The 57671-nt window shown below is 41.1% G+C and carries 33 protein-coding genes; 23 read left to right on the top strand and 10 right to left on the bottom strand.

The genetic code is table 11. The features are described 5' to 3' along the window. Positions 1–722: 722 nt before the first annotated feature. Positions 723–11735 (top strand): T9SS type A sorting domain-containing protein, encoded by an 11013-nt coding sequence (locus ACHFIY_RS12040; protein ID WP_410846348.1) that lies wholly within the window; start codon positions 723–725, stop codon positions 11733–11735. An 824-nt stretch (positions 11736–12559) separates the two neighbouring features. Continuing rightward, positions 12560–13900 (top strand): GH1 family beta-glucosidase, encoded by a 1341-nt coding sequence (locus tag ACHFIY_RS12035; protein WP_410846347.1) that lies wholly within the window; start codon positions 12560–12562, stop codon positions 13898–13900. Positions 13901–13991: 91 nt separating this feature from the next. Here ACHFIY_RS12035 and ACHFIY_RS12030 read toward each other — a convergent pair whose 3' ends face one another. The 6 genes from ACHFIY_RS12030 to ACHFIY_RS12005 all read right to left on the bottom strand — a co-directional run bounded on the left by ACHFIY_RS12030 (position 13992) and on the right by ACHFIY_RS12005 (position 20301). Continuing rightward, the gene (locus ACHFIY_RS12030) at positions 13992–14381 is read right to left on the bottom strand and encodes a hypothetical protein (protein WP_410846346.1); all 390 of its coding nucleotides are present in this window, start codon (positions 14379–14381) and stop codon (positions 13992–13994) included. 1108 nt (positions 14382–15489) lie between these two features. Beyond that, complete coding sequence (locus tag ACHFIY_RS12025) at positions 15490–17001, bottom strand: PAS domain-containing sensor histidine kinase (RefSeq protein ID WP_410846345.1); 1512 nt, start codon at positions 16999–17001, stop codon at positions 15490–15492. A 44-nt stretch (positions 17002–17045) separates the two neighbouring features. Then, positions 17046–17387, bottom strand: a complete 342-nt coding sequence (locus ACHFIY_RS12020; protein ID WP_410846344.1) for a PAS domain S-box protein — start codon at positions 17385–17387, stop codon at positions 17046–17048. A gap of 566 nt (positions 17388–17953) precedes the next feature. Then, entirely contained in the window at positions 17954–18952 is a 999-nt protein-coding gene (locus tag ACHFIY_RS12015) for an NmrA family NAD(P)-binding protein (RefSeq protein ID WP_410846343.1), read from the bottom strand. 3 nt (positions 18953–18955) lie between these two features. Then, positions 18956–19639: a DUF8737 domain-containing protein gene (locus tag ACHFIY_RS12010; RefSeq protein WP_410846342.1), complete on the bottom strand. Its 684-nt coding sequence runs from the start codon at positions 19637–19639 to the stop codon at positions 18956–18958. A gap of 83 nt (positions 19640–19722) precedes the next feature. Further along, on the bottom strand, positions 19723–20301 hold the full coding sequence (locus ACHFIY_RS12005; RefSeq protein ID WP_410846341.1) for a Crp/Fnr family transcriptional regulator: 579 nt from the start codon (positions 20299–20301) through the stop codon (positions 19723–19725). Positions 20302–20867: 566 nt separating this feature from the next. Between ACHFIY_RS12005 and ACHFIY_RS12000 the strand changes: the two genes are divergently transcribed. The 6 genes from ACHFIY_RS12000 (at position 20868) to ACHFIY_RS11975 (ending at position 34275) form a co-directional block, all read left to right on the top strand. Next, entirely contained in the window at positions 20868–23153 is a 2286-nt protein-coding gene (locus tag ACHFIY_RS12000) for a WD40/YVTN/BNR-like repeat-containing protein (RefSeq protein ID WP_410846340.1), read from the top strand. A 194-nt stretch (positions 23154–23347) separates the two neighbouring features. After that, positions 23348–25387: a beta-galactosidase gene (locus tag ACHFIY_RS11995; protein ID WP_410846339.1), complete on the top strand. Its 2040-nt coding sequence runs from the start codon at positions 23348–23350 to the stop codon at positions 25385–25387. A gap of 141 nt (positions 25388–25528) precedes the next feature. Continuing rightward, positions 25529–28438 (top strand): beta-galactosidase GalA, encoded by a 2910-nt coding sequence (gene galA / locus ACHFIY_RS11990; protein ID WP_410846338.1) that lies wholly within the window; start codon positions 25529–25531, stop codon positions 28436–28438. Between the two features lie 4 nt (positions 28439–28442). After that, entirely contained in the window at positions 28443–30428 is a 1986-nt protein-coding gene (locus tag ACHFIY_RS11985) for a retaining alpha-galactosidase (RefSeq protein ID WP_410846337.1), read from the top strand. Positions 30429–30512: 84 nt separating this feature from the next. Beyond that, complete coding sequence (locus tag ACHFIY_RS11980; protein WP_410846336.1) at positions 30513–31517, top strand: family 43 glycosylhydrolase; 1005 nt, start codon at positions 30513–30515, stop codon at positions 31515–31517. Between the two features lie 22 nt (positions 31518–31539). Next, positions 31540–34275, top strand: coding sequence for a glycoside hydrolase family 2 protein (locus ACHFIY_RS11975; RefSeq protein WP_410846335.1), 2736 nt, complete (start codon positions 31540–31542; stop codon positions 34273–34275). Positions 34276–34304: 29 nt separating this feature from the next. Here ACHFIY_RS11975 and ACHFIY_RS11970 read toward each other — a convergent pair whose 3' ends face one another. Beyond that, entirely contained in the window at positions 34305–36182 is a 1878-nt protein-coding gene (locus ACHFIY_RS11970) for a DNA topoisomerase IV subunit B (RefSeq protein WP_410846334.1), read from the bottom strand. A gap of 489 nt (positions 36183–36671) precedes the next feature. On the opposite strand from ACHFIY_RS11970, the gene ACHFIY_RS11965 reads away from it, so the two are divergent. From ACHFIY_RS11965 to ACHFIY_RS11945, 5 genes are all read left to right on the top strand, one after another. After that, positions 36672–40412, top strand: a complete 3741-nt coding sequence (locus tag ACHFIY_RS11965; RefSeq protein WP_410846333.1) for an AAA family ATPase — start codon at positions 36672–36674, stop codon at positions 40410–40412. 384 nt (positions 40413–40796) lie between these two features. After that, positions 40797–40979 carry a hypothetical protein gene (locus ACHFIY_RS11960; protein ID WP_410846332.1) on the top strand — a complete coding sequence of 61 codons (183 nt, stop codon included), beginning with the start codon at positions 40797–40799 and terminating at the stop codon, positions 40977–40979. Positions 40980–41193: 214 nt separating this feature from the next. Beyond that, complete coding sequence (locus ACHFIY_RS11955; protein ID WP_410846331.1) at positions 41194–42033, top strand: bifunctional transcriptional activator/DNA repair enzyme AdaA; 840 nt, start codon at positions 41194–41196, stop codon at positions 42031–42033. Between the two features lie 158 nt (positions 42034–42191). After that, a complete protein-coding gene (locus tag ACHFIY_RS11950) occupies positions 42192–42947 on the top strand; it encodes an SGNH/GDSL hydrolase family protein (RefSeq protein ID WP_410846330.1) in 756 nt (251 codons plus the stop codon). 73 nt (positions 42948–43020) lie between these two features. Further along, positions 43021–43353: a hypothetical protein gene (locus ACHFIY_RS11945; RefSeq protein WP_410846329.1), complete on the top strand. Its 333-nt coding sequence runs from the start codon at positions 43021–43023 to the stop codon at positions 43351–43353. Positions 43354–43502: 149 nt separating this feature from the next. Here the strand turns inward: ACHFIY_RS11945 and ACHFIY_RS11940 are convergent, their stop codons facing one another. Then, positions 43503–44249 (bottom strand): RDD family protein, encoded by a 747-nt coding sequence (locus ACHFIY_RS11940; RefSeq protein WP_410846328.1) that lies wholly within the window; start codon positions 44247–44249, stop codon positions 43503–43505. 65 nt (positions 44250–44314) lie between these two features. On the opposite strand from ACHFIY_RS11940, the gene ACHFIY_RS11935 reads away from it, so the two are divergent. The 5 genes from ACHFIY_RS11935 to ACHFIY_RS11915 all read left to right on the top strand — a co-directional run bounded on the left by ACHFIY_RS11935 (position 44315) and on the right by ACHFIY_RS11915 (position 50024). Further along, positions 44315–45274 (top strand): stage II sporulation protein M, encoded by a 960-nt coding sequence (locus ACHFIY_RS11935; RefSeq protein ID WP_410846327.1) that lies wholly within the window; start codon positions 44315–44317, stop codon positions 45272–45274. A gap of 227 nt (positions 45275–45501) precedes the next feature. Further along, positions 45502–46308: a DUF4129 domain-containing protein gene (locus ACHFIY_RS11930; RefSeq protein WP_410846326.1), complete on the top strand. Its 807-nt coding sequence runs from the start codon at positions 45502–45504 to the stop codon at positions 46306–46308. Then, positions 46305–47546: a hypothetical protein gene (locus ACHFIY_RS11925; RefSeq protein ID WP_410846325.1), complete on the top strand. Its 1242-nt coding sequence runs from the start codon at positions 46305–46307 to the stop codon at positions 47544–47546. The genes ACHFIY_RS11930 and ACHFIY_RS11925 overlap by 4 nt, the downstream gene beginning before the upstream one ends. Position 47547: 1 nt before the next feature. Beyond that, positions 47548–48543, top strand: a complete 996-nt coding sequence (locus ACHFIY_RS11920) for an AAA family ATPase (protein WP_410846324.1) — start codon at positions 47548–47550, stop codon at positions 48541–48543. 137 nt (positions 48544–48680) lie between these two features. Then, positions 48681–50024, top strand: coding sequence for a DUF58 domain-containing protein (locus ACHFIY_RS11915; RefSeq protein WP_410846323.1), 1344 nt, complete (start codon positions 48681–48683; stop codon positions 50022–50024). A gap of 9 nt (positions 50025–50033) precedes the next feature. Here the strand turns inward: ACHFIY_RS11915 and dnaE are convergent, their stop codons facing one another. Together dnaE and ACHFIY_RS11905 are read right to left on the bottom strand one after the other, a co-directional pair. After that, positions 50034–53708 (bottom strand): DNA polymerase III subunit alpha, encoded by a 3675-nt coding sequence (gene dnaE, locus ACHFIY_RS11910; protein ID WP_410846322.1) that lies wholly within the window; start codon positions 53706–53708, stop codon positions 50034–50036. Between the two features lie 92 nt (positions 53709–53800). Next, entirely contained in the window at positions 53801–54178 is a 378-nt protein-coding gene (locus ACHFIY_RS11905) for a DUF5618 family protein (protein WP_410846321.1), read from the bottom strand. 237 nt (positions 54179–54415) lie between these two features. Here ACHFIY_RS11905 and ACHFIY_RS11900 point away from each other — a divergent pair, with 237 nt between their 5' ends. From ACHFIY_RS11900 to ACHFIY_RS11880, 5 genes are all read left to right on the top strand, one after another. Then, on the top strand, positions 54416–55105 hold the full coding sequence (locus tag ACHFIY_RS11900) for a C40 family peptidase (RefSeq protein WP_410846320.1): 690 nt from the start codon (positions 54416–54418) through the stop codon (positions 55103–55105). Positions 55106–55205: 100 nt separating this feature from the next. Continuing rightward, positions 55206–55556 (top strand): dihydroneopterin aldolase, encoded by a 351-nt coding sequence (folB, locus tag ACHFIY_RS11895; protein ID WP_410846319.1) that lies wholly within the window; start codon positions 55206–55208, stop codon positions 55554–55556. A 7-nt stretch (positions 55557–55563) separates the two neighbouring features. Beyond that, on the top strand, positions 55564–56325 hold the full coding sequence (locus ACHFIY_RS11890; protein WP_410846318.1) for a tetratricopeptide repeat protein: 762 nt from the start codon (positions 55564–55566) through the stop codon (positions 56323–56325). Between the two features lie 83 nt (positions 56326–56408). Next, a complete protein-coding gene (locus ACHFIY_RS11885) occupies positions 56409–57131 on the top strand; it encodes a DUF1223 domain-containing protein (protein ID WP_410846317.1) in 723 nt (240 codons plus the stop codon). Positions 57132–57369: 238 nt separating this feature from the next. Then, on the top strand, positions 57370–57561 hold the full coding sequence (locus ACHFIY_RS11880; protein WP_410846316.1) for a hypothetical protein: 192 nt from the start codon (positions 57370–57372) through the stop codon (positions 57559–57561). Positions 57562–57671 lie beyond the last annotated feature (110 nt).

Raw genomic sequence — 57671 nt, 5'->3', positions numbered from 1 at the left:
TAAAAACGAAATTTTGAAATGCACCTTGGTGGTGCGTATGGGCATATTGCATACGTCCTAATGTAGGGGCAGAAGATTTTCTGCCCCTACGCACAACTATTTTTGCCAAGGGTTGGTAACCGTAAACATACTTTTTTGGCAACGTTTACATATTGTTTTTTTATAAAGCAATTGCTTTTTTTTTCAGGTTAACATTTGATACAGTAGGGTATCAAATGTTCATTTTAGCCCTTTTTTTGTATTGAAATGTAGGAGTTGCAACATGAATTAAACATTTGCATACCCAATCATTAACAATACAATACCCCAACAGAGCAATTGAGTACCCATCTTTGCTAGAGATTTAGAAAGTCTGTAATTTGAAAACGATTGTTATGTCAAGATTGCCACTATTTGTTTTTATTATTTTAAAAAATGCTGCCCAGCATATTTTAATTCTTACTAGCCAAGATAAAGGTTGTGCAGTTTTTGGATGTTCGCCACCTGGTTACATAGCTACCTCTTCATAGTGGTTTACCTAGTTTTTATACAATCCTAATTATTAATAAACATCATTTGTTTTAACGGTCAGATGATACACTCTATGGTTTCTCTTTATTATAAAATTGCTTGAAATGAAACGAATTTACATACTTGCCAATTGTTGTAAAAAGTTAACTATCCAAAAAGATAGCACCTATACTTTACCAAATACAAATAACATGCACATTAAACCTAATTATATGAAAAAAGCTTGCCGTTTTGCAGGTATGTTATTGTTTGCCACATTGATGGTGGTGAGTGGGAATGCGACAATCTATTACAATACTTCAGGTGCTAACCTTGGGGTGGTAGGTAGTTGGAGTACCAATACAAATGGTGTTGGCGGTACTAACCCAGGTAATTTCACTACTGCAGGTGATGTTTTCAATATTTATAATGGCAGCACGGCTACCATAACATCAACATGGGCGGCTGGGTCTGCGGGCAATGCAATTACGATAAATGTAGGTGATGGTACCAATGCCATGAACTTTACTATACCTTCTGGTTTTGCCGTTACCACAGCAACTGGTACGGTTATAAATGTTAGCGCATCAGGTACGCTTACGGAAAGCAATACATCAGCACCAAATATTGGTACTTGTAGTACAGGTAGCACTGTTATTTTTAACACTTCTGGAACAACTTTTGCTAATCCATCTGGAGGTAGTTTTTATAATTTGACCATAAATTTAACTGGTGCTTCGGCAGGTACGTTTACATATACGAATAATATTATTGCAAACAACAATTTAATCATTAATAATGCCACTACTGCCGCAGTTGCATTAACCCTAACTGGCAGTAGCACGAGCTACAATGTAACAGCAAATAATCTTACTGTAAGCGGGTCGAGCAGTGGGGCTACGATTATCACAACAAGCCAGGCTACTGGAGGCTATGTGGATGTTAGCGGGCAATTGGCCATAACTGGGACAAGCAATCTCCAAATGGGAAGCAGCAACACTAGGATTAGCCTTAGGTTAACCCAAATGTTTACAACAACCAATACCAATAGTACTTCTGGCGGGCGTTTGAACTGGTCTGTTTCGGCTGGCAATGCTTCCCTTTGTTTTAATAATACTACAACAGTTGATTTGCCTTCACTTATATCAGGAAGCACATACCACCCTATGACTGATTTGTTTGTAGGGGCTTCCAACGCAAACCCTATCAACCCTATTCCTTGTGGATTAATGTTGATGGGTACAGCACCTGTGGTGCTTCATGCAAGTTTTGGAATACCTTATAATGTTGCATCAGCTGCTGTTAATACAACACTTGCTAAATTAATTTTGGCTAACAGTAGTGCATCCTTGGATTGCAATGGGTTTAATTTTTCAGTTTTTGGCTCTATTACAGGCACCACCAATGCCCTTAATACTTTGGCACTGGGAACATCTGGTAGCACCAGTACAACGAGTGCTGCTGGGAATGTGCTAAGTACTGGGGGAGGAAAAATAATAGTAGCCACATGCTATACTAATACACAAGCTGCTTCTACAATTGCAACTGGTATTTCTATCTCTAATTTAGACATCCAAAGTAATTATACGTCACCTGGTACTATCGTAGGTGGCACAGGTACATTAACCATTACAGGTGCGCTTACAAGTACTAACCCAGTTGGGCCTAGTAGTGGTTCACTAACAGTAACATCTTTGTCATTAGGCAGCACTACAAATACGCTCACACTTAATGGTAGTGATATTGGTTCTTCTATTTCTTTGGTGAATACAGGGTCTTCTACCCTTTCTTTTGGTGGAACTACTGCTGGTACGCTTAATATTCCTTCAAGTGTTACTTCTTTAGCAGGCTTAACTATCAATAATACAAACGCTACTCCTGCTACCGTTAATATTAATAGCGGTATCACTACTGCGGCATTAACATTAACAAGTGGCAAACTAAGTTTGGGTAGCAATAACCTTACAGTTTCTGGTGCAATCCCTATTGGTAGCAGCTCATCTTATGTTGTAGCAACTGGTACCGGGTCATTGATAAAGTCATTTGCAAGTGGCGTAAATGTACAAAGTACAACTTTCAATTTCCCATTAGGTGATGCTACCAATTTTACACCCTTAGTGTTAAACAGTATGGGTAATGTAAGTACTTCATCAGCTACTTCCTTAACAGTTGGTCTTGGTACAGTAAAATATACAAATAACACAAGTGTAAATAATTATTTAAAAAGATATTATTCTGTTCTTCCCGCATCTGGTTTTCCTGGCACTACAGCATCTGTAAGTATGTCTTATGTAAGGAATACATACGGTGGTGGGGATGTTGCAGGTACAGAAACAAGCATTTCTGCATCGCAAGGCGTAGCAGGTAGTAGTACGTTTACAAAAATTACAGCACTCACGGGTACTAGCCCCATTGTATTTACAAGCACTGCCCTTGCAGCAACTACAACCAGCATTTTTACAGGCGTAGAAACTGTTGCTAGTTCCACAGGTGCACCTACGGTTACTACTACAGCTATTTCCAGCATAGCAGCTAGTTCCGCATCTAGCGGGGCTACCATTACTACTAATGGCGGGGCATCCATTTCTGCAAGGGGTGTTTTGTACAGCAGCAGCAACACTACCCCAACGGTTGGTGGTAGTGGCGTAACCAATATAACCGATGGTGGCTCATCTACACCATACACAGCTTCGCTTACTGGTTTAAGTGCAAACACTACCTACTATGTTGTGGCCTATGCTACTAATTCAGTTGGCACTAGCTACGGCAGCATTTTGACATTTAGCATACAAACACCTGTGGTTACTACCACTTCAGCTACCAGTACAACCATAAATACGGCTAATGGTTTAGGAGGAAACCTAGTTTCTGGAAGTGGTATTACTGCAAGGGGCTTCTTATACAGTTCCACCAATACGAACCCTACTTTGGGTGGTAGCGGTGTTACTACCATTACGGATGGCTCAACATCAACTGGTAGCTATACTGCTTCCCCAACTGGATTAACACCTGCTACGTTGTATTATGGGGTGGCTTATGCTACCAATGGTATCGGTACGGCTTATGGCAGCGTAGTTACATTCTCCACACTTACTATTAGTGCTACTGACTCTACTGCTTTAGTAGCTTTTTATTCTTCTTTAGGCGGCAGTAGCTGGACGAATAAAACCAATTGGCTTACCACTGCCCGTGTTAACACATGGTATGGTATCAGCACATCTGCCTCAACAGGTCAAATAACTGGTATCAGCTTGGGCAATAATAATTTGTCTGGCAGCATTGCAGCTTTGCAAACATTGGCTAGTGCTAATAGTTCTACTACATTGATAGGATTAACTAGCTTGAACTTGTCTAACAATAGTTTGACAGGTGCCGCTACAAGCAATGGTACTAATGGAAGCAGCTTGATGAACTTTAACACAACAGGTTATAATAACCAACAGTGTACAAACGCAACTACTACAAATAATTCAAACAGCATTTCATTTTCATCTACCACTAATACCTTACCGCTTACTGTTGGTTGGTTGGTTACTGGTACTGGTATACCTACTGGAACGTATATTACTGCAATAGCCATTACAGGCAGTGGGCCATATACATACACTATCACTTTGTCTGCTAATGCAACTGCAACGAGTAGTACAGCCACATTGCTTTTTGGCCTACCACAGTTTGCACAGATTCAAACCATAAACCTTTCTCATAACACAGGGCTTACAGGTACACCGCCACAAACAATGAATGGTAGCGGAGGTGTTTTTTATGGCAATACTATTACTGCAGCTAATACCAGTAGTTCTGGGTCAAGCTTTGCGCTCATTTTTGATCGTTGCCCTAATTTAACTTCAGTCGATTATTCATACTGTGGTTTCTCCGCACAACCCAATAATGGCTTAGGCACACAGGTGCAGACGTATAATATTTCGCACAATTCGTTAACAGGTACCATACCAACATTAGTTAGCAATGCCCCAAATACTATCATAAACGTTAAAAACGTGGATTATTCTTATAATACTGGCCTTACGGGTTATACCGATTTTGGTACAAACCTTTATACCATTAATTTCTCGCATTGTTCATTGGCCAATAGTTCTACTACCATTAGCAGTACAAATGCTACAAGTGTTGATTTGTCCTCTAATAGTTTGTCAGGCACGTTTACGCCTACCAGCTTGACAGCTTGCACGTACTTAGATATTAGCAACAACCAGTTTACTGGCTTAGCTAATTCCACTTTTACAGCTAGCCCTTTTGGTGCATTGACAACGTTGAAATTGAACAATAACCTGTTTAACTTTACATCACTGGGTACAAAAGTAAATTCAGTACCAGCAAGCACCACTTACAACCCACAAAGCACAGTAGTTACTTTAAGCTACACCAGCCCTACACTTACTACCAATGCGGCCGAAGGCAGTGCCAACTTATATACTTGGTTCAGGGATAATGGCAGTGGCTACTCACAAATAACTACTACAAGTGTAAATAGTTTGAACACCACTACCTATGGTGCTGGCAGCTACTATGTTGTGGCTACCAACACTAGCAATGCAACTGCGCTTTCCATGACAAGCAGTGTGTATGTGATAGCTGGCGTGTCAACCACAGCGGCAAGCAGCATTACTGCAAGTGCGGCATCTAGCGGCGGCACTATTAGCTATGGTGCGTCTGGTGCTACTGCCCAGGGTATTGTTTACAGCATTACTTCTGCCAATGCAACACCACAAATTGGGGGAAGCGGTGTTACACAAGTAGCTTATGGCGGCACGCTAGGCACTTCGCCGTTTACTAGTGCTTTGTCTAGCCTTGGTTCTTCAGTTAATTATTCCGTACAGGCTTATGTAACCAATAGTTCAGGCACCTTCTATGGTGGCGTGCAAACGTTTACAACGCTTGCTGCACCTACGCTTGCCACGGTTACTACTACAGCCATATCTTCTATAACGGCTACTTCTGCTGCTTCTGGTGCCACAATTGTTTCTAATGGCAACCAAACCATTTCGGCAAGGGGTGTTTTATTTAGCAGCACCAATACTAGCCCAACATTGGGTGGTTCTAGTGTTACTACCGTAACAGACGGTGCAGTTACAACGCCTTATACGGCTTCTTTAACCGGGTTGACTAGTGGCGTTACTTACTATGTGGTTGCTTATGCTACCAACCCTTCTGGCACGGCTTATGGCAGTGTTATCAACTTCACTACCCTTAGTTTGCCAACCGTTACTACCAATACAATTACGGCTACTACAACCACCACTGCTACAGGTGCTGGAGGCAATGTAACATCTACCGGTGGCGATGTGTTAAGTGCAAGAGGTTTCTTATATAGTACTTCCAATGCCACGCCAACAGTTGGTGGCAGTGGGGTAACGACTATTGTAGATGGTGCTACTACATCAGGTAGTTATAGTGCTTCGCCCACATTGAATGCTGGTGCATTGTATTATGGCAGGGCTTATGCCACCAACAGTATAGGCACGGCTTACGGCAGCGTGGTTACTTTCTCTACGCTTACCATTAGTGCTACCGATTCTACCGCTTTGGTAGCTTTCTATAATTCATTGGGCGGCAGCAGCTGGACTAATAAAACCAATTGGCTGACCACTGCCCGTGTAAATACATGGTATGGCATCAGTACTTCTAGTACTACCGGGAAAATTACAGCTATTAATTTAAGCAATAATAATGTGTCTGGTAGCATTGCTGCTTTGCAAACATTGGCTAATGCAGGCACTTCTACTACATTGATAGGTTTGACAAGCTTGAACTTGTCCAGCAACAGTTTGACAGGGGCAGCTACAAGCAGTGGTACTAATGGAAGCAGCTTGGTGAACTTTAATGCAACTGGTTATAACAACCAACAGTGCACAAACGCTACTACTACAAACACTTCCAACAGCGTTTCATTTTTATCTACTTCTAATAGCTTGCCGCTAACAGTTGGTTGGTTGGTTACTGGTACTGGCATCCCTACGGGTACGTCTATTACCGCAATAGCCATAACAGGTAGTGGGCCATACACCTACACAATTACCTTGTCTTCTAGTGCTACTACAACTAGTACTACTGCAACGCTGCTTTTTGGCCTACCACAGTTTGCCCAAATTCAAACAATAAATATTTCCCATAACAGTGGGCTTACAGGCACGCCGCCACAAGCCATGAATGGTAATGGCAGCCTTTTTTATGGCAATACGATTACGGCAGCAAATACGGGTAGTACTGGATCAACTTTCTCGCTCATTTTTGATCGTTGCCCTAATTTAACTTCAGTTGATTATTCATACTGTGGTTTTTCGGCACAACCCAATAATGGCTTAGGTACACAAGTTCAGACTTATAATATTTCACACAATTCATTGACAGGTACTATACCAACATTGGTTTCCAATTTCCCAAATACAGTAATCAACGTTAAAAACGTAGATTATTCTTACAATGGGTTTACGGCTTATACCGATTTTGGTACGAACCTTTATACCATTAATTTATCTCACAATTCATTGGCAAATAGTTCTACTACCATTAGTAGTACAAATGCTACAAGTGTAGATTTGTCTTCAAATAGCCTTAGTGGTGCATTTACGCCAAGTAGCTTGCCGCTTTGTACTTATTTAGATATTAGCAATAACCAGTTTACGGCTTTGGCAAATTCAACATTTACTGCCAGTCCGTTTGGCTCATTGACTACTTTGAAAATAAACAACAACTTGTTTGATTTTACAGCGTTGGGCACAAAAGTAAACACGCCTCCAAGTAGTACTACATATATACCACAAAACACGGTTATTACGTTAAGCTATAACAACCCCACACTTACCGTTACAGGGGCTGGCAGTGCCAATACCTATAAATGGTATAGGGACAATGGCGATGGCAATGGATCTGTGTTGGTTTATACAGGCAGTACAAGTTCTATTAATTTAACCAGCCTCGGCTTAGGTGGCGGCGATTACATAGTAGTAGCTAGCAATAGTGCAAATGCTACTTTGCTTTCATTAACAAGCAGTGTGTTTACAGTATTGGCTTTGCCTGGCGTATCTACTTATGCCACTACTGGCATCGGTTCTACCACGGCTACCTTAAATGGCGAAGTAACATCAGATGGTGGCTCTACTATTACGGCGAGGGGCTTTGTGTATAGCAGCAGCAATACCAACCCTGTAATTGGTGGTTCTGGTGTAACGAATGCTGTTGACCCAACTACTGGTGCAGCAGCTGTAGATGTAATGTCTAAATCGTTAACAAGCTTAACTTCTGGCGTTATATATTATGTGAAGGCTTATGCTACCAATACATCAGGTACTACTTACGGCAGCGTGCTTAATTTCAGCACCTCGTCCCGTGCTGCAGATTCTACTGCCTTGATAGCATTTTACAATAGTACAGGCGGTAGCTCATGGACAAGCACAGTAGCCAATGACTCTGTTTGGAGTGCAGTAAACCCTATTACTAGGTGGAAAGGCTTAACCTTTACAACAGATGTTTTGGGCGCAGTGAAATTGCAACAAATGAAATTGCCAAGTAATAACCTAAGTGGCAGTTTTACAGCCTTTACTACATTGGCTTCAACTGTTACCTCTGCTGGAACAGCGCCTTTAACTAGTTTGACAACACTCGATTTGTCTGGCAACAGCCTTACTGGCAAAACGGACTTTAACCTAGTGAGCGGTGCCACAACGGCAAGTTCTACTACTACATCGGCTTCTAATCAATTGAGCGTATTGGCAGCACCTGCAAGTATAGTTGCTGGATGGAGCGTGCAAGGTACAGGCGTGCCAGCAAATACTTATATTACTGACATTACTGGTACTGCATTTACATTGTCTAACAATGCTACTGCTTCTGCAACCAACACCTTAAACTTTGGCTTGTTGTTGCTGAATAACTTGGTATCTATTAATATTTCAAACTGTAGTGGTTCTGGCACATTGCCAGCTATTGGACCTAATGGTTCTTTAACGGTCAACCAGAATATTACTACGGTTAATTTCTCACATAATGGCTTTAGCAAATGGGCAGCTTTCACTACGTTTATCCCTGCCGTAAATACTGTGGTTAGCTACAATGCATCTTACAATAGTATTTCGGGTGTTTTTGATGCGGCTACATTTACTTTCTCTAATGTAGTGAACCCTACAAGCACTACTGCCTTGCGGACATTGAACTTATCAAACAACCAGTTGACAACGGTATCTACGCAGAACTGGAATGGCATTACCAGCATTGATTTTTCAAGTAATGCGTTGACAACTGCCAGCAATATTGCTTCTGGTACAGGGCTTCAATACTTTAATGCATCCAATAATTCATTAACTGGTACATCTCCTAATATTACAGCTACCATGATTAGTTATGATGTGTCAAGGAATAGTTATACTGCTTCTGGAGCGATTGATTATACCAATATAGTAACCATAAACGATTCTAGTAATGCAATGACAGGAGGTACACCTTCGTTTAATAGTAATAAAATAACGACTGTTTACCTAAACAGGAACCAGTTTACTTCTATATCTGCCCCAGTTACTCCTGGTTTCCTTACTGCCTGCCGTACATTTGATGTGAGCAATAACTTAATTGCCACTATTACCCCAGCCAGCTTTACGGCATCGCCTTTTGGTTCGTTAACATCGTTGAAACTGAACAACAACCTTATAAACTTTACGGTGTTGGGTACAAAAGTGTTAGCCCCACCTAGCGGTACTGTTTATACGCCGCAGAACACAACTGTGGTACTGAGTTACAGCAACCCTACGCTTTCTGTAGCCAATACTGTTGGTGCTACTGGTTTTAGCTGGTATAAAAATGGTTCATTGGTAGCTACTACCTCTGTTAATACACTAGACCCAATTTATTATGGTTCTGGCAGCTACACTGCAACGGCCAATAATTCAAATGCGCCTTTGTTGGCAATTGCAAGTAACAGCGTATCTGTAACAGTTACAGGCACCTTGTGGACAGGTGTTGTAAGCACAGACTGGCAAAATGCCAGCAACTGGGGCAATGGCTTGCCATCCAGCACTGTTGATGCACGTATAGCAGTGGCTACAAGACAGCCTGTTATTACCGGTACTGCATCTACTCAGGCACTTACTTTAGATGCTGGTGCTACCATCACTAACAATGGCACATTGAATGTAGCAACTAGCTTTATCAATAACGGCACTATCAGTGGCACAGGTACTACTATATTGAATGGCAGCGTTGCCCAAGCCGTTAGTGGCACAGGCACAATAGCCAGCCTTACCTTAAACAATAGCAACGGGGCAATTGTGAGCAGTGGAAGCAACAAGCTGAACATTACAGGCATATTGACCCTTCAAAGTGGCATATTAACCACAAACAGCAACGTAGTGTTCAAATCGAACAGCATAGCTAGTTCTGGCACATTGGCTCCAGTAGGCGCAAGCGGCAACAGCGGAAGCATCAGCGGAACGGTAAGCGTAGAAAGGTATATCCCTAAAGGCTACCGCAGCTATCGCGACATAGCCCCTAGCGTTTATGGCGCAAGCAACACCATCTATAATACATGGCAGGAAAATGGCAGCTATGCCAACAGCGGCTACGGCATGTTCATCACTGGCGGCAGTAAAGACCCCAACACCACGAACACGTCAAACAGGATAAACCTTGGATCTGGCTTCGACAGTAGCTTGAGCGCAGTGAAAACAGCCTACACCTATACGGCAGGGGTATGGGCAACTATCCCCAACACATACATATCCTTGAACCCTTACCAAGGTTACAGGCTATTGGTGAGGGGCGACAGGAGCTTCAACCTATACACCACGCCTATAGATAACACGCCGCTGGGCTTGCTGATGTACAACGCCACAAGGCTGCGCGCAAGTGGCACTTTGATAACAGGTAATGTTACCTACAGCCCAGCAGGGGTGAGTAATGCAGTAACAAGTAGTACCTACACCAGCAGTACTTATGGCTTGAACAACCTTACAGACAGCAGCTTTAGCCTAGTTGCCAACCCTTATGTTTGCCCTGTGGACTGGCGTTTGCTTACTAAGGATAGCATAGAAAACTATTACTATTACCTAGACCCAACCCTTGGTGCAACAGGTGCTTATGTAGCGGGCAATTCAGGCAGCAACCAGTACATACAAGCTGGTCAGGCAATATTTATCCAGAACAAGAAAGGCTACCCCAAATACCCAGTAATAGGCTTTACGGAAGCAGCCAAGGCAGCGGGTAATCAAACAGCAGTATTTGGCGTTGAAAGCAAATTGCCTATTGTTTTGCTAAGGGCAGAAACAGCAGGGGCAGGCAGCTACCACAAGATGGACGTGGCCAATATCGTGTTTGGCAATGGTTACAGCAATGGCTACAATGGCAACGAGGATGTGCCTAAGCTGCCCAACAGCAGCGACAACCTGTCAATACACGAGCTAAGCACCAGCAAGGCACTAAGCATAGACGGCAGGCAGGTAGCCACCAAGGATGATATTATAGCTATAGAGTTGGCACAGGTATCAAAAGCCAACTACCAATTGCAGATAGATGCCACAAGCTACAACAGCAATAGCCTAGTGCCATTTATATATGATGGCTATACAAAAACCTACACTGCACTAAGCAGCGGCCTGAACACCATCAGCTTTGCGGCGGATAATACAGTTGCAGCAAGCTATGCCAACAGGTTCAAGATTGTGTTCAAGCCAACAGTTTTGGCAGTAAACAGCATTGTGGCTACCGCAACATTGAAAGAAGGTGCAGCAACAGTAAGCTGGAACACGGTAGGGGAAAACAAAGTAGCTGGCTACACAGTAGAGAAATCAACCGATGGCACGGCATACACCGCAATAGGCACTGCAACAGCCAAGAACACGGCTACTGCGGCATACAGCTATGTTGACAACAGCGTTACTGGCACTACTTACTACCGCATCAAAGCCACCAGCGCAGATGGAAGCATAGCTTTCAGCAATGTTGTAACCCTTTCGTCTTATGTCTTGCGCCTTACACCTTACACCTTGTATCCTAACCCAGTAATAAACAGCAAGTTGAACGTGAAACTGGAAAATGTTGTAGCTGGCAAATACACCGTAAGCATTTACAACAGCCTTGGGCAAAAAGTACATGCGGAAGTAGTAAGCCATAACGGTGGCACTTCAACACATGGCTTGAGCATAGCGGAAAAATTGGCTAATGGTGTTTACAACGTAACCATCAGTTCAGTAAGCAGCAAGCAAGTGGTTTATAATGCAAGTGTAACGGTTCAGTAATATACTCCAACGCCCAGCCGCGAAAAGGGGCAATAATAAAACCCTTCTCTCCCTTATCGGCGGTTTAAGTTTTCCTTTAGAGGCGGAGGAGTTAATAAGTTGATAATTGTAATGTTATATCCCAGTTGCTTCGGTAGCTGGGATTTTTTTTAAACCAGATTTTGCAGTTGACTTCGTTATGAAAGGCTCAAATACAATAAAGACAAGCATTTGAGCTGATTTTTTGGCTGAAAACATAGTTGAACTATGATAAAGCCAAAAATTCAAGCAAATGCTTGTGTTTGAAGTAGTTAGGGCTTGCAATAGATTTCAACTGCAAAATCTGGTTTAATGTAACCTATAAGCAAATCAACTGTAAAGCTCACCAATGCAGCTACTTGTAGCAGTGACGCGCCACACATGGCGAATCTTTAAAAAAATATCACTATTTAAAAAATTTATTACAATTTTCTTTGGCAAATTTGTTTTTGTTTCCATTATATTTGCACTGTTAGTTTTGGTTGCGGCTCCGGTTTCTACTGGGGCCAATTTTTTGTAAGATTGTGAGCAGAAAAAATGTACGGCAACATTACTTTTCTACTTTTTTGAGCTTTTTTTAATATTCTTTACCAATATCTATTTTTCCTTCCCATAAATTTGTTTTAATAAATTAATTAAACCAATTTTAAAGTAGCAATAACTTTATTTGGTTATGCATACATCACTTGTTTTTAGATTTTTTTCATGATTAAGAAATTCACCAGTTTTAAGTATGTATGCCAATTTCCCACTCACGGCTCACTTTCAGCTGACCATTTACTACTCACTTTTATAAATACCATCTTTTGTTGAAATCATCTGATTTTGGAAGCGATTTTTTATGGGGCGTGGCTATTGCTGCGCCTCAAAACGAAGGTGCATATAATGTTGACGGAAAAGGCTTATCTATTTGGGACACGTTTGCAAGCAGGAACGGCAAAACAAAAGAGGGTGGAAAGCCAACGCAAGCCTGTGATTTTTATTATCGCTATAAAGATGACTTGTTGCTTGCCAAAGCACTTGGCTTTAAAGTGTTCCGCTTTTCTATAGCATGGACACGGATATTGCCAGAAGGGGTGGGGCGTACAAACAAACCTGGTATAGCTTTTTACCATAAACTTATTGATGAATGCTTGGAACTGGGACTAACGCCTTTTATTACCCTATACCACTGGGATTTGCCTCAGGCATTGGAAAAAGAAGGAGGGTGGACAAGCCACCTGCTGCTGAAATGGTTTAGCCGCTTTGTAACCGTTTGTGCACAAGAATATGGCGATAAGGTTAAAAATTGGATAGTGCTGAACGAACCAATGGGCTTTACCACATTGGGATATATGCTAGGCAAACACGCACCCGGCAGGTTGGGCTTGGATAACTTTTTGTCTGCCGTGCACAATGCAACCCTTGCACAGGCAGAAGGTGGGCGTATTTTAAGGAGCGAAGTAGCCAAAGCCTATATTGGCACTACCTTTTCTTGCAGCGAGATGATGCCTTATACCAATAAGGAAACAGATATTGCCGCTGCTAACAGGATGGATATTTTACTGAATCGATTGTTCATAGAGCCTGCATTGGGCATGGGCTACCCACATAAAGAAGGGTTTGCATTGCTAGACAAGCTGCATCTGCACACCAAAGCCTGGAAATATACTGAACGCATGAAGTTCGATTTTGACTTTATTGGAATACAGAACTATTTTGCTCTTACTGTAAAGCACAATGCCATTATACCTTACATACAGGCTATTGAAGTATCGGCTACAAAACGTAAAGTGCCGCACACGGCAATGGGCTGGGAAATAAATGCAGATAGCTTTAATAGGATGATAAAGCGTTTCTCTGCTTATAACCCTGCAAAAGATATTATTATTAGTGAGGGTGGGGCATATTTTAAAGACCATTTGGTTAATGGTGTAATAAACGATGCTCACCGCATCCAATATTTTCAAGATTATTTGAAAGCAGCATATAATGCAAAGCATGATGGCGTGAACCTGAAAGGTTATTTTGCATGGACACTCATGGACAACTTTGAATGGTCCGAAGGTTATAAAGCCCGCTTTGGCTTGGTTCATGTGGACTTCAAGACACAATTGCGTACCATAAAAAATTCTGGCTATTGGTGGCGGAGTTTTTTAAAAAGTTGAGGGCATATATATTTGCAACAAAAAAGCGTGGATTTATTTCCACGCTTTTTTGCATTGTACAACAAATTTCTCAGTTCAATAGGGTACTATTTTAAAATAATCGATTTGCAAAATGTTTTTTTACAAATGCAAATAACTGGTTTTCATTCATTTCTCCAGCTTGCTTAATTTCTATTTTTGTTTTTTCAAATCGTTTGTCGGCTCTAAGCATGTTGTATAACTTTACTTTGGCATAGCTCGGGCCAAAAAGGATAATATCCTGAGAATTATTAATGGCTTCGCGTAGTTTTTTATAATATGCCGACTGCTTGTATTGTTCTTCTACTTGCTTGTAGTTTTCTTCTTTAGCCAAACTATGTATATCATCCTCACAAATTTGTACCGACTCAATTGATACTTTTTCAACCAAGCCTGTTGTTAACTCCATTAAGTAGGCGATGGAATGATCCATCCAGATACCGATTTTTGTTGTGGATGACATAATTGATTGTATTTATTGGTGATAGAATATTTTGTTGCTGTTTATCAACTGTTATGCCATTCTTCTTTCTACAAATCAATTTTTACCTTAGCTACTAGCAAATTTTCATACTGGGTGGCAAGCAGAGCAAATTCAAACAACAAGGTACATTCTTGACACTTGCCATGCAATGAATTTAGATGAACGGTAAATTAGCTATTCTAATGGTTTACTTAATGAGTTAAAGACAGTAGCAGAAAAGGTTGGAGATAGTTTTTAGTAATATATCCAAGGCAAAAAAACAGCATTCAACAAGAAAAAAAACTAGGGTTATCTTTGGTGCTTATGCCATGCAAAAATAAGGCTTTTTATCAATTTTGCAAAGGTGTTATTTTGTTGGGGTGCATAAAAGTTTTTCGCTTTGTGGCGATATTCCCTAATCTTTAAAAACCTTATCTTTGTGCTAGAAATGCACTTGCTAAAACCTAGGCTAAATGTATTTTACAAGCTATCAACCAGTACTTGCATCAAAGTTGTTTTTTTGTTAATATTAAGATTGTTTTAGGTTAAAAAATTAGCCTTGTATTGATGGTTGTAAAATACGCAAAAAATACGCACAAAATGAGCATAAAATACGCAAAAAGTATGCACGAATCACTCAAAAAATAAGCACAAAATAGGCACAAAATACGCATAAAATTTTGCCGTTATTGTTGATAATCAATGATTTAAAGGCGAGGGGGTGATTTTTCGAAAAATCGCAAATAGGAAAAAAGACCGAAAATTGTCAAAACTGAAACTATTTTAATAAAAAACCCAGAAAAAGTAATAGTGTAGAAATTGTATAAGTGTTCTCGTTTTGCATCCCATCTTCTTGCCCGTGGGGTGTTTGTTCCGGCTTTTGGGATAAGTGGCGGGTAGGGTGGTACTAGGGTGTTTTTTCACTAAAAAGCGAAAAACTTTTATGCACCTTTTTGTTGCTGTAAGCAACAGCATTGGCTACAAGGCTATAAGCCTGGCAAAGCAAAGACTTGTTAACTAGCAAGGGATTATGAAAATTCCATCTAGCTGTAGGGCGAAATGTAAGCGTAGCTTATTTCACCAAGCGGATCAATAGGCACAATTTTTATTAAACCTTGGGAATAGAAAATTTAAAAGTGGAACCTACACCCAATTCAGAAGTTACCCAAATCCTGCCATTATAGCTTTCAACTATCTTTTTACAACTGGCAAGCCCTATGCCAGTGCCACTAATCTTGTTTTTTGTGGGTAATCTTTGGAACATTACAAAGACTTTTTCTGTATCCTCTGCAGAAATCCCTATACCATTATCCTTTACGCTAAATATCCATTCAGCTTCATTTTCCTCTGCCGATACGAGTATTTCTGCTTTTATGTCTCTTTTATATTTTATTGAGTTCCCAATCAAGTTTTGCATTAATTGTGTCATAGGGATTTTTCCAGCCTTTATTATTGGTAAATGCTCAATTGAAATTTCTGCCTCCGATTGATAACTTTCATTATCAAAGAGAATGGTTACTTCTTCCATTACCTTATTCATGTCCACATCTTCCACTTTCTGTGTGCTGTCACCCGCTTGCGAGTAGCTCAACAAGTCGGTAATAATTCCCCTCATCCTTTCTGCACCGTCTATGGCAAAATCTATATATTGCTTGCCGGTTTCGCCTAAAACGTTTCCAAATTTCTTTTCTAGCAATTTCATAAAGCTGCTAACCATTCGTAATGGCTCTTTTAGGTCGTGGGAAGCTACATGAGTAAACCTTTCTAACTCAATGTTTTTAGCTGTAAGCGCTATACTATTAAGTTGCAGTTCATCATTTAGTTTCAGCAATCTTTTTTTGGTTTCTGTTAGTTCATTTTGCGCAACTATTTGTTCCGTAATATCATTAAAAGTGCATATTACATGATCCAACTGACCCAAAGTGTCAAACGCTGGCTCTGCATTTACCAAAAGCCATACCCTGTCTTTTGTTACTGGTCTGTAAACACCCATTACAACATTATGAACTGATTTTTTTGTAGCGATGGCAACAGAAACAGGATGTGTTTCCCCAGGAAAATCATCTCCATTTTCATGAATCACATTCCAGTTTGGGTGAAAAGAGGTTTTTCCAAGTATCTGGTCTTCCGAAAGACCAAGCATTTCCAAAGCGGCAGGGTTTGAAAGTAGGATTTCAGTGCTTGGCCCTTGTTTAAGTATTCCTGTGTTTAAATTTTTTATTAGCGACCGATATTGCTTTTCACTTTCCTTTAAGGCTTCTTCCGTATTAATCTTCTCTGTAATATCCCTACCAATTATATATACATGATCTAGCTCTTTATCAAGATTGATTGACCATGACATATTCAAGAGGGAGCCATCTTTTTTTACAAGCCTATTTTCGAAATATTTTATACTTTCAGGTTCAAAAATCTTAGCAAAAGTAGCTGCACTTATTTCCTTGTCGGCTTCATAAACAATATCTAAAAATGGCTTTCCAATGAGCTCCTCCATGGTATAGCCATATAATTGGGAAGCAGAGCTGCTGGTATGTATCCGCTTGCCAGATTTGTTAATGATAGAAATAACGTCAAATGAAGAACCAAGGATGTTAGTTATTGTTTTTGCCCTTTCTGCCAATTCACTTGTTAAATTATCCTCTTTGGTATTGTCAAAAATAGTAATTAAACTATATTTGTACCTGTAAGCCCCACCATGTTTTTAGCTTCTACTTTACCATTAAAAAAAGCACCATCCTTTTTTTTGAAACTTATAATGCCATTTGCTTTGCCGGTTTTAAGTGCCTCTCTCATCTTTTCTCGCTCAGCAATATTGCCTACTACAAATTCGTTTAGTTGAAGCATTAAAAATTCTTCCTGTGTGTACCCAAACATTTCACAAGTGGCACTATTAACGGCTAAAATTTCCCCTTCAAAAATTTTCAATATTTGGGCAGTAAGGTCGTTTTCAAAAGTGGCATGAAACAAATCTTCCAAAGAAAGATCGGGATGGAAAGCAGAAACCATTTGATTAAATTTAGCGTTATATGGACTTTTTTGTAAAACTACCGGTGCATATTTTTTTTAGCTAGCGTAAGGGTTGCCAATTTTCAAAAGGTTGGCAACCCTATTACAGCCCGTATAAAAGTGGAAAAAAGATGCACCCAAAACTACTATTATTAATGCTATTCAAATCGTTTTAAGCCATTTTTCGTTTTCCCCCACTGTGAGTAATGTTAGCGAGCTACTAAACAGCACGAGGAAATGCCCTGCTGATGTATGGCTAAACTCGAAAAGGGTTACTATGGTTGGTTAAACCCGGATTTTGCAGTTGACTTCGTTATGAAAGGCTCAAATGCAATAAACACAAGCACTTGAGCCGATTTTTTGGCTGAAAACATAGTACACTACGTTGAGGCCAAAAAATCAAGCAAGTGTTTGTGTTTGAAGTAGTTGGGGCTTGCAATAGATTTTAACTGCAAAATCCGGGTTAAAAAACGTGTATTCGTTTACATGTTAGTTAAGTAACGTTTAGGCAAAGGCACGAGACCATGCGACAGTTGAATGCTGATAGGTTGCGTAAGATAATTAATCTATTTGTTAAGCCTGTCAAGCTCTTTAATACTTGGTACTTTTTGAAATGGTATTTTCATAAACTTTATCAACGCTTTAAACCAACCTGTTCTATTGGGCATTCCATAAGATGAGGTTTCGATAAAGCGCCTAATAATCGTTTCAAAATCCTCTGGGTCATTACCTGTCAATTGCTTTACAATGTTTGTAGCTCCGCCAATGTCAAATTTATTTTGTTGGTACTCCCTGTTGTAGTGTATTGCCTGTGCAATAGTAAAAGCGTCATATCCATAATCGTCTTTCATTGAAAAGGCAGCTTTCAAAAACATCCACTCTGGCGAATTGATAATCCTGATTTTTTTGCCAGTCACTTTTGTTATTATATCTGCCATTTCTTTCACTGAAAGCGATTTTGATCCTGTTGGCCTAAGCCGTTGTCCATAATAAGGTTGAGGATTTTTGAGTAATGCCGCAATGCAAGCTGCCAAGTCTTCATTGGATGGAACTGGATTTTTCCCATTTCCAAAAGGGGAAGCTAAAATGCCAAGTTGAACTGCAAATTCAAGCAAAACACCGATGTTATTTTCTGCAAAGTAGCCAGGAATGAGGTAAACTACATTTAATCCAGACTGCTCTAAAAGTTTGTAAGATTGCTGAATGCTTTTTGTTTGAAAACTTTGTTGGTTTTCAAATTCGGCCAACCATTGCCCCATAAAAACAACGGCTTCAGTTTTCATTTCTTTTGCTGCTTGTATAAAAACAGCAACATCCTCTGCCATTCCTTTTTTGATAGGGTAGCAGTAATAAACACGGCTAACATCTAACAGGGCATTTTTAATTTGCCCGTAATTATTGAATTCACCAATAGCAATTTCAGCACCTGATTTTTCCAGTTCTAATGCTTTTTGGTTTCTTGAACGAACCATTATTTTAACTGGATAACCTTCTTCTAAAAGCTGTAAAGCAGTTTCATATCCTGTTTTGCCTGTGGCTAGAGTGATTAAGATTTTCTTTTCCATCTTTTATTTTAATATTTTGATTGATAGAAGTTGCCTGATAGATACTAAATGTGAAAAAATAACCAAAGGCACAATTACTGATGGCAGTAATGCAAAAGGAAAATATTGTATTGCAATATTTGGTTGCTCAAATGCAAATTGTTGAAAAGTAGTTGTTGCTGATAATATGCCATTGATGGCTATATTAATTACTAATGCCAGACAAATGAAATTCCAACCTACAAGGGTTTTATTGCTTAATTTATTTTTAGAAAAGCCAAAATAATAAATAAAAGGTGCTGATAACCCTGAAAAAATATCAAAATTTCGTCCTTCAAATGTCATTAATTGTGGAACTGACTTATACATAAACAACCAAAACAAAACCAATTCTACAGGGATTCTTATGATATGAAAAATGCTAAGGATTTTAATATTTAAGCTATCAATAAAATACTTTCCCTTTTTTGTATTAAATAGGGTTGTGATTAAAATAATTGGAGGTAGCAAAAGAAATGGCAATCTCGGTGGAAATTTGTTGGTGCTCCTGTAAAAGCCTGATTGGCTAAGAATGCTTTGAAGCACAATCCAAACAGAGATGGTTATTAAAAAAACCTTTGATAATTTTGTTGCTTTATAAAAAAGTAATACGGCTAGCAAAAGCGTTAGTCCAAAAACAAAGTAGATGTAAAATGGTAAATTGTCCATTGCGTTATATGTTTTATTACTATGCAAAGGACGAAAGAAGAAATTTGTAACCACTTGCCAAATGGCAAGAAATTGCAAGAAGATTATTTTTTTGAAAATTCTTTTCTAATTCTACTCAAAGATGTATCTGTCATTCCAAGGTAGGAAGCTATGTGTTTGAGCTGTGCGTATTGAAAAATTTCTTTGTTGCTATTTATCAAATCTGCATAGCGTTCTTCTGCACTTTTATTTATCATTGCCAAAGTTCGCTGTTTGTAAGCAGCAAATTCTTTCACTAACATCAACCTACCAAACTCTCTAAATTCAGGTGTGGAATGAAAAAGGATATTTAGCTTTTCAAAGTTTGTGAAGTAGCCCTTACAATCTGTAACTGCCTGTATGTTTTCTGTAGAAATGGTACGCATAAAGAAGGAAGAGGCTTCAAAAACAACCCTGTTTTTTTGATAAAAATACGTTGTTACCTCATTGCCGTTTGTGTCAAAAGTAAAGGCACGCATAAAGCCCTCTGCTAAAAATAGATAGTTGCTAATTTTGCCTTCTTTAAGAAAGTAGTCATTTTTTGAAAAGTCTTTTTCTTCAAATTGTGCTGCAATTTTTAAAAGCGTTTCCCTTGATGCTGGTATGTGGTTTTGAATAAATGTTGTAAGTAACTCTTTGTCCATTTTACTGTCAAGGTTTTGTACTGCTGGTGGTGTACGCTATGCTTACTGCTAACTATTAAATAAGCACACCTCCTTTTACATTGCGTCACTCCCTCCAAAAATAAGTGTATTGCAGCATGTTTTAAATATCTGTGCCTTATTATTTTTATATCTGGCAATTGCTGCCAATCACCCGCACTCTTTCCCCACTCATTCGAAGCACGCTTCCAATAATCCGCAGCGTTTCCTAACAGTTGGCAGCATTTCTCCAATCGCTCGCTGCCAGCTGCCAACCGTTCGCAGTACGCTTCCAATCGTTGGGGAACACTGCCAGCAGTCAGTAGCACGCTGCCAATTGTTCGCACTACGCTGCTAACCGTTCACAGTGTGCTCCAAATGATTGGGAACACCCCCAACTGTTCAGCGTAATAAGTGTCATATTAACAAGCATATTGCATCTAAACAGATAAATGAGGTTTACAGGATAAGCAAATGAAACTCCCGTTTACATTCAAGCCTCTATTCGTTAACAATAAAGCATGTTGCAATAGGGCGGTTATAAATAATTTTACCGCCATATTTAAACGATGCAGAAAATAGAACGATTGCTTAGGAAATTTATGGATGCCACATCCCTGTTGAGCGCAAGCCGATATGCCCGGTTGCCATTGATACCTGTTAGGGTACAAAGTATTAAACAACAACAAATACAAATACGGCTTACACCTGTTAAAACGGTATGGCTAGTAGCCATTTTGCTTTTTGCGTTTGTGGCTAATGCGCAAACATTCAAGTGGGGCAGCGTGGCCATGGGGGGTGGCGGTTTTGTATCGTCTATCATTACCAATAAAACAGAGCGCAACTTGATGTATGCCCGTACCGATGTGGGTGGTGCCTACAAATGGGATAGCACTACCGCTTCCTGGAACCAGTTGCTGGACTGGGTATCTAACAAAGAAACGGGCTACTTGGGTGTAGAATCATTGGCTATAGACCCGCAAGCACCCAACAGGCTGTATATGCTGGTGGGTACTAATTATTTCAACGGGGGCAAAACGGCCATCCTTTCTTCCTCCGATTATGGCAAAACATTCACCATCAACATTGTAACAAACCTGTTTAAAGCCCATGGCAACGGCATGGGGCGGCAGAACGGCGAGAAATTGCAGGTAGATCCTAATAATTCAGACATACTCTATTGCGGTACTAGGGAAAACGGGTTGTTTAAAAGCACCGACAGGGGCGTAACATGGAAAAGATTAAAGTGCTTGGATGTTACGACTACCCCCAATAAAAACGGGGTAAGTTTTGTAACCATCGACCCAAAAAGCGGCACAAAAGGCACGGCTTCGCAAACCATTTATGTGGGCATATCCCGCGCCGGGGACAAAAACCTATTTGTAAGCAAGGATGGCGGCAATAGCTTTTCGGCAGTTGCTGGCAGCCCGGGGGAATTTATGCCGCAGCGTGGGGTATTAACCAGCGAAGGCGGCCTGTACCTGACGTATGCAAACGGTGCAGGACCTAGCCCGTACAAAGAAGTAAACGAACCCATGAACAAGGGCGGTATATGGAAATTGAACACGGCCACAATGGAACTGAAAGAAATTACGCCGCCCAATTTTAGCAAGCCATTCGGCGGTATATGTATAGACCCAACCAATGAGCAACGCTTGGTAGTGTCCACCATTAACACCTATATCAAACAATATAAAGCAGCCAACGGCAAAGATGTTTTTGGCGATAGGATTTTGTTTACACAAGATGGAGGCGCTACTTGGACTGACCCTATTTCAAAAGGGATGGATTTTGATGAAAATGGCGTTACATGGGTAAATGGCACCAATATGCACTGGGTAGGCTGCGTAGAGTTTGACCCCTTTAATACCAACAAAATATGGTTAACCTCTGGGCAAGGCATTTTTTCTTGCAGTGATGTTACTGCACCTGTGCCACTGTTTAAATTTAGTTCCACGGGTATAGAAGAAACTGTGCCGAACGATTTGGTAAGTATTCCCGGTGGGCCGTTGGTATCTGTTATCAGCGATTACGATGGTTTTATACATAGCGATGTAACCAAATATGCACCCATACACAACCCACGCATGGGTACAACGCATGTCATTTCTTATGCAGGCACTAACCCAAATGTAATGATAAGGCTTGGTGGCAATTTGATGTACACCCTCGACCAAGGCAAATCTTGGGGTTGGTTCCCTTCCGTGCCGGGCTATCAGGGAAAAGTAACGGTAACTGCCAGTGGCACAGCTTTTATTTATTCACCAAACTGGATGAATACCACTTACAGAACAGTTGACAGAGGCGCAAATTGGATGCCCTGCGTAGGGCTTGATATGCCCAATGCCCGCCCCGTGGCAGATTTGGTAAACGACAATAAAATTTATGTATATAACACTGATGATGGAAATTTCTTTGCAAGCAACGATGGTGGCCTAACGTTTAAGGAAGCGACCAATATTGGCCCCGGTGCTTCTAGGATTATAAGGGTGGTGCCGGGTAAAGAAGGCCATATTTGGGTAGCTGCCAATGGCGAAGGCTTGATGCGTTCCACCAATTCGGGCAGCAGTTTTAAAACAATCAAGGGTGTTAGTAGTTGCTCATCTGTGGGCATCGGCATGGCTGCGCCGGGCGGTGCTTACCCCAGCATATTTATCTGGGGGGTGGTGAATGGGGTAGAAGGCGTGTTTATGTCGAGCGATGAAGGCAAAACATGGATAAGGGTAAACGATAACGCCCACCAATACGGCGGCACTGGCAATGGCCAATTTGTAATGGGCGACATGAATATTTATGGCCGGGTATATATGAGCACCGTGGGCAGGGGCATTTCTTATGCGGATATGGTGAAATAAGGCAAGCTGCTACTAAGGCACGAAGCGGCACAAAGCAGAAGCAAAAAAAAATAAAGACTTAAATAGCGGATCTAGCTAAAAACCTTGAAAGGGTTAACAACAGTAGCCAAGGGTGAAACTCGTGGTGGGCATCCGATTAGGTTTTGCGTTGCATTATTATGGGTATCATGCCAATCATTTAATCACAAATAACAATGAATAAAATACTGCTTCTCCTTATTTCTTTATTTTCACTATGCTTTGCAGTGAAAGCACAGGAACTCTATGTAGGTACCAATTACCACCCCCACGATGCAAAAGATGTGGCTAAATACAAGCATGACATTGGGTTGATGAAAGATGCTGGCTTTAAAGTAGTGCGCATGGGGCATCTAGCTTGGGATAGTTATGAGCCATTCGAAGGCAAATTCGATTTTAAATGGTTTGATACGGTGATGAACATGATGGATGATGCAGGCATAAAAGTAATACTAGATATTGCCGTCCGCCCTGCCCCAATCTGGCTGCACCACAAATTTCCATCCATAAGCAATACTGACCCAAGTGGCAACCTCATTTACCCCAACCACCGCTATGCAGAAGATATTGGCGATGCCAATTACCAGAAATATGCCTTGCGTTATGCAGATACATTGACCAAGCATTTTGGCAAGCACCCTGCTTTATTGGCTTTTGGCATAGACAATGAGCCGGGAGACGGGCAGATTTCTTATTCAGAAACGGCTAGGAAAAGGTTTATTGCATGGCTGCAAAAAAAATACAAGACCACTGACAATTTAAACAAAGCATGGGCTTCGCAACGCTGGAGTAGGCGGATTAATCAGTTTGACGAAGTTGGTTTCCCTGTTTCTGGCAATATTACAGGCGCACCGGAAAGGGTGCTGGATTTTAGGTTGTTTGTGTCTGATGAAGTAAATGGAATGCTGGTAAAACTATGCGATAAAGTAAAAGCCAATGCCCCCAACGCCTTAACCACCACCAATATGTGGTACTACAGCGGCATGAAATATTTTGATTATTCAAAAACGGCTTATACAGGCAAAATTACAAGGGGTGGCAATGGTTTTTATCCCGGCAATTCGTTGAATACGAGTTGGGGATTGCTACATGCCTTGTTTGGCATACAACGGATACAGTTTGAAAATACAACACCGTTCTGGTGCACGGAATTTACCACGTTTACAGCTACGCCGGGTTCCATGCGTAAGTCGGCGTACGCCTCGTTGATGTATGGTAACCAAATGGTTTGTGGGTGGACATGGCAAACAATGTACGGCGGCGAGGAGCAATTTACCGAAGGCATGACCGACTGGGACGGCATACCCAACCGAAAATATGATGAGTACAAAAAGATAGCAACTGAATTTAAAAAGATAGAAAAGTTTTTCCCCTACAAGCCAAACCCTGAAATAGGGCTTGCATTCTCCTTCTCAAGCCAGATAGCCAGTTCGTCTTTCCCGGAATTGCATGACGACCAACTCCAAAATTGTTTCAGTTCCTTCTATTTCAGGAACATGGATACCAAAGTGGTGGAAATAAGCCGGAGTAATACCCTAAGCAATTATAAATTATTGATTGTTCCCGGCGTAGCCGTGATGGACGAAGCCACTGCCAGTAAACTAAGGGAATACATCAACAATGGAGGCACCGTAATTATGACCAGTAATTCCGCTGTGGTAGATGAGCATAGCCAAGTGTTTACCAGCACACGCCCGGGCAGGCTAAGCGATGTGTTCGGCATCCGCATTGCCAGTTTTGAAGAACCAGAAGCCCTGAATGAAGTGGGCAGAGATACTTTGAAAGGCAAAAAAATACGCTTGGAGTATAAAGGCAAAAAGATAGAAAGCCAGTCCAGCCGTTTTGATGTGATTGAACCGAAGGGTGCGCAGGTATTAGGCAGCATTACCAGCTTGGATAAGGATTATCCCATTATCACCTCCAATAATTATGGCAAAGGGCGTGCTATCTATATTGGTTTGCCAGCAAAAGGGGAGGTGATGAACCCCATTATTGATGAATTGATTACAGCATTATCCATTAAAAAAGGCCCAGATGTGCCGCAAAATGTATTGGCAAGGCAGATAGACGGCAACCACTTTTTGTATATGAATACAAGCGGTGAAACAAAAGAAATAGAGGTAAAAGGCAGCTTGAGAAGCATATTGCACGATAAAGATTATACTGATAAGTTTACCATAGCCCCGTATGAACCGGAGTTTATAGAAGTGAGGTAGGGGCAGCCCTTGCGGCTACTGCCATTTGTAGAGACGTTGCATGCAACGTCTCTACATGAACTATAGGCAGTCATTATAACGCATGAGAATCTAAGCGTACAAAATAACGCCTTCTTGCAAAAAATCAGAATATAAAAGACTATGAGATTGATAAAAAATAGCTTGTTAGCAATAATGTTGTTTTGCACAATAATTGCCCATGCCCAACAACCTACACAAGCACGGGAACACCTCCTAATGGATGCTGGCTGGCGTTTTGCATTGGGGCATGCCTACGATACCAAAAAAGATTTTAATAATGGCACAAGTGTTTTTTCTTACATGGCCAAAGCGGGTTATGGGGATGGGGCTGCCGCCGAGGATTTTGACGACAGGGCTTGGCGCAAGCTGGATTTACCGCACGACTGGGCGGTGGAGCAGGGCTTTAGCCCCAAAGGCACAAACAGCCACGGCTATAAAGCCATCGGGCGGAACTTCCCAGAGGCAAGCGTGGGCTGGTATAGGAAAACTTTTGCCATCCTGGCAAGCGATTTGGGCAGGCGTGTACATATTGCTTTTGATGGGGTTTTCAGGAATAGCATTGTTTGGGTAAATGGGCATTATTTAGGCACGGAGATAAGCGGCTATTCAAGTTTTGAGTATGATATAACGGACTACCTGAATTATGGTGGGGACAATGTAGTGGCAGTTCGGGCAGATGTAACCCTGGAAGAAGGGTGGTTTTACGAAGGGGCAGGTATTTACCGCCATGTGTGGTTAAACAAAACCAATCCAGTGCATATCCCTGCCAATGGCACATTTGTAACAGCACAGGTAAATGGGCGCGAGGCAGCAATTACGGCAAACGTAACGGTGCGAAACGATAACAAAACAGCAAAAATATTCAATATTCAACAAACCATTGTTGATGCCGCAGGCAAGGCTTTGGCAACTGCTTCATTGCAACAGTTGTCTTTAAAACCATTTGAAGAAAAAGATTTTTCAACTACTAGCCAATTGCAAAATCCCATGCTTTGGGATATTGAAAACCCATATTTGCACAAACTGGTAACCAATATAAAAGATGGGGATAAGGTATTGGATACCTACACTACCACTTTTGGCATACGCACGATAAAATTTGATGCCGACCATGGCTTTTTCCTCAATGGCAAGCATGTGAAAATAAAAGGTACGAATAACCACCAAGATCATGCTGGCGTGGGTGCTGCTATGCCGGATGCTTTGCAGTATTACCGCATTGCTTCTTTAAAGGCTATCGGAAGCAATGCGTTACGTTGCTCGCACAATCCGCCAACCCCGGCATTATTGGAAGCCTGCGATAAACTGGGGATGGTTGTTATAGTAGAAAACCGATTGATGGGCATCACGCAATATCATTTTGGCGAGCTAAAAAACATGATACTACGCGATAGGAACCATCCATCTGTAATTAGTTGGAGTATTGGCAATGAGGAATGGGGAATTGAAAATAGCCCGATGGGTGCAAGGGTAGCTTCAACCATGCAAGCGTATGTAAAAACAATTGATAGCACAAGGCCTGCTACTGCGGCCTTTAGTGGCGGTATAGGCAGCCAAGGCATTACGACAGTTATGGATTTATTGGGTATCAATTATATAGCGAATAAAAATACCGATAAGCAACACCAGCTATTTCCTCAACAGGCATTGTGGGGTACAGAGGAAGGGGCCACCGTTGCAACCCGTGGGGAATATATGGACGATAATAAACAACATTATAGGGCAGCTTATGATACGGCTCAGAATAAAGACTCCTATAGCATAGAGCGGGGATGGAAACATTATGCCCAAAGAGACTACCTGGCAGGTATGTTCATCTGGACAGGCTTTGATTACCGTGGAGAGCCTTCGCCATTCGATTGGCCTTCCAACGTTTCCTTATTTGGGATGCTGGATTATTGCGGTTTCCCGAAAGACGATGCTTATTACTTAAAAGCATGGTGGGGCGATAAACCTGCCTTGCATATACTGCCGCATTGGAACTGGGCAGGCAAGGAAGGGCAGGAGATAGCCGTGTGGGCTTACAGCAATTGCGATGAAGTAGAATTGTTCCTCAATAAAAAAAGCCTTGGCAAAAAAGCAATGCCCCTCAATTCGCACTTGGAATGGAAGGTGAAATACCAACAGGGAACCCTCTTGGCCATTGGCTATAAAGGTGGCAAAAAGATATTGGAAGACAAAGTACAAACCACTGGGGATGCAGTTTCCATTCAACTTGCCGCAGATAAAACGGCCATTAATGCAGATAAGGAAGATATTGCAGTACTGACTGTTGACGCATTGGATAAAAATAATTTGCATGTACCTACTGCGGGAAATAATATCACGTTTTCTATAGAAGGGCCGGGCAAAATTATTGGTGTTGGCAATAGCGATCCTACCTCCTTAGAAGTAGAGAAATATGTGGAGACTGTTCAAGTAGCACCCATAGAAAACCTGAAAGAAAAAATAGTTGATGGCCTAGTTAACCGCCCTGAAACTGCTGTTGGTTATGATGATAATAAATGGGGCAATGCCTTTAAAGACATACGTGATGAGGCTTTTGCCAAAACCAATACTGCACTGGTTTACCGTGGCATATTTACCATGCCGGATAGCATGGCCGATGCCACTGTTACCCTATTGTATAAATGTATCGGCACGGAACAGTCTATTTATATAAATGGGAAGTTACTTGCTGCCAACATCAAACAAGAAAATGGTAGCAACCAGTTTGCCGTAGGCAAAAAATTATTCGCCATCGACAAAAGCAAGTTGCATCCCGGCAAGAATGTAATAGCTATTGTAGGATCACCATTAATCAGGAAAAACCAATGGCATACACCCAACATGGATGCTGGGGTTTTCCAAATCATATATCCTGCCGCCCAATACAAAAGGAATTTATTCAATGGGTTGGCACAGGTAATTGTACAATCTACTGGAGAAGCTGGGGTTATTGTCTTAACGGCTAATGCCAATGGGCTAAAGCAAGCAAGCATAAAAATTACTGCACAACCATCCGTAAAAAGACCCGCCATTGCGGAATAAGTATATGAGAAAGAATATAATAGTGATGCTCTTATTTGGTATTACAACCAACACAATAGCCCAAAAACCACCCAAAACTTTTGTGGTCAAATCACCAAATGGCAAAGTGGTATTAAATATTGCCGTAGGCAAAAAAACAAGCTGGGGCATAAACCACCAATTAGATACCATTATTGCCCCTTCAACCATTGCCCTTCAATTAGAAGGGGGTGAGGTGTTGGGCGACAATGCAGTAATAATATCTGCTAAAACCACTACAATCAATGAAACCTTCAAAGCCATCAATTATAAAAAAGATTCGGTAAAAAACAATGCCAATCAATTGATGTTAACATGCAAAGGTGGGTACGGACTTGTTTTTAGGGCTTATGATGATGGCGTGGCATACCGCTTTTTTACCAGTAAGAAAGACAGTTTCATCGTTAAAAATGAAGAAGCCAATTTTAACTTGGACAAAGACTATAAGGTATTAATTCCGTATGTGCGGGATTTACGTGACCATGACCCTTTCTCTATGGCTTTTGAAGCGATGTACGACGATATTCATATTTCCCAGTTTGTAAAGGATTCGCTTGCTTTCCTGCCTTCCTTAATCAATTATGGAAACAATAAAAAGGCAGTGATACTGGAAGCCGATTTGGAAGATTACCCAGGCATGTTCATTACCCAAAATGAATCTAAAAAAGGTTTTAATGGGGTATATGCAAAATATGCTCTTGAAGAACAATTGGGCGGTTTTGAAATGATGAATTATATGGTAAGGAAAAGGGCAGCCTTTATTGCTAAGGTAAGCGGCACACGCAATTTCCCATGGCGGGCAATCGTTATCAGTGAAACGGACAAGGAACTCGCCAATAACGACATGGTGCAAAAACTATCTGCTCCCTCAAGGATTGCTGATGTATCTTGGATTAAACCCGGCAAAGTAGCCTGGGATTGGTGGAACGACTGGAACATTACCCATGTAGATTTCCGTGCAGGCATCAACACACCTACTTATAAATACTATATTGATTTCGCGGCAGCTAATAAGTTGGAATATATTGTGTTGGACGAAGGCTGGAGCGAAAAAGGAGACATCCTCCAAATAAAACCCGTCATTGCCTTGCAGGAACTGATTGATTACGGCAAGAAAAAGAACGTGGGCATTATACTATGGGCAACATGGTATGGGTTGAATAGCAAGTTGGATGCGGCTTTGGTTAAATATTCGGCCATGGGCATTAAGGGTTTTAAGATTGACTTTATGGATAGGGATGACCAGAAAATGGTTTCCTCCCTGTATACTATTGCCCAAAAAGCGGCTGATTATAAGTTGGTAGTTGATTACCATGGCATGTACAAACCAACGGGCTTGCAAAAGACATATCCCAATGTGCTGAATTTTGAGGGGGTAAAAGGCATGGAAAACGAAAAGTGGACACCAAATGACAATGTGCCTTTATACGATGTTACACTCCCCTATATCCGTATGATGGCTGGCCCGATGGATTATACACCCGGTGCTATGCGCAATGCCACCAAATCTGCCTTTCGCCCTGATGGAGCTATGCCCATGGCGCAAGGTACACGCTGCCACCAACTTGCCATGTATGTAGTGTTTGAAGCGCCGCTTCAAATGCTGGCAGACAACCCCACGGTATATAAAAAAGAACAGGAATGCACCAATTTTATAGCCAAAGTGCCTACTGTTTTTGATGCGACAGTAGCGTTAGGCGGCAATGTGGGCGAATATATAGCCATCGCAAGGCGTAAAGGTGATACATGGTTTGTAGGTGCCATGGGCAATTGGCAAGAGCGGGATATTGAAATAGATTTTTCTTTCCTTGGAGCAGGCAACTACGAGGCAGAAATATTTAAAGACGGCATCAATGCCGACAGGGATGCAACAGATTATAAAAAATACATACTAAAGGTTGCCGCAGGCGATAAAGTAAAAGTGCATTTATCTAATGGCGGCGGCTGGGCGGCAAGGGTGTATAAGAAATAACAAATTGAGTGAGCAACTCTTCAGGAGTGGTTCACTCTAATGGTTTTGTGATCTGAATAAAGAAACGCTTAAAAATCATTCAAAATGAAATCTATTCAAAAATATTTGCTTCTCATATTGCTTGCAATAACCCTTAATGCCATTGCCCAAAAGCAAAAAGCAAAACCTGATGGCAATCCTGTTCCCCTAATCCCCGGTTATTTTGCCGACCCAACCATTATTGTATATAACAATAAATTCTACATCTATGCCACTATTGATCCTTGGGGTGGGGATAGCCTGGCCTTGTGGGTAACGAGTGATTTTAAAAAATGGGAACGCAAGCCATTGAACTGGCCTACCAAAGCTTTGTGCAAAAGCCCAGAATCAACTACCAACATGGTTTGGGCGCCAAGTGTAATAAAAGGCAAGGATGGAAGGTTCCATATGTTCGTGGCTGTAGGCAGCGAGGTATATGCTGGCGTAAGCGACAAGCCCGAAGGCCCTTGGCAAAACGTAAAAAAAGATGGTAGCCCATTTGTGAAAACACAAGTTGCTATCAACGTGCATACCATAGATGCAGAAGCATATTTGGATGATAACGGACAAGCATACCTCTACTGGGGTTCTGGTTGGGAGTGGAAAAATGGGCATTGTTTTGTGGGCAAACTAAACCAACAAATGGATGCGTTTACCAATACACCCAAGGACATTACCCCTCCTAATTATTTTGAAGCCCCCTATATGCTAAAGCATAAGGGTACTTATTTTCTGATGTATTCACAAGGGAAATGTATAGACAGTACTTATAAAATCCGCTATTCCACATCCAGCAGCCCTACTGGCCCATGGGTAGAAGGTAAGCATAGCCCTGTTTTGTCAACTGATACCGCATTGAATGTAATAGGCCCCGGCCACCACACCATATTGCAATACAAAGGCAAGTATTTTATTATTTACCACCGCATTGCGGAAACGAAATCAAAAGATTTATTGAGGGAAATTTGCATAGATGAATTGACTTTCAATAAAGAGGGGGATTTGAATGTTGTAAATCCTAAAAATGCTGGGTTAAAGGTTTTATTACCTTTGATGAAACAAAAAATGTAAAACTATATTTAATAGAAATTGAATGAAACATACATTCCTAATCACCGCCTTACTCCTTGCCTTGCTCCCTGCATTAGATGCTCAGCAAACCATTGTCCAATACCTATCTGGCACAGACAAAGACCACACAGTAAACTGGGATTTCATGTGTAACAAAGGACGAAACAGCAACCATTGGACAACCATCCCCGTACCTTCAAACTGGGATATGCAAGGGTTTGGCAGTTATGAGTATTACAAAGACAACAACGACCCGGAGCAAGGCTTTTATAAATACAAGTTCAAGTTATCGCCTGCAAATAAAGACAAAAGAATAATCATTGTATTTGAAGCATCTATGACAGACACGGAGGTTAAGATAAATGGTAAGTCCGCAGGTGCTTTGCACCAAGGTGGGTTTTATGAATTTAAGTATGACATTACAGATTTCGTGAGCTTTAGCAAAGAGAACCTGCTGGAAGTAACCGTTAGCAGGCATTCTGCCAACGAATCAATAAACAGGGCAGAACGTAAAGCTGATTTTTGGTTGTTCGGGGGTATTTTCAGGCCAGTGTATTTGGAAATAGTACCTCAAACACATATAGAAAGGGTAGCTATTGATGCAAAAGCAAATGGCGATTTCAATATAAATGTATTTGCAGATAATACTAAAAGCAAACAAACAATAGAAGCACAGGTAGAAACATTAAATGGTACATTGGTAGAGAAACCTTTCTCGCTGAAAGCAAATGACAGCACGCTTTTATCCCATCATTTTAACAGCATCAAAACCTGGAACCCGGAGCAACCCAATTTATACAATGCCATCATTTCCATAAAAGAAAATGGCAAAGCCATCCACACCATAAAAAAACGCTTTGGCTTTCGCACGGCTGAGTTACGATTGCATGATGGGTTTTATGTAAACGGTGTAAAAGTAATATTCAAGGGTGTTGACCGCCACAGCGAATGGCCGGAAACTGGCCGGACATTGAGTCGTGACATCCATTTGCTAGATATTGGCTTAATTAAGGAAATGAACATGAACGCAGTACGCATGAGCCATTACCCGCCTGATAAGGAGTTTTTGGATTTGTGCGATTCCATTGGCTTGTTTGTGTTGGATGAACTAACGGGCTGGCAGGCTTCTTATGACACTACTGTAGGCAGGAAATTGGTAAAAGAACTGGTGGTAAGGGATGTAAACCACCCCTGCATTGTTATTTGGGACAATGGCAACGAGGGTGGCTGGAACAGGGGTTTGGACAATGACTACCAATTGTATGATCCCCAAAAAAGATTGGTCATCCATCCTTGGGAAAGGTTCAATGGCACCAATACCAAACATTACCCAGACTATAAATATGTATTGAACGAAGTGGCAAAGGAAAAAGATGTTTTCTTCCCAACCGAATTTATGCATGGCCTTTTTGATGGAGGCCATGGCGCAGCGTTGGAAGATTTCTGGACAGCTATGATGAAGCACCCTGCCGCAGCCGGTGGTTTCCTATGGAGTTTCCATGATGAGGGCATTGTGCGTGGGGACAAAGACAATGCGATAGACGTGGCTGGCAACCAAGCACCTGATGGTATCCTCGGCCCTCATCGTGAAAAGGAGGGGAGTTTTTATACCATCAAGCAAATATGGAGCCCTATACAAATTACCACCAAAATATTGCCTCATAATTTTGACGGTAGCCTCGCTATAGAAAACCATTACCTCTATACCAACCTTGATCAATGTACCTTTAAATGGAAACTGGTAAAGCTGCCAACCGATGCCAAGGATATTGTGACGGTTGTTGGTAAAGGTGGGGCTGCACCCATTTCCTTGGCACCTAATGAAAAGGGTACATTGATTATCAATACTGGAAACGAAATAAACAATGCCGATGCCCTGTACCTCACGGCTTACGATGCCAATAAAAAAGAAGTTTTTACTTGGAGTTGGGCTATCCATACGCCCCAGCAAATGCCAGATGTTGTAAGCATGCAATTGGCAGCTACCTCTACCACGGATAAGGAAAATATATTGGAAGTTGCCAGCAATGGTGTTACTTACACCTTTGATAAAAAAACAGGCTTCCTTCAAAAAGTAAAGACGGGCAAAGGTAATATTTCCCTTACAGATGGTCCATCAGTGGCAGGCGTTACCTTGTCGCTAGTGGCATTCAAATCATATAAGGAAGGGGAAATTTTTGTGGTAGAACCAATATATGCCGATTCCAACCATTATACAGTAAAGTGGACTTTCCGGGAAGGCAAATTGCCGCAGTTGGATTACCAATATTTCATTGATAAAGAAACAGATTATACAGGCATCACTTTCAATTACCCCGAAGAAAAAATAAAAGGTATGACTTGGTTAGGACGTGGGCCATACCATGTTTGGAAAAACCGTTTGCAGGGCCCTGAACTAGGCGTTTGGCAAAAAGCATATAACAATACGGTTACTGGGCAATCATGGGATTACCCAGAGTTCAAAGGCTGGCATTCCAATGTGTATTGGGTAACCGTGCAGAACAGCCAGCAGGACTTTACCGTATATACAAAAAATGAAAACCTGTATTTCCAAATGTTGCAGCCCTTGAAACCGAAAGCCGCCACCAACAATTTTACTTCCCCTCCCTTTCCTGGCAACACCATTGGTTTCTTTAACGCTATCAGCCCCATCGGCACCAAGTTTAACGACCCCAAAGTAATGGGCCCACAAAGCCAGCGCAACCCACCCATGCAAACCCCATTCAAGGGTACGCTATTGTTTGATTTTGGGAATTGATAATTGACAGTTGGTTGCAACCAAAAAAATTACGCTGCCCCTTCCACCAAATCCAATTCTATCCTAAGGTTGTCTATGATAAAATCCTGCCTTTGCGGGGTATTTTTGCCCATGTAATATTCTAGCAATTGCTGTATATGCTCCCCTTGGTCAAGCAGCACAGGTTGCAAGCGCATGTCATGCGTAATAAAACGTTCAAACTCTCCAGGGCTAATTTCCCCCAACCCTTTAAACCTAGTAATCTCTGGCTTATTGCCCAGTTTTTTCACGGCGGCTTGCTTTTCACTTTCCTCGTAGCAGTAAATGGTTTCCTGCTTGTTCCTCACCCTGAACAATGGCGTTTCTAAAATATACACATGCCCACGCTTTACCAAGTCGGGGAAAAACTGCAAAAAGAAAGTCATTAGCAATAAACGTATGTGCATCCCATCCACGTCGGCATCGGTTGCAACCACTATATTATTGAACCTCAAACCTTCCAGCCCGTCTTCAATATTCAAGGCATGTTGCAGCAGGTTAAATTCTTCATTTTCATACACCACTTTCTTTGTAAGCCCATAGCAGTTTAGCGGTTTGCCACGCAGGCTAAAAACAGCTTGTGTATCTACCTTCCTTGCTTTAGTAATAGACCCACTGGCACTGTCGCCCTCGGTAATAAAAACGGTAGTGTTCCTTTGGGTAACCAAAAATTCTTCCCGGTTTTTCACAGGCGGCTCATCATTAAAATGAATCCTGCAGTCACGCAATTTTTTGTTGTGCAGGTTGGCTTTTTTGGCACGCTCGTTGGCCAGTTTTCGTATGCCGCTTAATTCCTTTCGTTCCCGTTCGCTTTGCTCTATCCTTTTTTTCAACGCATCGGAAACCATTGGATTTTTATGCAGAAAATTATCCAATTCCTTGCTAAGGAACTCCTGGATAAAATTTTTCATGCTCTTGCCCCCCTCGCTTACGTTTTGTGAGCCGAGCTTGGTTTTTGTTTGGCTTTCAAACACAGGTTCCTGCACCCTCACGGCTACCGCTGCAACAATACTTTGCCTAATATCTGCCGCTTCATAGTCTTTCTTGAAAAAATCACGTATGGTTTTTACATAGGCTTCCCTGAACGCCTGCTGATGAGTGCCGCCCTGGGTAGTGTACTGGCCATTAACGAAGGAAAATAAGTCTTCGCCATAGTCGCTGTTGTGGCTGATAGCTATTTCTATATCTTCACCTTTCAGGTGGATGATGGGGTAGCGTAGTTCCTCCTCCGGGGTTTTGCGTTTCAACAAATCGAGCAGCCCATTTTTGCTGACGTATTTTTTATTGTTGAAATCTATAATCAGCCCAGCATTCAAGTAACAGTAGTTCCACAACTGGTTGTCAATATATTCGTGCAGGAAATGATAGTTCCTGAAAATGGTATCATCGGCAATAAACGAAACCTCTGTGCCATTCTGCTTTGTGCTTAATTCTTCTTGGTGTTCTTTTAGCAAAATACCCCGCTCAAATTCGGCAGTCTTTTGTTTCCCATCCCGGTAAGCCGTTACTTTAAAATAACTGCTCAATGCGTTTACTGCTTTTGTACCTACGCCATTCAGCCCAACGCTTTTTTGAAAAGCCTTGCTGTCGTACTTTGCACCAGTGTTTATTTTGCTTACCACATCTACCACTTTGCCAAGCGGTATGCCACGCCCATAATCCCGTATGTTTACAGTCTTATCTTTCAGCATAATGTCTATATGCTTGCCATAGCCCATCATGTGTTCATCAATACAGTTATCTAGTACTTCCTTTATCAATACATAAATGCCATCATCTGCCGCCGATCCATCACCCAGCTTCCCGATATACATACCCGGCCGCAGGCGGATATGCTCCCGCCAGTCGAGGCTTTTAATATCGCTTTCATCATAATTCCCTGTTGACATAGACCTTTATAATTAATAATTAATAATTAACATTTCTTGATTATCCAAACTGCATTTGTTTAGTAATGTTCCCGAAAAAACTTTCCCAATCAGGTTAATTTCTAAAAGATTATTTAACCCGGATTTTGCAGTTGACTTCGTTATGAAAGGCTCAAATTTAAGCAAATACTTGTATTTGAAGTAGTTGGGGCTTGCAATAGATTTCAACTGCAAAATCTAGGTTTAACTGCAAAGAAAGCACAAAGAACAGTGCAAATAAGCTGATAAAATGAAAAAAGCCATATTTAGAAATGGGGGAAGTTATTTTAAAAGTATCAGATAGTTCCGTTAAATAATAAAATTTAACTTATGCAGATTGTACGGATTTATGGGGATAGTTAGAGCGGCTGAGTAGTAACTAATTGACACTTACTTTGTGTTTCTTTGCGAAAAAGTTTGTGTGCTTTGTGGTTAAATATCCGCTGTAAGCCACATTTCAATTATTGAACAATGAAAATTCTTTCCATACGCATCAAAAACCTTGCTTCGCTAGAGGGCATAGCTGAAATTGATTTTACCAAGGAACCACTTTTGTCCGCTGGCATATTTGCCATCACGGGGCCAACTGGCGCAGGCAAGTCAACTTTGCTCGATGCACTTTGCCTGGCATTGTATGCAAAAACGCCCCGCTACCTGCAAGCCAAAGAAACAGGCATAGAGCTGCATGATGTAGTAGGCAGCAAAATAGGGCAGGGGGATACCAGGGGCATTTTGAGAGACGGTACAGCAGATGGTTTTGCAGAAGTATCTTTCGTTGGGGTAGATGGTATTCCATATACCGCTTCATGGGGTGTACGGCGTGCAAGGAACAAGGCAGAGGGCAGCTTGCAGAATTATTCCATGGCATTGATAAACCTGTCAACCAATATCAATATCGGTGGCACAAGGACTGAAATACAGGATGAAATAGAACGCCTAGTAGGCTTGAATTTTGAACAATTTACCCGTTCCGTGTTGCTAGCCCAAGGCGATTTTACAGCTTTCTTAAAAGCAGATAAAGATGCCAAGTCTTCCTTGCTGGAAAAATTGACAGGCACGGATATTTATTCCAATATTTCCAAGCTCATTTATGAAAAATCGAAAGAAGCCAGCGACGAGTTGAAAAACCTTCGTTCTAAAATGGAGGGCATAGCCATATTGTCCGACGAAGAATTGTCAAATATCAACATTGAAAAACTAACCCTTGCCCAGCAGATAAAAGAAGGGGAAGCGGAGCTGGCATTACTTGCTGAAGAAATTACATGGCACCAGCAATGGATGGCTTTGTCCACAAGCAAAGAAAAAGCAACGCAAGCGTTAACGCTGGCAGAAACGGAAAGGGAGGCTGCTACTGAAAGGATAAATTTGCTAACGCAAGTTGAGAGCATCCAGCCCATTAGGACTTTGGTAGATGCAAAACAAAACAACGCTCATTTACTTCAACAAAAAAATAATGAATATGAAGTTAATTTATTAAAAATCAATGAATTAACATTAAAAATACCACTACTAAGTAATCAACTTGCACAAGCTGATATACTGCTTGCAGAGTCGGAGAAAGCACAGTTTGATGCCCAGCCTGCTATTGAACAAGCCAAGCAATTGGATATACTAATAAAAGAAAAGACAACCCAAACAGCAAATGCTAAGCAGGAATATGATATAGCTTTTGAAAAACACCAGCAGGTTATTACGGTTGTTAAAGAAAAAGAATTAGAGGTTACACGCTTGGAAGATCGAGCCCAAGCCTTGCAAAAATGGAAAGCAGAAAATAGCCCCCGGCAAGCAATAGCGGAAAATATTGTCATCATTTCGTCTAAATTGGCAGATGCGGCCAATATATTGCCTCTTCGAGAGAAGTTTGCTGAAGATATCAAAGCAAGTGGGGCTAGGAATATTCAAATAGATAAAGATATTACCTTACTTGGAAACCAGCTTGTTGGGCAGGAAAAGGAATTAGAAGGGCTACATTCCATTTTTAATACTACCAATAAGGAATTATCAAGCGTTCCTATCAATGATTTGCAAGCCAATGAGGCCAACCTTGTGCTTGGCATTCAGGAGATAATTGCCGCAAAAGGGCATTGGGATTTGCAGTTCGCTACTTTGAAACTAAACCAAGAAATATCGGATAAGCTAAAAGCCAATAAACTAGAATTAGAAGGAAAGACAAAAACTTTTGCTTCAAAGCAAGTTGAGCTAAGGGAAGCCGAAATAAAGAAAGAACAATCAGGTAAAATGCTTTTGCAAGCTCACTTAAAAACCACAGAAAATGTGGAGGGATTGCGGGGCGAATTGATTGAAGGGCAAGAATGCCCTGTCTGTGGTAGTATCCATCACCCATTTGTTGCTCAAAGTATTCAACTGCACAATGTATTGGAAGGGCTTGAAAATGAAAGCAACGCTTGCAATGCCCTATACAATGAATTGTTAAGGGAAACTAGCAGCTTGGAACAGCAATGCAAGAAATTAAATGCCGATAACCTTGTCCTTGAAAAAGAGCTGGTGCTAAAAGCAAACGATTCGGCAACCATGGAGGGTAAATGGCAATCTTTCAAGATAGATGCTACCTGCTCCGCTTTGCCACCAGCACAAAAAAGCGTATGGCTAGAAAATGAGCGGAATAGGCTAGAAGCTGCTCTGCAGGCAGTTAGGCTGGAAGTTGGCAGGTACAGCAAGTTGAAAAGCACTCATGACACCCAAAAGGCCCAAATGGAGGGTGTTGAAAAGAAACTAGTAGAGACCAGAGATTCCTTAAAGGATGCGTTAAGGGTAAAACAGAGTTTGAAAGAGCAAATTGCTTCATTGAGCGAAAGCCTTAGCAAAGCGAATAATGAACTAGAGTCTGTTATTGATTTCCTAAACCATTATTTTACCCGTGAAGGCTGGGTAGAGGCTTGGAAACAAGATGCTGGCAAATTTGAATTGGTTGCGCATCAGTTTGCCAAGGAATGGAATGCCCGACTAAAAGAACTAGAAGAAAGCACTAACAACCTAAATATTTTAAAAACGAGCCTAGAAGGCATAAGCCAGCAATTGACGGCAAGCAATGCAGATGTTGCCACCAAGCAAGGCAAGCTTGCGGAGTATCAAGAAAACCTATCATTCCTCACTACTGAAAGGAAAGCTATTTTTAATGGGGAAGAAGTGGCTATTATCCAACAAAAACTAAGTGCAGCAATACAAGATGCCCAGATAGCTTATAAACAAGTGGTTGCAGAAAAGGCTGAATTAGATGCCCAATTGCTAAGATTAAATACTACTGAAAGCCAGCTAAAAGCAGATATAGAAAAATTTACTATTGAAGTAGAAAAGAATTATATTGCTATAATCAATTGGTTGTCAGTATATAATGAAAAATATAAAATATCAATTAGTGAGGAGCATTTAATAGTTCTATTGTCTTATACCCAAGAATGGATAGGAACGGAAAGGGGTTTTATAAATGTTATTTACGAGGCAGTTACCAAAGCTAAAGCTACGCTTGACGAAAGAAGCTGGCAATTAAAAGAACATGAAAGCAAAAAGGTTGCTGAGAGGGGGCTTGATGAAGTGAGCAACTTGCATGATGCTTTTAAACAAAGCCATGCTGCTATAACTACCGCTGCCAATGAGTTGGAGTTTAAACTGAGGCTGGATATGGATAACAAGCAAAAAGTTGGCCGCTTGTTAAAAGAAATGGAGTCACAAGATGAAGTCTCCAATAATTGGGCTAAGCTAAACGATTTGATAGGTTCTGCAGATGGAAAAAAATTTAGGCAGATAGCCCAAGAATATACTTTAGATAGCCTGCTAGGGTATGCCAACGTGCATTTGCAAGCATTGTCGCACCGGTACAAGCTGCTCCGCATCCCCAATTCATTGGGCTTGCAGGTGCTAGACATGGACATGGGCGATGAATTGCGCACCGTTTTCTCTCTTTCTGGTGGCGAGTCGTTTTTGGTTTCTTTGGCATTGGCTTTGGGGCTTGCTTCCCTGTCATCTAATAAAATGAAAGTAGAATCCTTGTTTATTGATGAAGGTTTTGGTTCTTTAGATCCAGTAACCCTGAATATAGCCGTGGATGCCTTGGAGCGGCTGCACAACCAAGGCCGCAAAGTGGGCGTAATATCGCATGTAGAGGAAATGACAGAACGCATACCTACACAAATCAAGGTTTCCAAAATGGCGAATGGTAGGAGCAGGGTAGAAGTGGTTGGCAATTTTGAATAAAAATTGACTAAATAATACTTTCAAAATAACTTTCCCTATTTCCGAATAAGGATTTTTTCATTTTATCAATCTTTTTGCGTTGTCCTTTGTGTCCTTAAAGTGAAACGTTTTACTTTAAAAGGGTTTTCTTTGTGCTTCCTTGCGCAAAATCTTTGTGTTCTTTGTGGTTAAATGTTTTTTTTTAAATTAACCTAGATGGGGAAAGTTATTTCGGAAACGTTACTATTCCAAATTTTATTCAAAGTTATTTTACTGCCCATAAATAACTTGTGCATCCTATATGGGGGAATTTATGGTTATTCATGGGGGAATATTTCCCCCATATAGGATTTTGCTTTTGGATAATTTGTAAATCATGCCGACTTTTATACCAAAATGTAAACTATGAAAGCGATAAAAAGCAAGTTATACAGCGGCAAAGCAAGTACCCTTGCAGGAAATAATACTTCCTATAGAAGAGATGGGGGCAGGGTTAATAGCAGCTCACTTTTCATACACAATAAATCCACATTGATCCACAATGAATCCATATTGATACACGATACATCATCATTCCATCCACAATAAATCACTATAAAATCCATCAAGAAATGCATCTTTAAAAAGGGAAAACGCTGTATTTCAATGAGTTATAGTAAAAAAGTAATTTTCTGAATTTTTGATAAAAAAATAATCATGAAAAAAACTCGAATATAGCCCCCTCTATTGCGGAATAAAAGCAAGAAACGGGTTTTTATACAGGCTTTTCTGTCCCAATTTTGTACCGAGTAAATAAAGAAAGATGCAAGATTATTATCGCATTGCAGATGCTTTGGGATACATAAAAGAAAATAGGGAAAAGCAACCTTCGCTTGAAGAAATTGCAGCAGCAGTGCATATAAGCCCCTTTCATTTCCAGCGCATGTTTACAGACTGGGCTGGCGTTAGCCCAAAGAAATTCCTGCACTACATTAGCGTGGAATATGCCAAGGAGATATTAAAAAAGGATGGGGCTTCTGTGTACGATGCTGCTTACGAAACAGGGCTTTCCAGCACGGGCAGATTGCATGACTTGTTTGTAAACATAGAAGGTATGACGCCTGGCGAATACAAGCATAGCGGAAAGGGCTTGGTAATACGCTACAGCCTGCAAAACGGACTATTTGGCAATTACCTAGTGGCTTCCACTGAAACAGGCATTTGTAATGTATTGTTCTATGAAGATAAACCAGATGAAGTAGAAGCAGAATTAAATCAACTATGGTCTAATGCTATTGTAATCAAAGAAGAAGATAGTTTTCATAAACTTGTAAATAGCTTTTTTGGAAATGGACTATCTATACAAAACCCACTGACACTTCATTTAAAAGGCACGCCTTTTCAGTTGAAAGTATGGGAGGCTTTGCTGAAAATACCAGAAGGTTCCTTACAGTCTTACAGCCATATAGCCAGTGGAATTGCGCAGCCAACGGCGCAAAGGGCTGTAGGCACAGCCATTGGGCAAAACCCTGTGGGATTTATTATCCCATGCCATAGGGTGATAAAAACAGTTGGCGGCATCGGGGAATACCGCTGGGGCACAGCAAGAAAAATGGCCATGATAGGGTGGGAGGCAGCGCAGCATGTTCCACAAACCCCTTAAATGGGCAAGAAAAAGCGAAGATTGTTGCGATAATAAAAGCTGTTCAAAATCGATATTCAGTCTTGGGTATCATTATCTCAAATTACTTTATTCATTCCGCAATGGTAGCTTCTTTAAAATCTAAAAGCTAACTGGCACAAGATTGCGTATATATAAGTATGAAAAAGAAAAAAACGGGTTTTGCAGTAGCACTTTTTTTGTTAGCAATACATACAATGGTTATCGGGTGTAACAAAGCTGCTACTGCTAAAGTTGTTGCTATGGATACTACTGCAACTATTATTACGCCCACACCTACGCCAATAAAGGATACTAGCAAAACCTATTTAGCGTTAGGAGATTCTTATACCATTGGCCAATCTGTCGATAGCAGCCAGCGTTTCCCTGCGCAAACGGTTGCATGGTTGTCTGCATACAGCACTATCAAGGTAAAACCCATTGAATACATAGCCACAACAGGATGGACAACCAGCGATTTGCAAGCTGCCATACAATCTAAAAACCCGCAAGGGCCTTATGACATTGTAAGCCTGCTGATAGGCGTAAACGACCAATACAGGGGCTACGACACAAGTGGATATATAACCCGTTTTACCCAGTTGCTGCAAAAAAGCATCCAACTAGCAGGAGGGAAGCCAAACCATGTATTTGTGGTTTCTATACCCGATTATAGCGTTACCCCTTTTGCTTCTGGCAGCAACAAAGCACAAATAAGCCAGCAAATAGATTGGTTCAATGCAATAAACAAGCGTATTGCCTTTCAGTATAACTGCCCTTACATCTATATTACCGACTTAACTCGCCAAGGAGCAACCGATGGCACATTGATTGCCCCAGACGGCCTGCACCCTTCAGGGAAGGAATATGAAAAATGGAGTGAATTGCTGGGTGCAGTAATTAAAGCAACTTATTAGTAAGGGTGATTTAAAACAAGGAAAGACTATGCAACAAATTGTATAATTACTTATTTTTGTTGTAAATATTTCTATGATGAATGTTTTAGAGTTAAAAGTGTACGATATTTTCAAGTCTAGGTTTTCTGAACAAGAGGCAGCTATGGTAATTGAGTACTTTGAAACAAAAGCAAAGGAAAAAACAGAAGAAAAAACGGAAATATTCAAAAATTTACAAACGAAAGATTTAGAAAACCTAAGAAAGGAAATAAACACTGTTTTTGCTACCAAAGAAGATAGCTATAAACTAAAATCGGATTTACTGGAGAAAATAGAAACATCAAAAACCGACATCATTAAATGGATGTTTGCCTTTTGGGTAGGCACTATTGGCATTGCAATTGTTTTTTACTTGTTGAGGAAATAATTTGATGTCACTTTTTAATCTACGTCTTTGCGTCCTCAAAGTGAAACGTTCTTCCTTTTTCTACAGCATTTCCCTTTGCGACTACTTTGCGTGAGAAACTCTGCGGGCTTTTCGGTTAATTTTTACAGAGTATACTTTATAGTCTACCATCACTTCCTATCCGCCAAGGCATTGTAATCTTTCAAAATCGTTTCTAAAAATTCTATGGGATGCTGGTGCTGGGTTATTTGCAGCACAGACCTTATTTTGTCGCTAGTGCGTTCAGCGAGTTCTAGCTTATTGTCACGCCTTGAGGCGTCCAGTATGTTTTTTATCACGTTCATGTCCCGGTCGCTTAGCCTTAGCACATTGGCATATACAGGCACATAGCCAGTTTCTACCTCTTGGAAAATGGTATTGCCCAAGTCGCTTTTCACCCTTGTTTTTACCACCAATGTACCTGCGGCCACATCGCCAAGGCGTTGGCCTTTTTTGGTGGCGATGGAGGTGACAAACCCAATAAAACCCATGGAAAAGCCAAAGTCAACCACCCTCAGCAGCCAGCGTATAAGGTATTGATAAAGGGATGCGTTGGTGCCTGTTTCGCTTATCACTTTCATGCCCAGCAGGCGTTTCCCAATGCTTTGCCCATTCAGCAGCAGCTCGCTAAGCAAATGGTACACCAAAATGGGCGAAAAAGCAATCATTTCTACTGACGATAAATTATACAGGTAACTCAAATCTCTGCCTGTGCTATGGTGGTGGCTCATATATTTGCCAATAAAAAAGCTCATTACCAAAATGTAGCCTAACATGATGAATATATCTAACAGCCACGCAAGGAAACGATGGTGAAAAGGGGCAGCTTCAAATGATAAGTCTATATTGCAACTAGCCGGGACAATTATTTTGCTCATTTCAGGAAAAAATGTTGGTTGATAGGTAAAGTAATTATAATTTACGCAAATAAAAAACAAAGCTTTTGAGAGAGGCACTTTTTATTAAGAAAAACAAGGGGCGGTGGCAGGAAATGCAGGCTAACCCAAGCCAATACCCCGATGAAATGGCGAAGGAATTTATACAGTTGGTGGAGGATTTGGGGTTTGCCAAGACTTTTTATCCACGCAGTTCCATTACCCAATATTTAAACACCGAAGCCAGCAAACGCTATATTGGCCTGTACGAAAACCAAAAAGCCGATACTAAACAATTATTTGCTTTTTTCAAGTACAGGCTGCCGCTAATTATCCGCAAGCACCATGCAGTACTTTTTATTTGCTTTTGCCTGTTCCTGCTGTTTGTGGCCATAGGTTTTTTCTCGGCCAATAAAGACGAGACATTTATACGCCAGGTTTTGGGTAATGGGTATGTGGACATGACGGAGCAGCATATTGCCGAGGGTCATCCTTTTAAGGTATATGGCTATGGCAATGAAGTGCTTTCTTTCTTTTTCCTTTTTTTGAATAATATAAAAGTATCGCTGATAGAGTTTGCCGGGGGCATATTGCTGGGCATACCCACAATAAAAGGGTTGATGGTAAATGCCATCATGGTAGGTGCTTTTGAATGTTTCTTTTTCAGGCATGGCATGGGCGTAAGCAGCTTGCTTACCATAATGATTCATGGCACATTAGAACTATCCACTTTTGTAGTAGCGGCAACATCGGGCTTGGTAATGGCGAAAAGTTGGCTTTTCCCAGGCACTATCAAAAGATTAGATGCTTTAAAACAAGGTGCAAAAGAAGGGGTAATTATTGCCCTGGCCAATTTCCCTATGCTATTGATGGCTGCTTTTTTCGAGGGGTTTGTTACGCGGCATACGGGGATTCCCTTGTTCCTGAAACTGGTGATTATTGGCACCTCGCTGGCATTCGTGGTATTTTATTTTATTGTTTACCCCATCCGTTTGCAAAAACAACTAAACCTTTCAAGGAAAGACTAATGCCGTTAATACTCGCCAACTATTATGTAGCCACGAAGGCACGAAAGCATGAAGAAGCACAAAGAAAAAGGAAGAAAGAGCTTCTTGCTTTCTGCTTCTTCTTTCCCTTAAACCTTCGTGCCGCTTTGTGTCTTCGTACCTTTGTGGCTAATTTATGCTTGTGCCTTTGCATCTTTATTGCCCCAGCTTCACTATTTGCCCAAGTTGTAACAGATACTGTGAGTACTATGGTATCAAATGACAGTGTAACACAAAAAGAATCGCATATTTACGATTCATCCGAAACTTATTTCAACAATAAAGAATATTTCAGCGACTATTTTGTTGAATCCCCTTTGCCGCCCCGTGCTTCCTTTGTCAAAATGGCCGATAGCCTTAAAAAAACAGATGATTTTTGGTATATAAGCAAAATAGAAAACTTCAAAGCAAGGCAAGTGCAGTTGCAATTTACCATCGATTCTACCTTGCGGGCAGATAGCATCAACCACAGGAGGAAAAGGAATTTGAAGCGAAAGCACGACGATGAGCAACTATTGGATGAAGATGACGGAAATGTATCACTGCCACCATGGACAAGAAAAATCTTATGGGGGGTGATTATCAGTGCTTTTTTATTTGGTGTGGGCTATTTTTTAACAACCAATAAAATAGCTTTATGGAATTGGAACAAAGCTAGTAAAGATGCCATCCCAGAAGATGCGCTAGAAGGGCAGGGCGTGGATATTTTTCAATTGCAGTACAAAGAGTTATTGCAAAAAGCACTGGCAGATAAAAACTACCGCCTCTACATCCGTATACAATATTTGCAGACCATAAAGCAGCTTAGCGACAAAAAGCTAGTGCAGTTTGCACCGGAACATACCAACTTCCACTATTTGCAGCAATTGTATGCCACGCCATTGTATGCAGCATTTGCGGCCATTACCCGGCATTATGAATACGCATGGTATGGCAGCTTCGATGTGAGCGAACAGGCTTTCAACAGTATAAAGGAAGAAATAACATCTTTTCAAAATAAAATTACTGCCAAATGAAAAACACCATCATTTATGTAGTAATTGCCCTGCTGGTGCTGGTGATGGCCATATTTTTATTTGTGGAACCTTCCCGGAAAATAGACACGCATATTACACTTAGCCGGAAAGACAAAATACCTTATGGCACTTACACAGCGTTCAATGCTTTGCAAACACTGTTCCCCTACAGCAAAATAAAAGTAAACACAGTTGTGCCAACAGACTGGGAAGTAATCAATAACAAGCAAGACAGCCAAGTGCTTATTATTGTAAACAGTTATTTCAACCCGTCTGAAACAGACTTGGATTACCTTGTAGGTTTTGCCCAAAAAGGCAACCAAGTACTTATTTCTGCCTTGCAGATGAACGATATTGCCTGCAAGTTTTTTAAAGTACAACAGAATAATTACTATAACAATTCATATATCAGCTTTGCTGGGAACGAAGAAGCTACAAGAAAGTTCGACTCACTGCAAGTGAGCCTCGACAGCAATACGTTTACTGGCAACCGCTTTTATAGCTACTCGGGCATTGGGTACGACAACCATTTTTATACATACGATAGTTCTTTTGCTTACACGTTGGGTTACGATGCCCACAATAAGCCTAACTTCCTAGGCATGAATGCCGAGAAAGGCAGCATATACCTGCATAGTGCCCCCATAGCATTTACCAATTTGTTTTTGCTTTGGCACCAAAACCATGGCTATCTTGAGCTGATTTTGTCTTTATTGCCTGCAAAGCCAAAAAAAATTGTGTGGGACGAATATTTTTTGAACAAGAAATATGTTAATGACGATGATACAGACAACTCCAATTCCCTGTTATCTGTTATTTTGAAATACGAGAATTTCAGGTGGGCATTTTGGCTTGCCATCGCAGTAGTTTTGTTTTTTATTGTTACCGAGGCCAAACGTAAGCAACGCCTTATACCTGTTTACAAAAAACCTGCAAACGAATCTTTGGCATTTGTAACAACGGTTGGCAAGTTGTATTACGAAAAAGGCGACCATAAAAACCTTGCAGAAAAAATGACGCTTTTTTTCCTAGACTATGTGCGGCAGCAATACAAAATAGATACAAGGTTTATAAATGCTTCTTTTGCCGAGGCACTAGCTGCAAAAACAAATTTGCCAAAAGAGGAAACAATGAACATAGTAGATGCCATATACAACATTCAACTAACCAATACAATAAGCAGCCAGCAATTGGTTGCGTATTACCAACTTTTAGAAAACTTCTATAAAAAAGCATAACATGGAAAATGATATAGTACAGGAAGACAATTTGTTTGAACAACGGCTAGACCTAAGCGGGCTAAGCAATACCATCATGGCTTTGCAAGCCGAGATTAAAAAGGTTATCGTGGGGCAAGATGCAATGGTGCAACTGATTGTTGCAGCCATTTTGGCCGATGGGCATGTACTGATAGAAGGCGTGCCGGGCGTAGCCAAGACGCTAACGGCAAAGCTCGTGGCCAAAAGCCTGCATACCAGTTTCAACCGCATACAGTTTACGCCCGATTTGATGCCAAGCGATGTATTGGGTACGAATATCTTTAACCCCGGCACACATAGTTTCCAGTTTAAAAAAGGACCCTTGTTCAGCAATATTATTTTGATTGACGAAATAAACCGTGCCCCTGCAAAAACACAATCTGCCCTGTTTGAGGTAATGGAGGAAAGGCAGGTAACCATTGATGGGTCAACCTACCCGATGGACAACCCATTCATGATTTTGGCCACGCAAAACCCCATAGAGCAGGAAGGCACATACCGCCTGCCCGAAGCCCAGCTAGACCGGTTCCTGTTTAAAATAGAAGTGCCATACCCAACCGAGCTGGAAGAAGTAGCCATTTTGCAACGCTTTCATGGCCTCGGCACCAAGCAGGCCATAGCAGACGTGCATCCTGTGGTAAGCAAGGAAGAAGTGATACAACTGCGGCAGCTAATAAAAGGCATAGTGGTAGATGAAAAGCTATTGCAGTTTATAGCCAAGATAATCGTGGCAACTCGCAACGACAAAGCCATTTATTTGGGCGCATCGCCCCGTGCTTCCTTGGCCATGTTGCAAGCCGCAAAAGCCATTGCGGCCATGATGGGACGTGATTTTGTAACGCCAGACGATATTATACTCGTAAGCAAGCCTGTGCTTAGGCACCGCATCATCCTTACGCCTGAAAAAGAAATGGAAGGCTCAAAGGAGGACGAAGTGATAGAATCGATTATACATTCGTTGGAAGTACCGAGGTAGTCGTAAGTGGTAAGTTGTAAGTAGTAAGTAGGGGAGTATCCTTGCTTCTTTTTTCTTAGTGCTGCTTCGAGTCTTTGAGCCTTTGTGGCAGATTACCAACAAATTATTCAATCATTGGCATATCAATATTTTATTTGATGCTCAAAAAACTATTGTATTTTTTCTCTTTTTACTTCACCCGCTGGTTCTACATAGCGGTAGGTCTTATCGTGGTCGTGTTTGTACTAGCTTATTTTTTTCCACTGCTACAGCAAATAGCTACTGTAGCTTTGTGCGGTTTATCCATTGTTGTACTGGCAGATGCTGTTTTGGTTTTCTTCCCAAGAAAAACAGTAACCGCCACAAGAACTTGTGCAGACAGGTTTAGCAATGGAGATGAAAATAAAATCAACTTATTGGTTACCAATTATTTGCAATACAGCATCAACATAACTATCATAGATGAAATACCTTTTCAGTTCCAGCAGCGAAGCTGGCAAAAGCAGGTATCGTTACCAGCCAACGGAACCACGCAGGTTACCTATACCTTACAACCTACCGAGCGTGGGGCATACCATTTTGGCATCATCAACCTATTTTATACGGGGCCTTTAAATACCATTATTCGCCATGTGAAAACAGGGGAGGAAAAAACAATAGCTGTTTACCCGTCTTACATGCAGATGAAGCGTTTCCATCTGTTGGCAGTTACCAATCAGTTACACGATACTGGTTCATCCCGCATACGGAAAATAGGGCATAGCCTGGAGTTTGAGCAAATAAAAGAATATGTGCTGGGAGATGATTACCGCAACATCAACTGGAGCGCTACTGCCCGCAAAAGCAGCATCATGGTAAACACCTTCATGGATGAAAGGAGCCAGCAGGTTATTTGCCTGATAGACAAAGGCCGCTCCATGAAAATGCCTTTTGAAGGCCTTACTTTGCTGGACTATGCCATCAATGCCACGCTGGTGCTGAGCAATATTGTATTGCTGAAACAAGACAAAGCAGGGTTGATAACCTTTGGCAAGAAAATAAGCCAGTTGGTACAGCCAGACAGGAAGCCCACACAAATAACCACAATACTGGAAACCCTGTACCTCCAAGAAACCACTTTTGAGGACAGCGATTTTGAGGCACTGTACAGCACCGTGCGCTACAGGGTAAAACAGCGTAGCCTGTTGTTATTGTTTACCAATTTTGAAAGCATGTATGGCTTAGAAAGGCAATTGCCCTACCTGCAAAAACTAAATACATACCATACCCTAGTAGTGGTTTTTTTCAAGAATACGGAACTGGACAACCTGCTACATTCAAAAGCCACAAACGTAGAAGGCATCTATACCAAAACCATAGCCGGGCAGTTTGCGTTTGAAAAATGCCAGATAGTAAAAGAACTAAACCGCCACGGCATCATGGCATTGCTCACCACACCCAAAGACCTTACGGTGAATACATTGAACAAGTATTTAGAGATAAAGGCTAGGAATTTGATATGAGATGCCTCTTTACACCAAAGCCACATTTACATCCACTTCCAAATTATTAGACAGGAAAATAGCCATGTCATCGTTCATGGAAAAGCCTTTGTCGCTGGTGTACAGGCTTATTTTCAGGTTTTCTTCTGGTTCATAGATGTGGAAACGAAGGGAGGCTTTGCCTGGGTTTTGCTGCACGTTTTTAGTGATGAAACTTACAAAATCGGGTGATAAGGATGCAGGGTTCATGCTTATGTCAACACTTTTCGTAAGGCTAGGCTTTACCGTTTCCAGCAGGCAGATATTGCTTACTTTAAATTCATAAGCAGCGCCGTCTTTCCATGGTGCTTTGAAAAATCCTGTTACCAATAGGCTTTTGCCTAGTTCCAAGTATATTTTGTGACGCGCATAGTCTTCGCCAAAAAGGGCTATTTCCGTTTTCCCGGTATAATCTTCAATGCTAAGGATACCAAAATCCCTATCGGTTTTTGTTTTTCGGTGCTGTGCTTGTGTTACCAGCCCTGCTAGCTTAAAGTTCCGCCCTGCATTTGACTGGGAGAGCGTAGTGCTTTCCTTTATTTCATTAAAATCGGCCAGTGGCATAATGCCATAATGTTTTAACTCAAATTTATAATGGTCTAATGGGTGGCCACTCATGAACATGCCTGTTACTTCTTTTTCATGGTCTAGCTTGGTGGTCAGCGGCCACTCTGCACAAGGAGCTATCTTTGGTTTGGGAACTTCCATAGCGGTAGGCAGGTCGCCAAAAAGGGTGTTGCTAGTGCCTGTTGCCAAGGAAAGTTGCGTTTGCCCATGGCCAATTACTTTTTCCAGCCCACTTGTCCTTTCGCCTTCAGCCGTATAAAAATACTGTGCCCGGTGCAATTCCGGGAAGCAGTCAAAAGCACCGCTATATGCAAATGTTTCAAGGGATTTTTTGTTCACATTGCGGCTTACTACCCGCTCGCTGAAATCAAATATATCTTTGTATAGCCCGTTCTTTTTCCTTTCAGTAATTACATTCTCCACGGCATTGTCGCCTGCACCTTTTAGCCCACCCAAGCCAAAGCGTATTTCGCCACGGCTATTTACCGCAAAGCCTTTTAATGATTCATTTACATCTGGGCCTAACACTTTGATGCCCATGCGTTTGCACTCCTCCATAAAAAAGGTAATCTTATCTATGCTTCCTGCATGGTTTAGCACAGCGGCCATGTATTCGCTAGGGTAATGGGCTTTTAAATAGCCTGTTTGGTAAGCCACAAAAGCATAGCAGGTACTGTGCGATTTGTTGAATGCGTATTGTGCAAAAGCCTCCCAGTCTTTCCAAATTTTTTCCAGTTGGTCGGCGGCATGTCCTTTTGCAGTGGCACCATCCATAAATTGCTTTTTCATTTTGTCTAGCACGGCTATTTGCTTTTTTCCCATTGCTTTACGGAGTACATCCGCATCGCCTTTGGAGAAGCCCGCCAATTTTTGCGAAAGCAACATTACCTGCTCCTGATACACCGTAATACCATAGGTCTCTTGCAGGTATTCCTCCATGTCTGCCAGGTCGTAGGTTATTTCTTCCTTTCCGTGCTTACGCAAGATAAACTTGGGGATATAGGCAATAGGCCCCGGTCGGTACAGGGCATTCATGGCTATCAAGTCGCCAAATTTGTCGGGCTTTAATTCCCGTAAATACTTCTGCATACCCACGCTTTCAAACTGGAAAGTGGCGTTGGTTTCGCCACGTTGATATAGTTGAAATGTAGCTTCATCATCCAATGGTATATCGTCAATTACAATATCGTCCCCATGGTTTTGTTTGATGAGTTCCAAAGCTGTTTTTAGGATAGAGAGGGTTTTTAATCCCAAAAAGTCCATCTTGATTACCCCTGCTTCCTCAATGGAATTTCCTTCTATCTGAGTAAGCCATAACTCCGATTCTTTTGATGTGGCAACAGGTATCAAATCAGTCAAATCCTGCGGTGCAATGATGATACCAGCCGCATGTATGCCCGTGTTGCGCACACTGCCTTCTAGCCTTTCTGCTTCTTTTAGTACCTGCGCACGGATGTCGGTGCCTTTGTATATTTCCCTTAGTTGGCGTATATTGTCTAAATCATCGCCTTGCAGCCCTTCTTTTTCTTCCAAGCTTTTAGGCCCATCTTTCTTGGTCATGGGGGCTTGCAGCACCCTGCCTAGATCGGTGCCGGGCTTATCAGGTACCATTTTGGTTAAGGCACGGCTTTCAGCCAAGGGCAAGTCCATCACTCGGGCTACGTCGGCAATGCTGCTTTTGGCAGCCATGGTACCGTAGGTAATAATCTGTGCCACCTGTGCCTTGCCATATTTTGCCACTACATAGTCTATTACTTTCTGGCGGCCATCATCGTCAAAGTCAGTATCTATATCCGGCATCGACTTACGGTCTGGGTTCAGGAAACGCTCAAACAGTAGGTTGTACTTGATAGGGTCTATATTGGTAATGCCCGTGCAATACGCCACCACACTGCCTGCGGCCGAACCACGGCCAGGTCCAATGAAAACCCCCATTTCACGGCCTTCTTTAATGAAGTCGCTCACGATTAAGAAGTACCCAGCAAATCCCATGATGCGGATAGTGTTCAATTCAAAATCTATCCGTTCCTGTGTTTCAGGCGTAATATCTGTGTACCGCTTTTTTGCACCTTCGTAAGTAAGGTGTTTTAGGTATTCCCACTGGTTCAGCGTATCATCGGCATGTACCTTGAATGATTGGGGTATGGGGAAATTGGGAAGAAGGATGTCTTTCTTCAAATTCAACACCTCTATTTTGTCAACAATCTGGTTGGTATTGTCAATGCTTTCCGGGATGTCGTGGAACAGTTTTTTCATCTCGTCCGGCGACTTGAAATAAAACTGGTCGTTCGGGAATTTGAATCGGCGGTTTTTTACCATCACGTCATCGTTCACAAAATCGTCAAAGCCCGGGGTTGATTGCTTTTCTCCTGTATTTATGCAAAGTAGAATATCGTGGGCATTGTAGTCGTCCTGCTCGGTATAATGACTATCGTTGGTGGCAATAACAGGCACATTGTATTTCTTAGCAAATTTCATCAATGTGTTATTGATAATTTCCTGCTCTTTTATATCATGCCGTTGTATTTCTATGTAATAATCTTCCCCAAACAAATCTAGCCACCATTTAAACTCTGCCTCAGCCGTTGCCTCATCTTTTTTTAAGATGGTTTGCGGTACATAAGCACCTATGCAGCAGGTGGTGGCTATCAACCCTTCGTGGTATTTTTCTATCAGTTTCTTGTCTATCCGGGGGTACTTGCTGTACATCCCCTCAATAAATCCAAGAGAAGTCAATTTTACCAAATTCTGGTAGCCTTTTGCATTTTTGGCCAGCAATACCTGATGGAAACGTGCGTCTTTCTGCTCCTTGGTAAATGTTTTGGCGTGCATGTTTTCCACCACATAAAACTCACAGCCTACTACTGGCTTAATGGTTGGGGCTTTAATCTCCTTGCCATTGGCATCCGTGCCAATTACCTTAGTGTTTTTCCAAGCCTGTGCCACAAACTCAAACGCACCAAACATATTGCCATGGTCTGTAATGGCAAGGGCAGGCATATTGTGCTTGGCCGCCTTGGCGTACAAGTCTTTAATGTTGGCAGCACCATCTAGTAAAGAGTATTGGGTGTGTACGTGAAGATGGGAAAACTGGCACATTAAGGAACTATTTTAAATGTTGAATTTTAAATTTTAAATTGAGCCGGGTGGTAAGGAAGACTTCGCTTTTAGCGAAGCATTCCTATAAATAGCTACGAACCACTAAAAGCCGTAATTATTTTTTCGGCTTCTTCAAAACCAAAATTTGCCATCTTATAACTAACAACGCCATCATACCCCATACAGAGGTGCATTATTTCGTAAACATTCAAGAAAGGGTAAATCAGTTTTTTATTCTTACCTGCTATTCGCTCCTTATACCAATCAACATCTTTCCTGCCTTTACCTTTTTTTCCAAAAGCCCCGTCTAATGCTACCAATACACCAGCGTATGCCGTATGCCCAGCCATTTTTATGTACTTTGGATCGGTATAATTGCCATCGTGCTTTTTGGCTTTTTCCTTTAAAATTTCTTTGGCATTGGCTATGTAGCGTTTTGCCTCTGATATATAGTCTATTTGTGTTTCCATTGAAAATGATGGCTATTTAAAATAATGCTTATTGTTCCAAAACTAATCAAAATTTAAAAATTGAACAAGAAAAAGCTATAATAATTCAGTGTTTAAAATAGGCGCATTCCTTTGAAATATATGCCCCGCAAGCAAAAAACACACTTATCCACAACCCAAACAAATACATAGAATGTTAAAAAGTTTTGCAGGGTGTTGGTGCAATAGTATAGTAGGGTTATTTTGCAAGCAATGATAATGAAACAACCTATACTCATTACCTTATTGGCATTGCTTGTTGTATGCACCAGTTGCAATTCCTTGCGTACTATTTCGGCAAAGGATGGCTCAACCAGTACAAAAACCAACAAAAAACAGTCTTCAAAAGAGTTGAAATTTTTGGATAACATTGAGGTGAAACCAGGCTCAGTGGTAACTTCCAAGCATAAAAGCAGCGGGGCTAAAAAGCAAACAGCTTATAAATACACGGACAAGGCTACCACCAACATGGAAGAGGCAAACTGGCTGCAGTTTAAATATGCCATTATTGCCGATGTAGATGTAGAAAGCCTTACCAACATAGCGTTGCTGCAAAAATTAGATGAATGGTGGGGTACTAGGTACTGTATTGGCGGTGAATCTAAAAGCTGCATAGACTGTTCTGCTTTTACTTCTACCTTGATGCGGGATATTTATAACTTCCAAGTGCCAAGGACAGCACAAGACCAGTACAATGCCTGCGACAGGATTGCTGCAGAAGATTTGAAAGAAGGCGATTTGGTGTTTTTCCACACATCTGGCAGGAGTGTTTCGCATGTAGGCCTATACCTTGCCAACAATAAATTTGCCCATGCTTCCACCAGCGAAGGGGTTACCATTGGCGACCTAACAGACGGCTATTGGCAGCCGCGGTTTATTGCTGGGGGAAGAATCAAAATTAGGAATTAGGAATTAAGAATTAGGAATTGGTGTAGGAGTTAAAATGCGCACATTCTTAAAATTCTTAATTAACAATTCTTAATTCCAAATTCTTAATTCCTAATTATCTGTGCTTTCCATCCATTTAAACAACCTTACTTTTTTTGCATACCACGGTTTATACGAGGAAGAAAAGGTATTGGGCAATATTTTTATTGTAAATGCCACTGTTAGCTACCATCCATCGCACCAGATACTGGATATTACGGATACAATTGATTATGTAAGTATTTACGAATTGATAAAGCAACGAATGGAAATGGCAACCCCTTTGCTGGAAACAGTAGTAATGGAAATGGCACAAGCTATATTGAAAAATTTTCCACTGGCAGAGGAAGTTAGCATAGAGTTAACCAAACAAAAACCACCAATCCCTAATTTTGAGGGGTCGGTAGGGGTGAGTTTTAAATTGAAAAGATAGAGAGACAATGCTAAAAAAAATATTATTTATACTAGGTTTAAGTTTGGGGGCATTTGCTATTGTACACGCTCAGGATATTGCAGTAATGAGAAAAGAGGCAGAGAATTTTGAGAAAGACCTTAAAGAGCCAGAAGCATTGGATAAATACAAACAAATATTGGCAGTGGATGCCAATAATGTAACTGCCCTTGTGAAAGCAGCAGAGCTAAGCTGCTCCATTGGTGGGCGGCAAAAGGATAAAAATGACAAACGCCTGCAATATGAATCAGCTATGGCTTTTGCCAAGCGTGCTATAGCTGCTGATGGGTACAGTGCCGATTCCTACTATGCCGTGGCAATGGTAAGTGGCAAAATGACCGAGATAGAAACCGAAAACAAAAAACTGGTGGCTTATGTAAGGGGCGCTAAGTTTTATGCCGACAAAGCCATTCAGATAAATCCTAACCATGCCAAGGCAAACTTTACTGAAGGCAGGTGGCATTACGAAATGGCAACCCTGGCAGGTTTAAAAAAAGCAGCTGCAAAAGTAGTATATGGTGGTTTGCCCAATGCAACATTAGACAGTGCAATTTACTATTTAGAAAAATGCAAAACATTGGCACCTTATTTTGTTTTGAACTATTACTACCTGAACAAGGCTTACAAGGAAGACAATAGGCCTACGAAACAAATAGAGGTATTGGGCAGGATGGTAAAGCTGCCTACACGCAGTATTGACGATATTGGCATGAAAGCTGACGCAGCTCAGCAACTACAGGATTTGCAATAAAATATTAACACTAACTTCTAGTAATTGACATTACTTATCTGTAAGGTAAAAGCATTAGCAACGTTTTAGCAATAAAAATTGCTATGAAATTGTTGTTATTACCGCTTTTATTATTGTCAGCCGCTTTAGCTAGTTGCCAAACCAGCACCACCCAGAAAGGAACTGCCATTAATAACCCTATCGTAATAGAATTATTTACCTCGCAGGGATGTTCTAGCTGCCCTAGTGCTGAAAAATTATTAACCGAGTTAAGTGATAAGGACACTAATATACTCCTACTTTCTTTTCATGTGGATTATTGGAATAGGCTTGGGTGGGTGGACAGTTTTAGCCAAAAAGCTTTCTCTGAAAGGCAACGCAAGTATGCGGATATTTTCAGGTCTGAATCTGTTTATACACCACAAGCCGTTGTAAACGGCCAATTTGAAGCAATAGGGAGCAACAGGCATGATATTAATAGGTTAATTAACCAAGTATATACCCATAAAACAATTATTATTGGCAGTAGTGCGAGTAGGAGCAATGGTAAAATAATGGTTGCTGTGCAGGGTGATTCTTATAAACAAGGATACCGTCTATTAGCTTTATTGGTTGAAAAAAATGCTTTTACAAAAATTAAGGCAGGAGAAAACGAAGGCCTATTATTACAACACAAAAATATTGTTAGGGAAGTTAAAGAAATACGGGCTGGTCAAAAGGGTATTTATTTTGCAGCACCCCAAAACTACCAGAATTACCAAATAGTAGTTTTAGCCCAAGAGGAAAGTCGTTTATCAATTGATGACGTATCAGTGCTTGGTTTATAAGTTTAGTAGCAATTAATTCATTAAGTATTATTTAGGATACAAGATAATGGGATTGTTGATTGATGATAGGCAATTACTTTTTATAAATTCCTGTAAAAAGACTAGAAATTCAATATCTAGCTATAAAGTTCCACAATAATTTAAACTTTTTTATTTATTAACGTTTTATTTACTTAATATTGTATCATAATTTATTGTGCATTCTTGGTTTAATGATGCTTGCTTTTATTTAAATACAATGAAAAAATTATTTGGCGTAATATTGGTTTTGATTGTAATTAAATGCTTTGGCATGACCAATGCAGCTAATTTTAGCCCAATCGTCCTCAATCAAAGCGAGATACCTTTTGAAGGTGTTATAAGTATTATTATAGCCATAGGTATCATTTATGGTGCAAAAGTTGGCAGGGAGGAAGAAGTTAAAGAATAATTCATATAATGATTTACGTTTCTTTTTGATGCTCGGATTTCTAAATTACAAATAATTTATACATTTTTTAAAAGAGATTGCCTGAAAAGGGTAGTCTCTTTTTTGTTTGC

It is taken from the genome of Parasediminibacterium schistidii (genome assembly GCF_046546515.1).
In the GTDB taxonomy this organism is placed as follows: domain Bacteria; phylum Bacteroidota; class Bacteroidia; order Chitinophagales; family Chitinophagaceae; genus Parasediminibacterium.
The sequence above is the reverse complement of the archived record's forward strand: the minus strand, read 5'-3'. Positions and strand labels throughout refer to the sequence as shown.

Excerpts from the sequence above, each read along its gene's own strand:
- ACHFIY_RS12040 (WP_410846348.1), top strand. The coding sequence starts at position 723 with ATGAAAAAAGCTTGCCGTTTTGCAGGTATGTTATTGTTTGCCACATTG.
- ACHFIY_RS12030 (WP_410846346.1), bottom strand. The coding sequence starts at position 14,381 with ATGTCATCCACAACAAAAATCGGTATCTGGATGGATCATTCCATCGCC.
- ACHFIY_RS12020 (WP_410846344.1), bottom strand. The coding sequence starts at position 17,387 with ATGGTTTCTGCTTTCCATCCCGATCTTTCTTTGGAAGATTTGTTTCAT.
- ACHFIY_RS12015 (WP_410846343.1), bottom strand. The coding sequence starts at position 18,952 with ATGGAAAAGAAAATCTTAATCACTCTAGCCACAGGCAAAACAGGATAT.
- ACHFIY_RS12010 (WP_410846342.1), bottom strand. The coding sequence starts at position 19,639 with ATGGACAATTTACCATTTTACATCTACTTTGTTTTTGGACTAACGCTT.
- ACHFIY_RS12005 (WP_410846341.1), bottom strand. The coding sequence starts at position 20,301 with ATGGACAAAGAGTTACTTACAACATTTATTCAAAACCACATACCAGCA.
- ACHFIY_RS12000 (WP_410846340.1), top strand. The coding sequence starts at position 20,868 with ATGCAGAAAATAGAACGATTGCTTAGGAAATTTATGGATGCCACATCC.
- ACHFIY_RS11995 (WP_410846339.1), top strand. The coding sequence starts at position 23,348 with ATGAATAAAATACTGCTTCTCCTTATTTCTTTATTTTCACTATGCTTT.
- galA (WP_410846338.1), top strand. The coding sequence starts at position 25,529 with ATGAGATTGATAAAAAATAGCTTGTTAGCAATAATGTTGTTTTGCACA.
- ACHFIY_RS11985 (WP_410846337.1), top strand. The coding sequence starts at position 28,443 with ATGAGAAAGAATATAATAGTGATGCTCTTATTTGGTATTACAACCAAC.
- ACHFIY_RS11980 (WP_410846336.1), top strand. The coding sequence starts at position 30,513 with ATGAAATCTATTCAAAAATATTTGCTTCTCATATTGCTTGCAATAACC.
- ACHFIY_RS11975 (WP_410846335.1), top strand. The coding sequence starts at position 31,540 with ATGAAACATACATTCCTAATCACCGCCTTACTCCTTGCCTTGCTCCCT.
- ACHFIY_RS11970 (WP_410846334.1), bottom strand. The coding sequence starts at position 36,182 with ATGTCAACAGGGAATTATGATGAAAGCGATATTAAAAGCCTCGACTGG.
- ACHFIY_RS11965 (WP_410846333.1), top strand. The coding sequence starts at position 36,672 with ATGAAAATTCTTTCCATACGCATCAAAAACCTTGCTTCGCTAGAGGGC.
- ACHFIY_RS11960 (WP_410846332.1), top strand. The coding sequence starts at position 40,797 with ATGAAAGCGATAAAAAGCAAGTTATACAGCGGCAAAGCAAGTACCCTT.
- ACHFIY_RS11955 (WP_410846331.1), top strand. The coding sequence starts at position 41,194 with ATGCAAGATTATTATCGCATTGCAGATGCTTTGGGATACATAAAAGAA.
- ACHFIY_RS11950 (WP_410846330.1), top strand. The coding sequence starts at position 42,192 with ATGAAAAAGAAAAAAACGGGTTTTGCAGTAGCACTTTTTTTGTTAGCA.
- ACHFIY_RS11945 (WP_410846329.1), top strand. The coding sequence starts at position 43,021 with ATGATGAATGTTTTAGAGTTAAAAGTGTACGATATTTTCAAGTCTAGG.
- ACHFIY_RS11940 (WP_410846328.1), bottom strand. The coding sequence starts at position 44,249 with ATGAGCAAAATAATTGTCCCGGCTAGTTGCAATATAGACTTATCATTT.
- ACHFIY_RS11930 (WP_410846326.1), top strand. The coding sequence starts at position 45,502 with ATGGTATCAAATGACAGTGTAACACAAAAAGAATCGCATATTTACGAT.
- ACHFIY_RS11925 (WP_410846325.1), top strand. The coding sequence starts at position 46,305 with ATGAAAAACACCATCATTTATGTAGTAATTGCCCTGCTGGTGCTGGTG.
- ACHFIY_RS11920 (WP_410846324.1), top strand. The coding sequence starts at position 47,548 with ATGGAAAATGATATAGTACAGGAAGACAATTTGTTTGAACAACGGCTA.
- ACHFIY_RS11915 (WP_410846323.1), top strand. The coding sequence starts at position 48,681 with ATGCTCAAAAAACTATTGTATTTTTTCTCTTTTTACTTCACCCGCTGG.
- dnaE (WP_410846322.1), bottom strand. The coding sequence starts at position 53,708 with ATGTGCCAGTTTTCCCATCTTCACGTACACACCCAATACTCTTTACTA.
- ACHFIY_RS11905 (WP_410846321.1), bottom strand. The coding sequence starts at position 54,178 with ATGGAAACACAAATAGACTATATATCAGAGGCAAAACGCTACATAGCC.
- ACHFIY_RS11900 (WP_410846320.1), top strand. The coding sequence starts at position 54,416 with ATGAAACAACCTATACTCATTACCTTATTGGCATTGCTTGTTGTATGC.
- ACHFIY_RS11890 (WP_410846318.1), top strand. The coding sequence starts at position 55,564 with ATGCTAAAAAAAATATTATTTATACTAGGTTTAAGTTTGGGGGCATTT.
- ACHFIY_RS11885 (WP_410846317.1), top strand. The coding sequence starts at position 56,409 with ATGAAATTGTTGTTATTACCGCTTTTATTATTGTCAGCCGCTTTAGCT.
- ACHFIY_RS11880 (WP_410846316.1), top strand. The coding sequence starts at position 57,370 with ATGAAAAAATTATTTGGCGTAATATTGGTTTTGATTGTAATTAAATGC.